The organism is Paracoccus solventivorans (genome assembly GCF_900142875.1).
Lineage (GTDB): Bacteria > Pseudomonadota > Alphaproteobacteria > Rhodobacterales > Rhodobacteraceae > Paracoccus > Paracoccus solventivorans.
This window is the reverse complement of the sequence record NZ_FRCK01000004.1, coordinates 111,427-166,453: the sequence shown is the minus strand read 5'-3', so window position 1 is coordinate 166,453 and position 55,027 is coordinate 111,427. Positions and strand designations below refer to the sequence as shown.

Genomic DNA, 55,027 nt, shown 5'->3' with positions numbered 1-55,027 from the left:
CGCCGAGACCTTCGGCTGGCCGCGGGCCGAGTTCAGCCTGGCGATCGCCATCCAGAACCTCGCCTGGGGCTTCGGGCAGCCGCTGTTCGGGGCGCTGGGGGAACGCTGGGGCGACCGCTGGGCGATCATCCTGGGCGCATTCCTCTACGCGCTGGGGCTGCTGATGACCGCCGTCGCCACCACCCCAGAGGCCATGCAGCTGTGGGAGGTCGCGGTCGGCTTCGGCATCGCCGGCACCGGCTTCGGTGTGGTGCTGGCGGTGATCGGGCGCGCGAGCAGCGACGAGAACCGCAGCCTCGCGCTGGGGATCGCCACCGCCGCGGGCTCGGCCGGGCAGGTGGTGGGGGCGCCGCTGGCGCAGGGGTTGCTGGCGGTCCTGCCCTGGCAGCAGGTGTTCATGGTCTTTGCCGCGCTGGTGCTGACGGTGCTGCTGTTCCTGCCGATGCTGGGCAACACCAGGCCCGCGCCGAAACACGAACTGGAAGAAAGCATGGGCAGCGTGCTCAAGCGCGCCATGGTCGACCCCAGCTTCCTGATGATCTTTGCCGGGTTCTTTTCCTGCGGCTATCAGCTGGCCTTCATCACCGCGCATTTCCCCGCCATGATCACCGAGATGTGCGGCCCGATCTCGCCCGACGGCGGGCTGGCGGCGCTGGGGATCGGCACCACCTCGGCACTGGGGGCGGCGTCACTGGCGCTGATCGGCATCGCCAATATCGGCGGGTCGATCATGGCGGGCTGGCTGGGCAAGAAATACAGCCGCAAATACCTGCTGGCCGGCATCTACACGCTGCGCACCATCATCGCGGCCTGGTTCATCCTGACCCCGATCACCCCCGCCACGGTGGTGGTGTTCTCGCTGGGGATGGGGGCGCTGTGGCTGGCGACGGTGCCGCTGACCTCGGGTCTGGTCGCCTATATCTACGGGCTGCGCTACATGGGGACGCTGTACGGCTTCGTGTTCCTGTCGCACCAGCTGGGGTCGTTCCTGGGGGTGTGGCTGGGCGGCTGGCTGTATGACGTCTATGGCGACTACACGGTGGTCTGGTGGGTGGGCGTGGGCGTCGGCGCGTTTTCGGCGCTGATCCATCTGCCGGTGCGCGAGGCGCCGGCGGGGCTGGCCCGCAGCCCTGCCCCCGCCCAGTGAGGTGATCAGCCCTCGGCCACCGACAGGATCCAGGCGGCGGTCATCAGGTCCAGATGCGCGCCCCCGCCGTTCTTGGCGACGGTGATCTCGTGGTCCGAGCGGCGCGAATAGGCCCCCGCCGGCAGGTCGTAGAAATCGGCGAGGATGTCGCTTTCGCGGATCGCGCCCGCGTCGATCGGGATCTGGATTTCCCCGATATGGCCGAGGGTGGTGGCACGACTGTCGACGAACAGCCGGGCATTCTTCAGCAGATCGTCGTCACCCTCGCGCATGTCGGGGCGAAAGGCGCCGATCAGGTCGACGTGGGTGCCGGGGGACAGCCACTCGCCGCGCAGCACCGGCTGGGTGGCCATGGTGGCGGTGGCGATGATTTCCGCGTCGCGCACCGCCGGTTCCAGATCGCGCACCGCTGTGGCCGAGACCCGCTGCGCCAGCGCCTCGGCCCCGGCGGGCGAGCGGTTCCAGATGCAGACCTGCGCGTCGGGGATCAGGGCGCGATAGGCATGGACCATGCTTTCCGCGACAGCGCCCGCGCCGATCACCAGCACCCGCCGCGCATCCGGCCGCGCCAGCCGACGCGCCGACAGCAGGCTGTCGCCGGCGGTCTTCCATTTCGTCACCAGGTGGAAATCGACCAGCGCCCGCAGCTGCCCGGTCACGTCGTCCAGCAGGTTCACCACCCCGTTCACCACCGGCGCGCCGCGCTCGCTGTTGCCGGGAAAGATCGTCGCCGGCTTCACCGCCAGCCCCAGGCCGTCGATCCAGGCGCTGCGGGTCAGCAGCGTATCCTTGCCCCGATACAGGAAGCTGTCGGCGATTTCCGCGCGCGGCAGCTCGTGACCCTGGGCCAGCGCGTCGGTCAGCGCCAGCCAGTCCAGCCGGGGTTCGATTTCGGGGCCGATGATCTGCATGATGGTTTCTCCGCCTGCGTGCGCAGGTCTAGACGCAACACGCTGCGCGTGCCAGAGCCTGCGGCAGGAAGAAGCGGATGGCCCCGATGAACGACGCGCATGTCACGGTGCTGCTGGCGCTGTACCGGGGCGAGCGGTTCCTGCAGGCGCAGCTGGACAGTATCGCCGCGCAACAGGTGGACTGGCGGCTGCTGGTCAGCGACGACGACCCCGGTGCGGGCGCGGGGATCATCCGCAGCTTTGCCGCCGCGCATCCGGGCCGGGTAGCGCTGCGCACGGGACCGGGGCGGGGGGCGGCGGCGAATTTCCTGTCCATGCTGGCGGCGCTGCCCGCCGGCCCCGGGTTCGTGGCGCTGTCCGATCAGGACGATGTGTGGCTGGCCGACAAGCTGCCGCGCGCGCTGGCTGCCTTGCAGGGGGCGGGCGAGGCCCCGGCGCTGTATTGTTCCCGCGCCACCATCTGCGATGCCGGGCTGCGCCCGCTGGGGCTGACGCCGGCGCCGCGGCGTCGGCCCTCGTTCCGGCATGCGCTGGTGCAGAATCTGGTGCAGGGCAACACGGCGGTGCTGAACCCGGCGGCGGCGGCGCTGGCGCGGCAGGCGGCGCAGGGGGCGGGGGTCGGGGAAGGGTATGGGGCCGGGGATGGAGTCCGGGCGGTGGTCATGCATGACTGGTGGCTTTACCAGCTGATTACCGGCACCGGCGGGCGGGTGATCTGGGATCCGCGCCCTTCGGTGCTGTACCGCCAGCACCGGGGCAACGTGGTCGGCGCCAATGCCGGGCTGCGGGCGCGGCTGGCCAGCGCCGGGCGGATGCTGGCGGGCCGCCACCGCGACTGGAGCCTTGCCACCCTGCACGAGATGCAGCGCCTGCATCCGCTGCTGACCCCTGAACACCGCGCCGTGCTGGAGGATTTCGCCGCGCTCTGCGGCCCCGGCGCGGGGGCGCGGCTGCGGGCGCTGCGGCGCGGGGGGTTCCACCGCCGCGACGCCCCCTCGCAGGCGCTGCTGTGGCTGGCGGCGGCGCTGGGGCGGGTATAGGGCGGGGGTCGGCACAGAGGGGCTTGCAACCGCCCGGGCGCTGCCCCAGCCTCCGCGCCGTCCCGACCGGAGATTTCATGCAGCTTTTCCTCAACCCCGGGCTGATCGCACTGACGCTCGGCTATACGCTCAGCCAGTTCTACCGCGCGTTCCTTGCGGTGCTCAGCCCCACGCTCGAGGCCGAGCTGGGCGCGAGCCCCGGCGACCTGGCGCTGTCCTCGGGCATGTGGTTCATCGCCTTCGCGCTGATGCAGCTGCCGGTGGGCTGGGCGCTGGACCGGATCGGGCCCCGGCGCACGGCGGCCGCGGCGCTGGCGCTGGGCGGCGGCGGCGGCGCGGCGGTGTTCGCGCTGGCCACGCAGCCATGGCACCTGCATCTGGCGATGGGGCTGATCGGCGCGGGTTGCGCGCCGGCGCTGATGGCGGCCTATTACATCATCGCCCACGACTATCCGCGCCACGTGTTTGCCGCGCTGACCGGGATGATGATCGGGCTGGGCTCGCTGGGCAATATCCTGGGCGCGGCGCCGCTGGTCGAGCTGATCCACGCCGTCGGCTGGCGGCAGTCGCTGTGGCTGCTGGCGGCGGTCACGCTGCTGGTGGCGGCGATGGAATGGGTGGTGGTGCGCGATCCACGCCACGAAGGCACGCCGCCCCGCGGCAGCATCCTCGACATCCTGCGGCTGCGGGTGCTGTGGCTGATGCTGCCGCTGTTCGCGACCAGCTATGCCGCCTCGGCCGCGATAAGGGGGCTATGGGCCGCGCCCTATCTGCAGGACGTGTTCGGCGCCGACGACATCGCCATCGGCCGCGCGACGCTGGTGATGGGGATCGCGATGGTGATCGGCAATCTGGCGCTGGGGATCGGGATCCGGGTGTTCGGCTCGGCCCGGCGCGCGGCGCTGGCGGGACATGCGGTGGCGCTGGCCTCGCTGGGGCTGCTGTGCCTGATGCCCGGGCACAGCATCGCGCTGTCGGTGGCGCTTCTGGGGCTGATCGGGCTGGTGGGGGCGAATTATTCCATGCTGATGGCCGATGCGCGGCTGCATCTGCCGCAACATCTGGTGGGGCGGGGGGTGACCTTCCTCAACATGATCTCGATCGGCGGGGCGGGGATCATGCAGTTCGCCTCGCGCCCGTTGTATCAGTCGGCGCAGGGGCTGGCGGGGGCTGCGCCCTATATGGTGCTGTTCCTGTTCTTCCTGCTGCCGATGGCGCTGGGAACCCTGCTCTACATGACCACCCCCGAGGCGAGCCATGATTGAACCGGACCGGATCGAGGTCGTCGCCCCCAACCTCAAGCGGCGGCTATCGGGGGTCACCGCCACGGTGGTGCGGCTGATCCCGGTGCAGGCGCGGATGATCGGCATCGTCGCGACCGGGCCGGGGCTGCCGCCCGGGCTGCCGCATATCCCGCTGGCCCGCGCCGCCACCCTGCCCCGCGACCGCTGGCGGGTCTGGCATGCGCGCCGCAACACCGAAATGGCGCTGGGGCTGATCCTGCGCCACCTGCTGCGGCGGCGCTATCGGCTGCTGTTCACCAGCGCGGCGCAGCGGCGCCATACCGGCTTCACCCGCTGGCTGATCCGCCGGCAAGAGGCGCTGATCGCGACCTCGCCGCAGGCGGCGTCCTATCTGGAACGCCCGGCGACGGTGATCCTGCACGGGGTCGATACCGCGGTGTTCCACCCCGCCGCCGACCGCACCGCCCTGCGGCGCGAGCTGGGGCTGGACCCCGATGCGGTGCTGATCGGCTGTTTCGGGCGGGTGCGGGCGCAAAAGGGCGTGGACCTGCTGGTCGAGGCCGCCTTGCAAGTATTCCCCCGGCACCCGCGCGCGCAGTTGCTGTTCAGCGGCCGCATCACCCCAGACAACCGCGGCTTTGCCGATGCGCTGATCGCCCGCGCCAACGCCGCCGGGCTGGGCGACCGCATCCGCTTTCTGGGCGAGATCCCGTGGGACCGCGTGGTGCAGCTTTATCGCACGCTGGACCTGTTCGCGGCCCCGGCGCGGTGGGAGGGCTTCGGCCTGACCCCGCTCGAGGCGATGGCCAGCGGCGTGCCGGTGATCGCCGCCCGCGTCGGCGCCTATGAGACGCTGATCCGCGACGGCGAGACCGGCACCCTGATCCCCCGCGACGATGCCGGGGCGCTGGCCGCGGCACTCGACCGCTGGCTGTCCGACGACGCCGGCCGCGAGGCCGCAGGCCGCGCCGCCCGCGCCCATGTCGAGGCGCATCACGCCATCGAGGACGAGGCAAGCGCCATCGTCGGCGTCTATCGGCAGCTGCTGGGCGGCCGGCCATGAACCGGCTGCGCTTCCTGCTGGCGCGCACCCTGCGGGACGAGGCCGCACTGGCCGCGCTGTCGGTGCCGCAGGCGGAGCTGCTGGCGGCGGCGGCGGGGCGCGACATCGCGCTGGTCGGCAACGCCCGCTCGCTGTCCACGCAGCACCACGGCGCCGCCATCGACACCTCGGGGCTGGTGGTGCGGATCAACCGCGCGCCGATGCCCGCGCCGGAAAGCCACGGCAGCCGCACCGACTGGCTGGCGCTGGCCGTGCGGCTGCCGGATGCGGATCGCCAGCGGCTGCACCCCGGCCGCATCTTGTGGATGTCGCCCAAGCGCAAGCGGCTCGACTGGGGCACCGCGCGCAGCAACGGGTTCTACCTGCACCCGCTGGCGGATTACCGGGCGCTGGCGGCGGAACTGGGCGCCCCGCCCAGCACCGGGATCATGGCGATCGAGCTGCTGCTGCGCGCCCAGCCCGCGCGGCTGACGCTGTACGGGTTCGACTTCTTCGCCTCAAAATCGCTGTCGGGGTCGCGGAATGCCGCGCAGGTGCCCCATGATTTCGCGGCCGAGGCCGAATGGGTCCGCGCCCGCGCCGCCGCCGACCCGCGGCTGCGGATCGCCTGATCAGCGGCGGTCATCCCGGCCCCGGGTCCTCGTCCCAGATCTCGGTCAGCGAGCGGTTGCCGATCCGCAGCAGCCGCCCCAGCGTCGCGGCCAGCCCGATGTCGTCGCGCCGCTCGGCGCAGACCGCCACGTCCACCGCCACCCCGGCCAGCGAGGTCATCCCCAGCTGCCAGGCCAGCCGCGCCAGCATCTCGGCCCGCATCGCCAGCGCCGCTGCATCGCCCTGCGCCGCCGCCGCGCGCAGGTCCTGAAGCCCGCGCGCCAGCTGTTCCAGCGCCAGCGTCAGCACGTCATGCGCCGCGGTCTCGCCCAGCTCGTCCACGATCTCGGCCAGCCGGCGCGAATCGATCTGCACCTTTTCCGTCATGGTCAGAACCGTCAGCTCCGCCATCGTCCACCCCGCCAATCCTTGCGCCCCGTGTCCCCACACGTCAGGGCAGACTAGGCGCGGGTGCCTCAAGAAATCCTTACCGGAACCGGCAGAAATCGCTCGCAGTTTAGGGATCGGGACACTATCCAGAACCGCGACAAGCAAAACGAGGCCCCCATGACGATCCGTCCGCTGCCCCAATACCTCGTCCAGCGCTACCATGGCTGGCACGCCACCACCTATGCCGACAACAGCGCATGGTACCGGCGACTGGCGGACGAGGGGCAGCGCCCGCGGGCGATGGTGATTTCCTGCTGCGATTCGCGGGTGCATGTCACCTCGATCTTCGGGGCGGACACGGGCGAGTTCTTCATCCACCGCAACATCGCCAACCTGGTGCCGCCCTATGCGCCGGATGGCGAACAGCACGGCACCTCGGCGGCGGTGGAATATGCGGTGCGCGAGCTGCATGTGTCGCATCTGATCGTGATGGGCCACAGCCAGTGCGGCGGCATCGCCGGCTGCCACGCGATGTGTTCGGGACAGGCGCCCGAGCTGGACGAGGCCACCAGCTTCGTCGGCCGCTGGATGGACATCCTGCGCCCCGGCTACGAGCGCGTGGCCAGCCTGCCGCCCGAGGAGCAGATCCCGGCGCTGGAACAGGTGGCGGTGCGGGTGTCGCTGGAAAACCTGCTGACCTTTCCCTTTGTCGCCGCGGCGGTCGAGGCGCGCGAGCTGTCGCTGCACGGGCTGCTGCACGACATCCGCACCGGCCAGCTGACCATGATCGGCGAGGACGGGCGGTTCGTGCCGGTCTGAGGCACCCGCATCCTCTTTGCGGCAAATCTGGTATGCCAGATTGCGCGTTGTCCCGGGCCGCGCTAGGGTTCGCCGGACAACGGGCAAGAGGTGTTTCGTGAAACTGCTGCGCTATGGACCGGCGGGCCGGGAAAAGCCGGGAATGCTGGATGATCAAGGGCAGGTGCGCGACCTGTCGGGGCATGTCGCCGACATCGCGGACGAGGTGTTGACCCCGCAGGGGCTGGCGCGGCTGCGCGCGCTGGACCCGCAGGCGCTGCCGCTGGTCGCGGGCACGCCGCAGCAGGAACTGCGGCTGGGGCCCTGCGTCGGACTGGTGCGCAAGTTCATCGCCATCGGGCTGAACTACGCCGACCACGCCGCCGAATCGGGGATGCCGGTCCCGGACGAGCCGGTGGTGTTCAACAAGTGGTCCAGCTGCATCACCGGCCCCGACGACGACATCCGCATCCCCCGCGGCTCGGAAAAGACCGATTGGGAGGTCGAACTGGGCGTGGTCATCGGCGCCCCGGCCAGCGACGTGTCCGAGGCCGAGGCCATGGCCCATGTCGCCGGCTATTGCGTGGTCAACGACGTCAGCGAGCGCCACTGGCAGCTGGAACGCGGCGCCACCTGGGACAAGGGCAAGGGCTTCGACAGCTTCGGCCCCATCGGCCCCTGGATGGTCACCGCCGACCAGATCGCCGACCCGCAGGCGCTGGCGATGTGGCTCGAGGTGGACGGGCGGCGCTTTCAGGACGGCTCGACCGCGACCATGGTGTTCGGGGTGGCGGCGCTGGTCAGCTATTGCTCGCGGCTGATGACGCTGATGCCGGGCGACATCATCACCACCGGCACGCCCCCGGGCGTCGGCATGGGGCAGACGCCGCCGGTCTATCTGAAGGGCGGCGAGACCGTCACCCTGGGGATCGAGGGGCTGGGCCGGCAGACGCAGCGGGTCGTGGCGCCCAGATGACCGAGGCCCGGCTGCGCGAGACCCTGTGCGAGCTGGCCGCCTCGCTGTTCGCGCGCGGGCTGACGCATGGCTCGACCGGGAATATCTCGGCGCGGACGGCGGATGGCGGGCTGCTGGTCTCGCCCACCGGCACCAGCTTCGGACGGCTGGACCCGGCGCGGCTGGCGCGGTTCGACGCGGCAGGGCGACACATCGGCGGCGACAGGCCGACCAAGGAAATGCCGCTGCACCGCGCCTTTTACGACACGCGCGAGGGCGCGGGGGCGGTGGTGCATCTGCATTCCTGCCACTCGGTCGCGCTGTCGGCGCTGCCGGTGGCCGACCCCGGGGATTTCCTGCCGCCGCTGACCCCCTATGCGGTGATGCAGCTGGGGCGGGTGCGGCTGCTGCCCTATTTCCGCCCCGGCGACCCGGCGATGGGCGATGCGGTGCGCGAGCTGGACGGGCGCCACGCGGCGGTGATGCTGGCCAACCACGGCCCCGTCGTCGCCGGCCGCAGCGTCGAGGCCGCCTGCGACGCCATCGAAGAGCTGGAGGCCACCGCAAGGCTGGCATTGATGCTGCACGGGCTGCCCGCGCGCGGGCTGACCCCGGCGCAGGTGGCCGAGTTGCTGGCTGCGCGCGGGGATGCGGGCTGATGGCGCGGTTTTCGGCCAATCTGGGCTTCCTGTGGGCCGAGCTGCCGCTGCCCGACGCGATCCGGGCCGCCGCCCGCGCGCGCTTCGACGCGGTGGAATGTCACTGGCCCCATGCCGACCCGGCGGCGGACCCGGCCGCGATCCGCGCGGCGCTGGCCGAGACCGGGCTGGAGATGCTGGGCCTGAACACCCTGCGCGGCAATCCGGGCGAGAACGGCCTGTCCGCCCTGCCCGGGCGCGAGGCCGAGGCGCGGGCCGAGATCGACCGCGCGCTGGCGTTCGCCGCCGGCATCGGCTGTCGCGCCGTGCATGTGATGGCCGGGTTTGCGCAAGGTGCGCAGGCCGAGGCGGCGTTCCGCGACAACCTCGACTACGCCTGCCGCGCCGCCGCCGCGCAGGGGGCGTTGGTGCTGATCGAGCCGCTGAACCATTACGACGCGCCGGGATATTTCCTCAACCGCTCGGATCAGGCGGCGGCGCTGATCGCGCAGCTGGGCCACGACAACCTGCGGCTGATGTTCGACTGCTACCACCTGCAGGTGATGGAGGGCGACATCTCGCGCCGGCTGCAGCGGCTGCTGCCGGTGATCGGCCATGTGCAGATCGCCTCGGTCCCCGACCGCGGCCCGCCCGACCATGGCGAGCTGGACTACCGCCATATCTGCGCGCTGCTGGACGGGCTGGGCTGGGACCGGCCGCTGGGGGCGGAATACCGGCCCCCGGGGCCGACCGGCGACAGCCTGGGCTGGCTGGCGGCGCTGCGCGCGGTGTGACCCCGTCGCGCAGCTGGTTCGGCTGCGCCCCAAGGCGGGTATTTGGGCCAGAAAGAAGTCCCTGCCGGGTTGACGGCTGCTAGCGCGGTTCCGCGGCCAGGGCGGCGCGGAGGCCGTCGCGGCGGAGGGTTCCCAGCAGGTCGCGGGTGGTGTCGATGAAGCCGCGGTTGCCGGTCAGCGCCGCGGGCGCGAGCCCGGGCAGCGCCAGCACCGAGGCGACCAGCGCGCCGTCATCCGCCCCCGCCCGCTGCGCCAGATCCAGCAGCGCCGCGCCGCGGGGGTCGTCGGGGATCTGGCCCGCGGCCGCCAGCTGCGCCAGCCACGCCAGCCAGACGGCGGTGGCAAAGGCAAACGGGCGCGGATCGGCGCCCGCAGACAGCGCCTCGGCGGCGGGGGCGAACCAGCGCTGCGGCAGTTTCTCGGTCCCGTCCATGGCGATCTGGCGGGTCTGGTGGGCGATGGCGGGGTTGGCAAAACGCGCCATCAGCGCCTGTGCGTAAGCCCCGGGGTCGAGCCCGGCGCCGCGGGGCAGCGTCGCGCCCGCGGCCTGCATATGGCGGCGGATCAGCGGCGCCAGATCCGGGTCGGCCACCGCCTCGCGCACATGCGGCAGGTCCAGCAGCTGCCCGGCGTAGGCGATCAGCGAATGGGCGCCGTTCAGCATCCGCAGCTTCATCGCTTCATGCGCGCGCACGTCGGCGACCAGCTGGGCGCCGCCGGCCTCCCACGCGGGGCGGCCCTGGGGGAAGTGGTCCTCGATCACCCATTGGCTGAAGGGCTCGGTCTCGACGCAGGCAAGATCGCGGTGGCCGGTCAGCGCCTGCACGTCGGCCAGGGTCTGCGGGGTCGCCGCCGGGGTGATGCGGTCGACCATGGTGGCGGGAAAGGCCACGAGATCGGCAATGCGGGCCGCAAGGTCCGGATCGCGGCGGCGGGCAAAGCCCAGCACGCCCGCGCGCAGCAGCGCCCCGTTGTCGGGCAGGTTGTCGCAGCACAGCACCGTGAACGGCGCCACCCCCGCCGCCAGTCGCGCGGCCAGCGCGGTGGTGATGATCCCCAGCACCCCCTGCGGCGCCTGCAGCTGCGCCAGGTCATGGGCCACCGCCGGATGCGCCGGGTCCGCGTCCATCGCGGCGCGGTCGATGCCATAGGCCTTTTCCGAGACGGTCAGCGACAGGATGCGGATCGCGGGGTCGCAGGCGGCGCGCAGGATCGCCGCCGGGTCGCCGCCGATCGCGGGGCCATGGGCGCCGATCACCCGCGCACGGTCCTGCGGGCCACGTTCCAGCACCGTGTACAGCCCGTCCTGCGCGTTCAGCGCCTGCGCGATCTCGCGGCTGCGCAGATTGGCGCCGAGGATGCGCCAGTCGCCGCCCTCGGCCGCCAGCGCGTCGTCGGTATAGACCGCCTGATGGGCGCGGTGGAATGCGCCGAGGCCCAGATGCAGGATCCCGAACCCATGCGCCGCGCGGTCATAGCCCGGGCGGGCCACCCCGCGCGGCAGGTCGGCAAGCCGCGTCAGACGCGGGCTCATACCCGCGCCCCATGCGTCAGCGCCAGCTCCACCCCGCGCAGCTCGGCCAGCCCCTTCAGCCGCCCGATAGCGGGATAGCCGGGCTGGCCGCCGCGGCCGAGGTCGTCAAGGATGTCCTGCCCGTGGTCGGGGCGCATGGGGATGTTCCAGTCGGCGCGGCCCGCCTCGCGGCGGCGCTTTTCCTCGCGCAGGACGGCGGCGACCAGCGCCACCATGTCGGTCTGGCCGGCCAGATGCTCATCCTCGAAGAACGAGCCGCGGATCGCGGCGCTGTCGCGGCGGACGTTGCGCAGGTGCAGGAAATGCACGCGCTCGCCCAGCCGCTCCATCATGCCCGGCAGGTCGTTGTCCGGCCGCGCCCCTAGCGAGCCCGAGCACAGCGTGATCCCGTTCGCGGGCAGGTCCACCGCGGCCATGCGCTCGGCATAATCGGCCTCGGTCGACATGACGCGGGGCAGGCCCAGCAGCGGGAAGGGCGGGTCGTCGGGGTGGCAGCACAGCCGCATCCCGATGTCCTGCGCGACCGGGGCCACCTGTTCCAGGAAGTCGTGGAAATTGCGGCGCAGCACCGCGTCGGTGACCGGCGCATAGCTGTCCAGCAGCGCCCGCACGTCCTCGAGCGTAAAATGCTCGGCCGCGCCGGGCAGGCCGAAGACCACGTTGCCGGCCAGCTGCTCGCGCCTGGCCTCGTCCATGGCGGCAAAGCGGCGGGCGGCCTCGTCGCGGATCTCCTCGGGGAAGTCCTCGGCCGCACCGGGGCGGCGCAGGATATGGATGTCGAAGGCGGCGAAATCGGTGAAGTCGAAGCGCATGCAGCGCGCGCCGTTCGGGCGCCGCCACGCCAGGTCGGTGCGGGTCCAGTCCAGCACCGGCATGAAGTTGTAGCACAGCACCTCGATGCCGGCGTCGCGCAGATGGCGCATCGAGGTGATCCAGTTAGCGACATGTTCACGCCAGTCGCCGGTCTGGGTCTTGATCGCCTCGCTGACCGGCAGGCTTTCCACCACCTCCCATTTCAGCCCCGAGGGTGCGCCGTCGGCCATCGCCGCAATCTCGGCCTGGCGGCGGGCGATCTCCGCCGGGGTCCAGACCACACCGGTCGGGACGTGGTGCAGGGCGGTCACGACGCCCTGCACCCCTGCCTGCATCATGTCGTCGATCGAGACCCGATCCTTAGGGCCGAACCAGCGCCAGGTATGTCGCATTCAGTCAGTGTCCTTGTCTGTCAGGCCGCAAGCCCGAGGTCGTCCGACCACAGGCAATCGGGGCCGAAATCGCCGATGTCGTTGATGCCGCAAAGCGCCATGGTCAGGTCCATCTCGCGGCGCAGGATCCCAAGCGCGGTTTCCACGCCCTTTTGCCCCATCGCCCCCAGCCCATAGGTGAAGGCGCGGCCGACAAAAACGCCGTTCGCGCCCGTGGCGATGGCTTTCAGCGCCTCTTGCCCGGACTGGATGCCGCTGTCGAGATACAGCGGGAAATCCGGCCCCACCGCGCGGCGGATCGCCGGCAGCGCCCGAATGGTCGAGGGCGCGCCGTCCAGCTGCCGGCCGCCGTGGTTCGAGACCAGGATCGCGTCGGCGCCGGTGTCCAGCGCGCGGCGCGCATCCTCGGGATCGTTGATGCCCTTCAGGATCACCGGCCCGCCCCATTTGCGGATGATCCGTTCCACCCGCGCCCAGTCCAGCCGCTGGTCGAACTGGCGCGAGGTCCAGTCCATCAGGTCGCCCAGACTGTCCACCCCGCGCGCATGGCCGACGATATTGCCAAAGCTGCGCCGGCGGGTGCCCAGCATCCCCAGCGCCCAGCGCGGATGCAGGGCGATGTTCAGCAGGTTGCCCAGCGTCAGCCGCGGCGGCGCGGTCATGGCGTTCTTCAGGTCCTTGTGGCGCTGGCCCTGGATGGTCAGGTCCAGCGTCAGCACCAGCACCGTCACCCCGGCGCGGCGGGCACGCTCAAGCACGTCGTCCAGGAACTCCTCGTCCCGCAGCGTGTAGAGCTGGAACCAGAAGGGCGCGCCGGTCGCCTGCGCGATATCTTCCAGCGAGCACATCGACATGGTGGACAGCGTAAAGGGGACGCCCGCCGCCACGGCTGCGCGGGCGGCGTGGATCTCGCCGTCGGGGTGCTGCATCCCCAGCAGCCCGACCGGGGCCAGCGCCAGCGGCATCGAGACCGGCTGCCCCAGCATGGTGGTGGCGAGGCTGCGCGCCTCGATATTGCGGGCGACGCGCTGGCGAAAGCAGATGCGCTCGAAATCGGTGCGGTTGGCGCGATAGGTGCCGCCGGTCCAGGCGCCGACATCCACATAGTCGTAGAACATGCGCGGGACCCGGCGCCGGTGCAGGCGCCGCAGGTCCTCGATCTCGGTGATGACCGGCATGGGATCAGGCCCCGAAATCCAGCTGCACCTTGACCGCCTGCGTCCGGTCGCCGGCCAGGTCGAAGGCGCGCTGCGCCTCGGCCGCGGGCAGCACCTGGGTGACCATTGGCGACAGGTCGATCCGACCCGCGCCGATCATGGCCACGGCCTGCGCGAACTCGACATCGAAGCGGTGGGTGCCGACCAGATGCAGCTCTCGCCCGACGATCAGGTTCAGCGGCACCGGGGTCACGCCGCCGACGCCGATCTGCACCATGGTCGCCTGCGGCCGCGCCACCGCGATCGCCTGCGCGATGGCGTGCGGGTTGGCCGAGCATTCCAGCACCACGTCGATGCGGCCCTTGCCCTGCGCGTAATCGGCCAGCCCCTCGGGGTTTTCGGCCACGTTCACGCAGCGGTCGGCGCCCATGCGGCGGGCGATCCCCAGCGTGAAGTCCTGCACATCCGTGACCACGATCTCGGCCGCGCCGTGCAGCCGCGCAAGCGCAGTGCAGATCGCGCCAATGGGACCGGCGCCGGTGACCAGCACCCGCTGGCCGGCCAGCTCGGGGGCCTTGCTCAGCGCGTGCAGGCAGACGGCCAGCGGCTCGGCGCCCGCTGCATCGGCGGCGCTGGCTCCTGCGGGCAGCGGCAGGCACTGGCTGGCCGGGTGATACAGGCGGTGACGGAAGAACCCGTCCTCATGCGGCACCCGCATGGCCGAGCCGTTGAACCGCATGTCCAGGCAATGCCGCTCGATCCCCGCGCGGCAGTATTCGCAGGTCCCGCAGGGGCGCGAGGGCGACAGCGCCACCAGCTGCCCCGGCACCAGCCCCGAGCCCTCGGGGGCGGCCTCGACCACGCCCGCGGCCTCGTGGCCCAGGATGATCGGCTGGCGCACCCGCACCGGGCCGAAGCCGCCGTCGTGATAGTAATGCAGGTCGGATCCGCAGATCCCGCCCCGCGCCACCCGGATCAGGGCCGCGCCGGGTTCCGGCACGGGGTCGGGCAGCGGCTCGATGCGCAGGTCGTGGGCGGCGTGAAGCCGGCAGGCAAGCTCTTGCGTCATGCGGTCAGTTCCCCATCAGCGTATTGGGCAGCCAGGTTGCAAACGGCGGGTAATAGGACACCAGCAGCAGCACGATGATGTTCGAGATCAGGAACGGGATCACCGCGCTGATCACCTTGGCCAGCGGCTCGCGCGCGATGTTGCAGGCGACGAACAGGCAGACCCCCACCGGCGGCGTGGTCAGGCCGATCATCAGGTTCAGCACCGCAAAGGTGGCGAAATGCAGCGGCTCGATCCCGACGCTGGTCGCAAGGCCCAGCAGCGGCACGAACAGGATGATCAGCGCGGCGATGGTTTCCATGAACATGCCGATGACCAGCAGCAGCATGTTGATCAGCAGCACCACCAGGATCGGGTTGTCGGTGATCGCCAGCACGCTGCTGACCAGCAGCTGCGGGATCCGCTCGGACGCGAGGATCGAGCCGAAGACGTTTGCGAACCCCACCAGCGCCAGGATCCCGGCCGAGGTGACGGCGCTGGTCGCCACGATCCGCGGCACTGCGCGCACCGGCAGCTCGCGATAGACGAAGGCGCCGACGACAAAGGCGTAGATGCAGGCGACGATGGCGGTCTCGGTGGGGGTAGCGATGCCGGTCAGCAGCCCGCCGATGATCAGCCCGGTCATCGCCAGCGCCCAGAACGCCCCCAGAAAGGCCATGAACAGCTCGCCGAAGCCTTGCCATTCCTGCCGGGGATAGTTGCGGCGCACGGCCAGGATATAGCAGGTGATCCCCATGGCGACGCCCATCAGCACGCCCGGCACCGCCCCGGCCAGGAACAGCTTGCCGACCGAAATCCCCGACAGCGCGCCGACGATGATCATCGGTACGCTGGGCGGGATCATCGGGCCCACCGTGGACGAGGCGGCAGTGATCGCGGCGGCGAAATCGCCCGGATAGCCGGATTTCTTCATCCCCGGGATCATCACCCCGCCGGTGGCCGCGACATCAGCGACCGCGGTCCCGGAAATGCCGCCGAACATCATCGAATCCGCGACGTTGGCCATGGCCAGCCCGCCGCGCATCCAGCCGACCAGCGCGTTGGCCAGCCGGATGATCCGCTCGGTGATGCCGCCAAAGTTCATCAGGTTGCCGGCCAGGATGAAGCCGGGGATGCACAGCAGCACGAACACGTCCATGCCCGCGAACATCCGCTGCGGGATGGTGACCACCGGCAACCCGGCCGCCAGGATATAGGCCAGCGACGACAGGCCCAGGCAGATCGCGACCGGCACGCCCACGGCCAGCGTTACGACAAAGGTGGTCAGCAGCAGGAAAAGATCCACGAGATCAGCCCTCTTCGTCGAAATGGGGGCGCCCGTCCTCGGTGCCGGCGATCATGCCGACCACCCGCAGCAGGGCGAACAGGAACAGCAGCACCGCCAGCAGCAGGATCGAGGCGTGCACGTAATGCATCGGGATCCGCAGGCTGGGCGCGCGTTGCAGCGCCCCGATAGCGGTGAACTTCCACGCGGGCAGGATCATCACCGCGCCCATCACCGCCGTCGCCGCGGCCGCGAGCAGCCGCAGCCACCAGGCCAGGCTTTCGGGCACCGATTCCTGCAGCAGGTCGACGTTGACCAGATCGCCCGACAGCAGCGACAGGCCGATGCCGAATGCGGTCATGTAAAGCAGCAGATAGCGCGACAGTTCTTCGGTCCAGACCGGCGAATACAGGCCAAAGGTGCGGGTGGTGATCTGGATCGTCACCACCGCGATCAGCGCAAAGAACACCGCCGCCATCGCGACGCGGCACAGCGCGGACACGGCGTGTTGCAGCTTGGCAAGGGTTTGCATCGGTTCCCGTCCCTCATGGGCGGCTGCGGCGCCGGTCCCGGCGCCGCAGCCGGCAAGATCAGTTGTCGAGCAGCTCTTCCACGATCGGGCGCAGCTCGTCGCCGACGCTGGCGATCACCGCATCGCGCGAGCCTGCTGCGAATGCCGCCTGGTCGACCTCGACAAAGGTCATGCCCTTGGCTTCCAGATCGGCGCGGATCGCGTCCTCGTCCTGCAGGAACTGGGCGCGCTCGAACTCCTGCGCGCGGCGCGCGGCTTCCAGCACATGCTCGCGGTCGGCTTCGGAGAGGCGCTGCCAGACCTGCTCGGCAATCGCCATGTAGATCCACGAGCGCACATGCTCGGTCATGTTCACGTGGCTTTGCACCTCGTTCAGCGAGGCGGACTGGATCAGCGCCAGCGGGTTTTCCTGCCCGTCGATGGTGCCGTTCTGCAACGAGGTGAACACCTCGGAAAACGCCATCGGCGTCGGCTGCGCGCCCAGCGCGGTCCAGGTGTCGACGAACAGCGGCACGTTCGGCACCCGCAGCCGCATCCGGTTCAGCTCGGCGGGGGTGGTGATGGCGCGGTTCGCGGTCAGGTTGCGCGGGCCGCGGGCGAAATAGCCGATCGGGCGGACCTGGGCGCGCTCGATGATCTGGGCCTCGATCTGCTTGCCGATGTCGCCGCTGGCCACCGCGTCCATCTGTTCAAGCGAGCGATAGGCGTAGGGCACTGCCAGCAGCGCCGCCATCGGCGCCCAGTTCTGCAGGCTTTCGCCGGTGATGGTCATCTCGACGGTGCCCAGCTGCATCCCGTTGATCAGGTCCATCTCGCGCCCCAGCGAATCGTTGGGGAACACCTCGACGGCGACGCGGCCCTCGGTCAGGGCGGCGACTTCCTCGGCGAATTTCAGCGAGCCCTTGTGCCACGAGTTCTGTTCGTTCGCCAGGTGGCCCAGCTTCAGCGTGACATCGGCGGCGGCATGGGCGCGGCCGATGAAGGGCGCGGCCAGCACGGCGGTGCCGGCGAGGGCGGCGAATTGGCGGCGGTTCAGTCTGGTCATGGTCTCCTCCGGGTTGACCGATTCAGGGGGCAAAAATTTCAGGATGCGCGCTGGCGATCTCGGGCATGTCGATCAGCAGCTCGCGCAGATGGCGGCGCATCGCGGCCTCGGCCTGCGCGGGGTCGCGGGCGCGCAGCCCCTGCACGATGGCCTGATGCTGGGCGATCAGCTTGCCGGTGTCGAAGGCGCGCGCCGAGATATGGCGCAGCCGGTTCATCTGGGACTTCAGCCCCTCGAGCACCTGCCACACCGCCTCGTGCCCGGCGGCCTCGGCCAGCAGGCGATGGAAACGGTCGTCCAGCGCCACAAAGCCCGCAACATCCTGGCGGGAGACGGCGGCACGCTGCTGGTCGATCTCGGCGTCCAGTCGGTCCAGCAGCGCATCGTCCGCGGTCTCTGCCAGCATCCGCACCAGGTCGCTTTCCACCGCCTCGCGGATCAGCCGCGCCGACAGCACGGCGGACAGGGAAATCGGGCTGACATAGGTGCCGCGCTGGGGGCGGACCTCGGTCAGCCCCTCGGCGGTCAGGCGGATGAAGGCTTCGCGCACCGGCTGGCGGCTGACGCCCAGGCGGTTGCCGATCTCGGTCTCGCTCAGGCGCGCGGCGGGGGGCAGCTCGCCGCGGATGATGGCGCCGCGCAGCCATTCATGCAGCTGCGGAACGGTCGGCTGCGTAAAGTCGATGCTTGGCCCGGCCTGCATTGATTCCCTCGCTCCCACGGCAACCATGATAACGCATACTTGTATGCCAGTAAACCCGCTTGTCGCCCCCACCCCGCGTGACAGCCCGGCAACACCATGATATCCGGCGGCAATGGCTTTCTCCCCCACCTCACGCGGAACGGACGCGGAACTTCCAGCGGACCGGCCACTTTCCGACCGGGATCGCGGACGCATCCTGGCGGTGCTGCTGGCGGTGATCTTCATGTCGCTGGTCGGTGTCAGCATCGTGAACGTGGCGCTGCCCTCGATCCAGCACGACCTGGGCGCCGAGCGCTCGGACATGCAGTGGGTGCTGTCGGGCTATGCGCTGACCTTCGGGGTGATCCTGGTCGCCGCGGGGCGGGCGGGCGACATCCTGGGGCGCGGCGGGTTCTTCCTGGTCGGGGTCGGCGTGTTCACCGCAGCCTCGGTCGCGGCGGGGCTGGCGCCGGATGCGCATTGGCTGAACGCGGCCCGGTTGGCACAGGGGATCGGATCGGGGCTGCTGAACCCGCAGGGGCTGGGGATGATCCAGCAGCATTTCCGCGGGGCCGAGCGTGGCCGTGCCTTTGGCCTGCTGGGTACCGCGGTCGGGTTCTCGGTCGCCATCGGCCCGGTGCTGGGCGGCGTGCTGATCCAGTTCGGCGGCCCCGACCTGGGATGGAGGCTGACCTTCCTCGTCAACGTGCCCATCGGCATCGGCGCGATCCTGCTGGGGATGGCCTGGTTCCCCCGGCCGCTGTTCCACCCCACCCCCGCCGGGCTGTGGCGGGCGCTGGACCCGATGGGGGCGGTGCTGCTGGCGCTGGCGATCCTGGCGGTGCTATGGCCGTTCATGGAATCCGGCGGATCGGTACGGACCTGGGGGCTGCTGCCGGTGGCGGGCGCGCTGCTGTGGCTGTGGGTGCGCTGGGAACGGCGGCAGGCGCGGCTGGGGCGCAGCCCGATGGTCGACCTGCGCATCTTCCGCACCCGCAGCTTCACCAACGGCTCGCTGGTGATGGCGCTGTATTTCCTGGGGATGACCAGCATCTGGGTGCTGGTGGCGCTGTATCTTCAGCAGGGCGAGGGGAAATCCGCCTTTGAATCGGGGCTGGTCGGGATCCCGGCGGCGCTGCTGTCGGCCTGGGCGGCGAACTGGGCCGGGCGGCGGGTCGGGCGCTGGGGCCGCGCCATCGTGATCTGGGGGCTGGTGCTGGCACTGGCCGGGCTGGCGGCCAGCATCGCGGTGGTGGTGGCGGCGCAGCGCCACGGGCTCAGCGTCTGGTGGCTGCTGGTCACGCTGTCGCTGATCGGGCTGGCGCAGGGGGCGGTGATCAGCCCCAACCAGACGCTGACTCTGGAAGAGGTGCCGCTGGATTATGCCGGCAGCTCGGGCGCGGTCATGCAGACCGGGCAGCGCATCGGCACCTCGGTCGGGATCGCGATGATCACCGCGGCGGTGTTCGCGGTGCTGGCGGTGTCGGGCTGGCCGGTGGCGGTCACCGTCGGCTTCACGCTGATCGGGCTGGTGATCCTGGCGGCGCTGGTCGTCGCCATCAAGGACCAGCGCCAGCGCACACGGGACCGCAACCGCCCCGCGGGCTGAGCCCCCTTCCGTCCCCGCCGCGCCCGGACTATGCCCGGGACCGCACCCGGGGCGCGGCCGCATGGGTATTTGGACCAGAAAGAATCCCCACCCCGGTTCAGGGGCGCATGGGGCGTCTTTCTGGCTCAAATACCCACGGGCGCAGCCGCGACGCCAGAACAGGAGAACCCGCCTTGAAACCCACGCTTCACGTCATCATCGCCTCGACCCGGCCCGGCCGTGTCGGCCCCTCGGTCGCCGAGTGGTTCGCCGGCTTCGCCCGCGCCCATGAGGGGTTCGAGGTGGCGCTGGTCGATCTGCAGGATTTCGACCTGCCGCTTTATGACGAGCCGGTGCACCCCGCCCGCCAGGACTATCGCCACGACCACACCAGGCGCTGGTCCGAAAGCGTGGCGGCGGCCGACGCCTATGTCTTCGTGATGCCGGAATACAATTACTTTCCGCCGCCGTCGCTGGTGAACGCCTGGGACTATGTGTACCGCGAATGGAACTACAAGCCCTGCGGCTTCGTCAGCTACGGCGGGCTGTCGGGCGGGCTGCGCGCGGTGCAGGCGGCCAAGCTGCAGGCCACCACGCTGAAGATGATGCCGATGGTCGAGGGGGTGGCGATCCCCATGGTCGGCACGCTGCTGGACGACGCCGGCCGCTTCGGCTCGAACGCGCTGATCGACAATGCCGCCACCACCATGCTGGACGAGCTGCACCGCTGGAGCGTGGCGCTAGAGCCGATGCGCGCCCCGGCGTAGGCGTGGCAATCACGGCCCTGCCGGCGAAAACCTTGCCGGCAGGGCTGCTCGGGTTTGCGGGCGGGGAATACGGATCGGTCGCGCCCGGAGTTACAACCCGCCCGAGAGTTGCAGGGCGCGGGCAAAGAAATCCTCGGCCCCGAAATTGCCGGATTTGAGGGTGATGGCGAAGGCGCCGTCGCGGTCGGGGGCGACGCACCAGGGCACGCCAGGCGCGATCTCGGCGCCGATCTGCAGGCCGGACACCCCCAGCGCCTGCACCACCGCCCCCGAGGATTCTCCCCCCGCCACCACAAAGCGGGTGACGCCGCGGGCGCGGCCGGCGGCGGCGGCGGCGGACAGCGCCTCTTCGACCAGATTTCCGGCGCGCTCGACCCCCAGTGCGGCCTGGGCGGCGGCAACCTGGTCGGGCTCGGCCGCGGCGTGGACCAGCGCGGTGCCGGTCTGGGCGCGCACCCAGGCGACGGCCTCGGCCGGGCCGGTCTCGGCCAAGCGCAGCGGGTCCAGCCGCAGCGTCGGCACAAGCGGCGCAAATGCCGCGACCTGGCGGCGGGTCATCGCCGAGCAGCTGCCCGACAGCACCAGCGCCGGCCCGCCGGGCAGATCGGGGATGTTGCCCGGGCTGGCTTGCGGCAGCTCGCCGCGCGCGCGCAGCACCGCGGGCAGCTGCGCGGCAAAGGCGCTGCCGCCGCACAGCAGGGGCAGCCCCGCCCCCGCCTGCGCCAGCGCCGCCAGATCCTCGTCGCGGATGGTGTCGGCGATCAGATGCGCCGGGCCTGCGGCGATGGCCGCGGCGATGGCGTCCGGCCCGGCGGCGATGGTCGGCCAGTCCACCAGCCCCACCGCCTGCCCCAGCTGCGCCGACAACAGCCGCGTCAGGTCGCTGTCGCGCATCGGGTTCAGCGGGTGGTCGCGCATCGGGCTTTCGGCCAGTGGCTGGCGGCCGACGAACAGATTGCCCATGAACACCCGCCGACCGTTCTCGGGAAACCCCGGCGCGTGCAGCGTATGCGCGCCCGCTCCCGCCGCCAGCAGCGCCTGCGCCACCGGGCCGATATTGCCCTGCGCGGTGCTGTCGAAGGTCGAGCAGTATTTCCAGTAGAGCCGCGCGGCCCCGGCGCGGATCAGCCAGTCGCGCGCCGCCATCGCCGCCGCCACCGCCTGATCCGCGGGAACCGAGCGGATCTTGAGCGCGATCACCTCGACCTCGGCCAGCTCGGCAGGGTCGGGGTCCGCCGCCGGCAGCCCGATCCGCAGCGACACCGCCGCGCCCGAGCGCGCCACCAGCGCCGCAAGGTCCGAAGCGCCGGTGATGTCGTCGGCGATGCAGCCCAGGGCCAGGCGGCTCATTGCGCCTCTCCTTCCACGGCCTGCGCGCCGGGCAGGGTCACGCCCGCCCGCTGCGCCAGCAGCAGCGCGACGGCGGCGTCGTCCAGCCGCCCCAGCCCCTGCTGCGATGCCTCGCGGAACAGGGAAAGCGCGGTGTCCGACAGCGGCACCGGCGCGCCGCTGGCCGCGGCCGCCTCGGTGACGATACCCAGGTCCTTGACGAAGATGTCCACGGCCGAGCGGGGGGCATAATCCCCTTCCACCACATGCGTGCCGCGGTTGGCGAACATCCAGCTGTTGCCGGCGCAGGACTGGATCACCCGGTGCACCTCGGCCAGATCCATCCCCCAGCTGGCGGCCAGCACCAGTGCCTCGGCCGCGGCGGCGATATGGACCCCGGCCAGCAGCTGGTTGATCACCTTCATCCGGGCGCCGGCGCCGGGCTGCTCGCCCAGCCGGAACACCGTCTCGGCAATCGCCTCCAGCGCCGGCGCCGCGCGGTCGAAGGCCGCCTGCGGCCCCGCGGCCATCATGGAAATCTGCCCGGTCTCGGCCCGCGCCGCACCGCCCGACACCGGTGCGTCGACGGCCAGCATCCCTGCATCCGCCAGCCGTTCGCACAGCGACTGCGCATCCAGCGGCGCCATGGTGGCGCAGAGGACAAAGACGGTGCCCGGGCGGGCGGCGGCGACGGCGCCGCCGTCCCCGAACAGCACCGATTCGGTCTGCGCCGCGTTCACCACATAGACGAAGACCACATCCGCCCGCGCCGCCAGCCCGGCGGGGTCGCGGCAGGGGGTGCCGCCGGCGCTGGACAGCGCCTCCATCGCCTCGGCGCGCAGGTCCAGCCCCAGCGTGGGCAGCCCGGCACGGGCCAGCGACAGCGCCGCGCCCAGCCCCATCGACCCCAGCCCGATCACGCCCGCGGTCAGTCCGCCGTCCGCCATGCCACCCCCCTCTCCCGGTCCATCGTCGCGACGATGCGGCGCGATGTATACGTTGTCAATCTGCCCATTGCGCCAGTTTGCCGGAGAAATTGCAGAATAAAAATACTTGCCAACCCGCTTGCTCGCGCTAACATCCCCGTAATGAATACCTTTGGGAGGAGGTGTCCATGGCATCCGTCACCATCGATTCCGTGCGCAAGTCCTACGGCGCACACGAGGTGCTGCATGGAATCGATATCGCCATCGACGAAGGCGAATTCGTGGTGCTGGTCGGCCCGTCGGGCTGCGGGAAATCCACGCTGCTGCGAATGCTGGCGGGGCTGGAACACATCAGCTCGGGGCGGATCCTGATTGGGGACCGGGTGGTCAACGACCTGCCGCCCAAGGATCGCGACATCGCCATGGTGTTCCAGAACTATGCGCTCTACCCGCATCTGACCGTGGCCGAGAACATGGGATTCTCGCTGAAGCTGGCGGGGGAAAAACGCGCGGCGATCGCGGAAAAGGTGCGGCCGGCGGCGGAAATCCTGGGGCTGGCGCATCTGCTGGACCGCTATCCGCGGATGCTGTCGGGCGGGCAGCGCCAGCGCGTCGCCATGGGCCGCGCCATCGTGCGCAACCCGCAGGTGTTCCTGTTCGACGAGCCGCTGTCGAACCTGGACGCCAAGCTGCGGGTGTCGATGCGGGCGGAAATCAAGAATCTGCACCAGCGGCTGAAGACCACCACCGTCTATGTCACCCACGACCAGATCGAGGCGATGACCATGGCCGACAAGATCGTGGTCATGCATGACGGGATCGTGGAACAGATCGGCGCGCCGCTGGAACTGTACGACCACCCGGCGAACCTGTTCGTCGCCGGGTTCATCGGCAGCCCGGCGATGACCTTTGTCCCCGGCGCGCTGGACGGGGACGGCTGGTTCCGGGCCGAGGACGGCACAAGACTGCCGCTGGCCGACACCGGCCGCGCCCGCGCCGGGCAGAAGCTGATCTACGGCATCCGCCCCGAGGCGATGGCGCTGGGGGGAGACATCCCGCTGACCGTAGGCGTGACCGAACCCACCGGCGCGGAAACCCATGTCGTCGGCACCCTGGGGGGCGCCGACATCACCGGGGTGTTCCGCGATCGCGTGACTGCGCGCCCGGGCGAGACCCTGGGCATCCGCATCGACGGCGCCGCGGCGCATCTGTTCGACGCCGAGGGGGGCGCCCGGCTGTCGGGCTGAGCCCTCTTGCGCCGAAAAAGCCCGGCGCAACCCGCGCCGCAACTGTCATCCATGGGGAGGAGGAACCCGGACATGACCATCAACCGCAGGACATTGCTGCAAGGCTCGGCCGCGATCGCGGCGGGGGCGGTGCTGACCGGCCCGTTCGGGCGAGCGCTGGCCCAGGGCGCGGGCGCCGCGCCGATGTTCACCCCCGAAGAGGGCGCGTCCCTGCGCCTGCTGCGCTGGGTGCCCTTCGTCAAGGCCGAGGAAGAGGCGTGGAACGCGAACACCCGCGCCTTTACCGAAGCCACCGGGGTCGAGGTCACCATCGACCAGGAAAGCTGGGAGGACGTGCGCCCGAAAGCCGCCGTCGCCGCCAATGTGGGTTCCGGCCCCGACATGGTGATGAGCTGGTTCGACGACCCCTTCCAGTATCCCGACAAGCTGGTCGACGTCACCGACCTGTGCACCATGCTGGGCGAGGCGCATGGCGGCTGGTACGACGGGCTGGCTGCCTATGGGCAGCAGGACGGTAAGTGGATCTCGACGCCGCTCTGCGCCATCGGCAACGCCATCTGCTATCGCGACAGCCACATGAAGGCCGCGGGCTTCGAGGAGTTCCCGACCGATACCGAGGGCTTCCTGGCGCTGTGCGCGGCGCTGAAGGAAAAGGGCACCCCGGCCGGGTTCCCGCACGGCAAGGCGGTGGGCGACGGCAACAACTATGCCCATTGGCTGCTGTGGTCGCATGGCGCGCAGCAGGTGGACGAACAGGGCAACGTCACCATCAACAGCCCCGAAACCGCCGCCGCCATCGAATATGCCAAGAAGCTGTATGCGACCTTCATCCCCGGCACCGAAAGCTGGCTGGACGTGAATAACAACCGCGCCTTCCTGGCCGGAGAGGTGTCGCTGACCGCCAACGGCGTGTCGCTGTATTATGCGGCGATGAACGACCCGGCGCTGCAGGAAATCGCGGCCGACATCCGCACCACCAACCTGCCCGTCGGGCCGGTGGGCAAGTCGGTCGAGCTGCACCAGACCTCGACCATCTCGATCTTCAGCCACTGCAAGTATCCGAACGCGGCCAAGGCGTATCTGGAGTTCATGTACCGTTCGGACAACATGAACCGCTGGATCGAATCGGCCTCGGCCTATTGCTGCCAGGCGCTCAAGGAGTTCGCGGCCAACCCGGTCTGGACCTCGAACCCGATCCACGCGCCCTATGCCAGGGCATCGGAATCGCTGCGGGTGAACGGCTATGCCGGGCCGCTGGGGCCGGCATCCGCCGGGGCCATGGCCGATTACGTGCTGGTCGACATGTTCGCCGAGGCCGTCACCGGCCAGCGCTCGACCGAAGAGGCGATCGCGAACGCCGAACGCCGCCTGCAGCGCTACTACCGCTAGGAACCGGCGCCGGTCCCCGCAGATCCGGGGGCCGGCGCGCCCATGCTGCCGTCCGAGGTTCGCACCATGACCAGCCCTGACACCCTGACCCCTGCCGCCCCCCGCCCCTCGCGCTGGCGACGGCTTGTCGAAAGCCGCGGCGGGCTGGGCCTGCTGTTCATGCTGCCTGCGGCGGTGTTCCTGCTGTGCTTCCTGACCTATCCGCTGGGGCTGGGGGTGTGGCTGGGCTTTACCGACACCCGCATCGGCCGCACCGGCAGCTTCATCGGGCTGGAGAATTACCAGTGGCTGGCCGACGACCCGGTGTTCTGGCTCAGCGTGTTCAACACGATGCTGTATACCACGGTCGCCTCGGTGCTGAAGTTCGGGCTGGGGCTGTGGCTGGCGCTGCTGCTGAACCGCAACCTGCGGTTCAAGAACTTCTTCCGCGCGATCATCCTGCTGCCCTGGGTGGTGCCGACGGTGCTGTCGGCGCTGGCCTTCTGGTGGATCTACGATTCGCAGTTCTCGATCATCAGCTGGGTGCTGATGTCGCTGGGGATCATCGACGCCCCGATCAACTTCCTGGGCGACCCCTGGAATGCGCGCTGGTCGGTGATCGCGGCCAATGTCTGGCGCGGCATCCCCTTCGTGGCGATCTCGCTGCTGGCCGGGTTGCAGACCATCCCGCAATCGCTGAACGAGGCCGCCGCCATCGACGGCGCCACCGCCTGGCAGCGCTTCACCAAGGTCACCCTGCCGCTGCTGACCCCGATCATCGCGGTGGTGATGACGTTTTCGGTGCTGTTCACCTTTACCGACTTCCAGCTGATCTACGTGCTGACCCGCGGCGGCCCGGTGAACGCCACCCACCTGATGGCGACGCTCAGCTTCCAGCGCGCCATCCCCGGCGGCCAGCTGGGCGAAGGCGCGGCCATCGCGGTGGCGATGATCCCGTTCCTGCTGGCGGCGATCCTGTTCAGCTTCTTCGGCCTGCAACGGCGCAAATGGCAGCAAGGGAACGACTGACATGGCCAAGCAAACCCCCGTCCAGGACGACAGCCCGGGGATCGAGCGGTTCGAGACCCTGCCCCGCAAGATCCTGACCGTCTGGCTGCCGCTGTTCGTGTTCTGCTTCGTGCTGCTGTTCCCGTTCTACTGGATGGCCATCACCTCGGTGAAGCCGAACCACCAGCTGACCAACTATCGCGACTACAGCCCGTTCTGGGTGGTGCAGCCGACGCTGGACCACATCCGCTACCTGCTGTTCGAGACCAGCTATCCGCGCTGGCTGTGGAACACGATCATCGTGGCGGTGGCCTCGACCTTCATCTCGCTGCTGGCCTCGGTGTTCGCGGCCTATGCGATCGAGCGGCTGCGGTTCCGCGGCTCGCGGGTGACGGGGCTGCTGATCTTCCTGGCCTATCTGGTGCCGCCGTCGATCCTGTTCATCCCGCTGGCGTTCATCGTCTATCAGGTCGGGATCTTCGATTCCCGGCTGGCGCTGATCCTGACCTATCCGACCTTCCTGATCCCGTTCTGCACCTGGCTGCTGATGGGGTATTTCCGCTCGATCCCCTACGAGCTCGAGGAATCGGCGCTGGTCGACGGCGCCACGCGCTGGCAGATCCTGACCCGGATCGTGCTGCCGCTGGCGGTGCCGGGGCTGATCTCGGCGGGGATCTTTGCCTTCACCCTGTCCTGGAACGAGTTCATCTATGCGCTGACCTTCATCTCCAGCTCGGAAAACAAGACCATCCCGGTGGGGGTGCTGACCGAGCTGGTGCGCGGCGACATCTACGAATGGGGGGCGCTGATGTCGGGGGCGCTGCTGGGCTCGCTGCCGGTGGTGATCCTGTATTCGTTCTTCGTGGATTATTACGTCAGCTCGATGACCGGGGCGGTCAAGGAATAGCCGCCGGGGCCAGGATCGCCACATCGAGCGCCAGCACCCCCGCCAGCCCCTGCCGCACCGCGGCCGGGGCTGCGCGCAGGTCGATCAGGTCCAGCCGCGCCAACCCGCCCCCGTCTTCAAGCAGCAGCGCCAGATGGGCCAGCGCCCCCGGCGCCGCGCCCTCCGCCAGCCGTGTCCGGCGGACGCTGGCGCGCAGCGGCCGGCGCACCATCACGTTGAAATCCAGCAGCGCCGGGCCGGCCAGCACCGCCGCGGCCGGGACGTCGCCGGGAAAGGCGAAGGGGTCGGACCCCGCATCCAGATGCCGGGCCTCGCCCGCGACGGTCAGCTCCATCGCACCACCCTCGATCACGGTCAGCACCCGGTCCACCCCGGGAAAGCCGGAAAACGGCCCCGACTGCGCCACGATGGCGGTGCTGATCCGCCAGTCGAAATCGTCGAAACCCGCACCCGCGGGCGATACGGCGATTTCCGCGGTCTCGCCGCCGCCGTTCTTCCACGGCCGGAACTGCCGCGCGCTTGCCGGGTAATGCCAGACCGTCATTCGATCGCCCTTTGCGTGGTCACCACATGGCCGGGCGGATAGGCCACCCGCACCGAGGTCACCGGCCCCAGATCGTTCCACGTGGAGCGGTGCAGGACCAGCAGCGCCTGCCCGACCTGCGTCTGCAACAGCCGCGCATCGCGGCGGCTGGCGTTCTCGGCGGAAAAGCTCATCTCGGCGCGCAGATAGGGGGTGTTGCGCACCAGCCATTCGTTGGCGTTCAGCTGCAAGAAATCCGCGCGTTCCAGCCCGCGCACCGCCTCGGGGTTCAGCCAGCGGTCCTCGAGCTGAAAGGGCCGGCCGTCGCCGTAATGCAGCGCGCGCATGTGGATCAGCGGCGTGCCGGGGGCGATGCCCAGCCGTGCGGCGATATCCTCGGGGACCGGGGTGCGGCGCTGCGCGACGACGCGGTGGCTATAGGCCATGCCGGCCTGTTCCACCTGCTCGCGCACGATGGAAATCGCGAATGTGGCCTTGCGCACCGGGTCCACCGCCACCCTTGTCCCGGCACGGCGGCGGCGGTCCAGCAGCCCTTCGTCCGCCAGCCGCTGCAACGCCTTGTTGACGGTCGAGCGGGCGGCGTCGAACTCGACCGCCAGATCGGCCTCGTCGGGGATGCGCTGGCCCTGCCGCCATTCGCGCTCGACGATGCGGCGGCGGACCTCGGTCTCGATCGCCTGCGCCTTGGACGGAATGCGTGTGCGCGCGTCGTTCACAACCTGTCCTGCAACCGCCTGATACAGGCCATATAATCGGCGGCAATCCGGTCGCGCGCAATATGGCGCCCGCCGGTGACCACATGGCGCCCCGCGGCCCAGACATCCGAGGCAAGCCCGTCGCCGCCCGCAAACACCAGACTGTCCAGCGCCGCGTCGCCGCGCCGCCCGACCATCACGGGGTTGTCCATGCCCACCGCCAGCAGGTCGCCCCACAAGCCGGGGGCAATCGCGCCGGTCGCGCGCCCTGCGGCCGAGGCGCCGCCGTCCAGCCCCGCCTCATACAGCACCCGCCCGGTCGAGCGCCCGGGTTCCGCCAGGATCGCCCGGCCCCGGTCGCGCAGGCGATGGCTGTATTCCAGCCCGCGCAGTTCCTCGGCCAGGCTGATGCGGATGTTGCTGTCCGAGCCGAACCCCAGCCGCCCGCCGGCCTTACGCCAGATTGTGCCGTTGAAGATGCCGTCGCCCAGACTGGCCTCGGTGATCGGGCACAGGCCGGCGACCGCGCCGGTGGCGGCAAGGCGGCGGGTCTCGTCCTCGGTCATGTGGGTCAGGTGGATCAGCGTCCAGCGCCGGTCAGGGTCGGCATGGTCCAGCAACCATTCGACCGGGCGCTGGCCGGTGGCGGCCCGGACCTCTTCGATCTCGGGGATCTGCTCGGCCAGATGCATGTGCAGCGGGCGATCGGGGCGCAGCCCGGCGCAAAGCGCCAGCCCCTCGGGCGACACCGCACGCAGCGAATGCGGCGCCACGCCGATGCCGGCATCGGGCGGCAGCGCCGCCAGCGCCGATTCCGAGGCGTCCAGCAGCCGCGCGAACTCGTCCGGGGTGGTGCCGAAGCGGACCTGCCCCGGCCCCAGCGGCCGGCGGTCCAGTCCGCCGAACTGGTAATGCACCGGCAGCAGCGTCAGCCCGATGCCGGTCCGCTGCGCCGCCGCCACGATGCGCGCGGCCATCTCGGCCGGATCGTCATAGGCAGCGCCGCCCGGCTGGTGGTGCAGATAGTGAAACTCGACATTGGTGGCATAGCCGGCCTCGAGCATCTCCATCTGCACCAGCGCGGCGATGGCTTCGACGTCCTCGGGGGTCAGGTGGTCCAGAAAGCGGAACATGATCTGCCGCCAGGTCCAGAAACTGTCGCTGGGCTGGTCGCCGCGCGATTCCGACAGCCCGGCCATGGCGCGCTGAAAGGCGTGGGAATGCAGGTTCGCCATCGCCGGCAGCAGCAGCCCGACCCGCTCTCCCTGCGGCGCGGTGCCCGCGCTGACACTGGCGATGCGGCCGTCCGCGCCCAGTTCGACCCGCACCCCATCGGCCCAGCCCCGGGGCAACAGCGCCTGTTCGGCCCAGATCACGGTCATCGCATCCTCCATCCCATCCAAGACAGGTTCACACATAACATCGAAATAAGTTTGGACATAGAAGAAATTCAACACTAGACATATTCGAGAGGAACACCCCAGAACCCGAGTGGAGGAGCACGCCGCCATGCAGATTCTGCGCAACGCCGCCGTGGTGGAGATGGATGCCGATTCAACGGGTTACCGGCTGGTCCCCGGCCAAAGCATCGCCATTTCCGACGGGCTGATCGCCTGGGTCGGGGCTGATTCGGACCTGCCCGACGATTATGCCGGCGCGCCCTCGACCGACCTCGGCGGGCGGGTGGTCACCCCGGGGCTGGTCGACTGCCACACCCATATCGTGTTCGGCGGCGACCGCGCCCGCGAGTTCGAGATGCGGCTGGAAGGCGCCAGCTACGAGGAAATCGCCCGCGCCGGCGGCGGCATCCTGTCCAGCGTCCGCGACACCCGCGCCGCGGACGAGGAAACCCTGCTGTCCCGCGCCCTGCCCCGCGTCGATCACCTGCTGGCCGAGGGCGTCACCACGCTGGAAATCAAGTCCGGCTACGGGCTGGACGTGGACACCGAGCTGAAGATGCTGCGCGTCGCCCGCGAGATCGGCCGCCAGCGCCCGGTGAATGTGATCACGACCTGGCTGGCCGCCCATGCCCTGCCCCCCGAATACGGCGACCGCCGCGCCGCCTATATCTCCGACGTGGTGATCGCCGGGATGGAGCGTGCGCACGCCGAAGGACTGATCGACGCGGTGGACGGGTTCTGCGAAGGCATCGCCTTTTCGGTCGCGGAGATGGAGCAGGTCTTCGACCACGCCGCAAGGCTGGGGCTGAAGATCAAGCTGCACGCCGAGCAGCTGTCCGACCTTGGCGGCGCCGCGATGGCCGCCCGCCGCGACGCGATCTCGGCCGATCATCTGGAATATCTGGGGCAGGACGGCATCGACGCGATGGCCGAACACGGCACCGTCGCGGTGCTGCTGCCCGGCGCCTATTACACGCTGCGCGAAACCCAGCTGCCGCCCGTGCAGGGCCTGCGCGATGCGGGCGTGCCGATCGCGCTGGCGACCGACTGCAACCCCGGCACCTCGCCGCTGACCTCGATCCTGCTGACCATGAACATGGGCGCGACGCTGTTTCGCATGACCCCGGCCGAATGCCTGCGCGGGGTCACGCTGAACGCCGCCCGCGCGCTTGGCCTGTCCGACCGCGGCCGCGTTGCCCCCGGCCTGCGCGCCGATCTGGCGGTCTGGGACATCGCCCACCCGGCCGAGCTGTCCTATCGCGTCGGCTTCAACCCGCTTCACGCCCGCATCCTCGGAGGCACGCATGTCTGATGAACTGATCCTCACCCCCGGCACCGTCACGCTGGCCGAGCTCGAGCGTGTGTGGCGCGAGGGGCTGGCCGTGCGCCTGGCCGACAGCGCCCGCGCCGGCATCGAGGAATCGGCCGCCCGCATCGCCGCCGCCGCGCAGGGCGACGAGCCCGTCTATGGGGTGAACACCGGCTTCGGCAAGCTCGCCTCGATCAAGATCGCGGCCGAGGATACCGCAACCCTGCAACGCAACCTGATCCTGTCGCATTGCTGCGGCGTGGGCGAGGCCGTTGCACCGGAAACGGTCCGCCTGATCATGGCGCTGAAGCTGCTGTCGCTGGGGCGCGGCGCCTCGGGCGTGCGGCCGGTGGTGGTCGCTCTGCTGGAGGCGATGCTGGCGCGCGGCGTGCTGCCGGTGATCCCGGCGCAGGGCTCGGTCGGCGCCTCGGGCGATCTGGCGCCGCTGGCGCATATGGCCGCCGCCATGCTGGGCGAAGGCCGCGCGCATCATCAGGGGGTCGAGATGCCCGCCGCCGATGCACTGGCCGCCGCCGGGCTGTCGCCGCTGGTGCTGGCCGCGAAAGAGGGGCTGGCGCTGATCAACGGCACCCAGGTCTCGACCGCCTTTGCGCTGGAGGGGCTGTTCATGGCCCGGCGCGCGGCGCTGAATGCGCTGGTGTCCTCGTCGCTGTCCACCGACGCGATCATGGGCTCGACCGCGCCTTTCCTGTCGGAAATCCACGAGCTGCGCGGCCATCGCGGCCAGATCGCGGCGGCCGCCGCCATCCGCGCGCTGATGGACGGCTCGGAAATCCGCGAAAGCCACCGCGTGGGCGACACCCGTGTGCAGGACCCCTATTGCATCCGTTGCCAGCCGCAGGTGACCGGCGCCTGCCTCGACCTGCTGGCGCAGGCCGGCCGCACGCTGGAAATCGAATCCAACGCCGCCACCGACAACCCGCTGGTGCTGGTCGGCGCCGACCGCATCGTCTCGGGCGGGAACTTCCATGCCGAGCCGGTGGCCTTTGCCGCCGACCAGATCGCGCTGGCCATCGCCGAGATCGGCGCGATTTCCCAGCGCCGCATCGCGCTGATGGTGGACCCGGCGCTGTCCCACGACCTGCCGCCGTTCCTGACCCCCGATCCCGGGCTGAACAGCGGGCTGATGATCGCCGAGGTCACCTCGGCCGCGCTGATGAGCGAGAACAAGCACCTCGCCAACCCGTGCTCGACCGATTCGACGCCCACCAGCGCCAATCAGGAGGACCACGTGTCCATGGCCGCCCATGGCGCGCGTCGCCTGCGCAGGATGTGCGACAACCTGACCCAGATCATCGGGATCGAGGTGCTGTGCGCCGCCGCCGGGGTCGAGTTCCGGGCGCCGCTGAAGACCTCGGATCCGTTGCAGGCGGTGCTGGCGCGGCTGCGCGACGCGATCCCGCCGCTGGGGCAGGACCGCTACATGGCGGGCGATCTGGCCGAGGTGGCGGAACTGGTCCGCTCGGGCGCGCTGCTGGCGGCCCTGCCCGAGGGGATCATGGAGGACGTGGCATGACCCCGGTCGAGGTCACAAGCGGCGACAGCCCGGTCATCCTGGGCCTGCCCCATACCGGCACCTTCCTGCCCGACGAGATCATGGCGCGGCTGAACGACCGCGGCCGGATGCTGGCCGACACCGACTGGCATATCGAGCGGCTGTATGACGGGCTGCTGCCGGGCGCGACCACGGTGCGCGCCACCTTCCACCGCTATGTCATCGACGCCAACCGCGGCCCGGACGACGCGAGCCTTTACCCCGGGCAGAACACCACCGGGCTGGTGCCGCTGACCGATTTCGACGGGCATCCGATCTGGACGCAGGAACCCTCGGCCGACGAGATCGAGGACCGCAAGACCCGTTTCCACGCCCCCTATCACGCCGCACTGGCCGCCGAGATCGAGCGGGTGCGGGCAAAACACGGGGTCGCGATCCTTTACGACTGCCACTCGATCCGCTCGGTGATCCCGTTCCTGTTCGAGGGCGTGCTGCCCGATTTCAACATCGGCACCGCCGGGGGCACCACCTGCGCCCCCGCCATCGAGACTGCCGCGCAAGAGGTTGCAGCCGCAACGGGTCGCCCTTGGGTGCTGAACGGGCGCTTCAAGGGCGGCTGGACGACGCGGCATTACGGCCAGCCGACGCAGGGCGTCCACGCCATCCAGATGGAGCTGGCGCAATCCACCCATCTGGCGACCGAAGCCCCGCCCTTTGCCTATGACGAGGCCAAGGCCGAGGCGCTGCGCGCGCCCCTGCGCAAGATCCTGACGCGAATCGAGGCGCTGGCGGAAGGGCTGAAACCATGAAGCCGCTGCAGGGCATCAAGGTTCTGGACCTGACCCGGGTGCTGGCCGGGCCCTATTGCACGGCGCTGCTGGCCGATCTGGGCGCCGAGATCATCAAGCTGGAACCGCCCCACGGCGACGATTACCGCCATATCGGCCCGTTCAAGGACGGCGAAAGCGCCCTGTTCACCCTGAACAACCGCGGCAAGCAAAGCCTTGTGCTGGACCTCAAGGCCCCCGCCGATCTGGCGCTGGCGCAGGATATCGCCGCCCGTGTCGACGTGGTGGTGGAAAACTTCCGCCCCGGCGTGGCCGCGCGGCTGGGACTTGGGGCCGACGCCCTGCGCGCCGCCAATCCGCGGCTGATCTATTGCTCGATTTCCGGCTTCGGGCAGGACGGGCCGTTCCGCGACCTGCCGGCCTATGATCTGGTGGTGCAGGCCATGTCGGGGCTGATGGCCGGGACTGGCGAGGAAGGCAGCGGGCCGCTGAAGACCGGCGAAAGCATCGCCGACCTGCTGGCCGGGCTGTTCGCCAGCTGGGGGATCATGGCGGCGCTGGTCAACCGCGACCGCACCGGCGCAGGCGCCACGCTGGACGTGGCGATGTATGACGCGCTGTTTTCCATGCTGACCACCAGCCACGCGCTGCATCTTTACGCGGGGCAGCTGCCGGCGCGGGTCGGCAACCGCCACCCACTGTCCACGCCCTTCGGCTGTTTCGCGACCAGCGACGGGCAGGTGGTGATCGCGGTGCTGAACCCGCGGCAATTCGCGACTCTGGCGACGCTGATCGGCGCGCCCGAGGCCGCCGACGACCCGCGTTTCGCCACCGACGAGACCCGCACCGAAAATGAACCGGCGCTGAAGGCGCTGATCGAGGCGTGGTCGCGGAACCTGACCACCGAGGACGCCATCGCGGCGCTGTCCGGCGCCGGGCTGCCGGCAGCCCCGATCTGGGACATCGCGCAGGCAGCCGGGAACCGCCACGCCACCGCGCGCGGGCTGGTCACGCCGCTGCCCCACCCCGTGCTGGGTCAGGCCCCCACCGTCGGGCAACCGGTGCGTTTCGACGGGGAAAAGCCGGTGTCCGCCACCGCCGCCCCGCAACTGGGCGCCGACCGCGCCAGCATTCTGCGCGAACTGGGACTGGAGACCATCGCATGAGCGACGACTGGCACATGCTGGCCGAGGAAGAACGGCTGTTCTGCGACCTGCTGGAACGTATCTGCGCCGAGCAGATCGCCCCGAAGGCCGCCGAGACCGATGCCACCGGCGCATTCGTCCACGACCAGCTGCAGGTGCTGGCCGAGGCCGGGATGATGGGCGCGAACCTGCCCGAGGAATACGGCGGGTCCGGCATTTCCGCGCCGGCGCTGCTGCGGGCGGTGTCAATCGTGGCGGGGGCCTGCGGGTCCACCGCCTCGGCGATGACCGCGCATTATCTGGCCACCGACTCGATCCTGCTGGGCGGGACCGAGGCGCAGAAACAGCACTGGCTGCCCAAGGCCGCCACCGGCGAGGCGCTTGGGGCGTTTGCCCTGACCGAGCCCACCGCAGGCTCGGACCCCGCCGACATGAAGACCCGCGCGCGGCGCGTCGATGGCGGCTGGCACCTCAAGGGCTCGAAATGCTTCATCTCGAACGGGGGTGTCGCGGATTTTCTGGTGGTCTATGCGGTCACCGACCCCGACAAGGGGCACCGCGGGATTTCGGCGTTCATCCTGCCCAAGGGCACGCCGGGGTTCGAGGCCGGGGCGCCTGAAAAGACCATGGGGCTGAAGGGCGGCCATGTGTTCACGCTGGCGCTGGACTGCCACCTGCCCGAGGACGCGCTGCTGGGCGAGGAAGGCCGCGGCTTCCGCACCGCCATGCAGGTTCTGGACAACGGCCGCATCGAGGTCGCCGCCCAGTGCCTGGGGCTGGCGCGGGCGGCGATGGAATCCGCCATCGCCTATGCCAAGGACCGGGTGATCGGCGGGCAGGCGCTGGCCCAGCGTCAAGGGATCGCGTGGATGATCGCCGACATGGGCGTGGCGTTCCGTTCCGCCCTGCTGCTGGCGCAGGACGCCGCCCGCCAGCGTGACGCGGCGCACGAGACCGGGGCGCGGTTCTCGCTGGCGTCCAGCATGGCCAAGCTCGCGGCATCCGAGTCCGCCGGCCGCATCGCCGACACCGCGCTGCAGCTGCATGGCGGCTATGGCTACACCAGCGACTTTCCCGTCGAGCGCATCAACCGCGACCTGCGGATCATGCGGATCTACGAAGGATCCAGCGAGATCCAGCGCATCATCATTTCCGGCAACATGCTGGCCTGATCGGAGACGAACATGGACAAACCCACCGCCAACCCGCGCCACAACGCGCGCGACATCTACCCCGCCACCGGCACCGAGATCACCGCGAAATCCTGGCTGACCGAGGCGCCGCTGCGGATGCTGATGAACAACCTGCATCCCGACGTGGCCGAGAACCCGCATGAGCTGGTGGTCTATGGCGGCATCGGCCGCGCCGCCCGGACGTGGAAGGACTTCGACCTGATCGTGGACAGCCTGCGGGGGCTGGAATCCGACCAGACGCTGCTGGTGCAGTCGGGCAAGCCGGTCGGCGTGTTCCAGACCCACAAGGACGCGCCCCGGGTGCTGATCGCGAACTCGAACCTTGTCCCCCACTGGGCGAACTGGGACCATTTCAACGAGCTCGATAAGAAGGGTCTGGCGATGTACGGCCAGATGACCGCGGGCTCGTGGATCTATATCGGCTCGCAGGGCATCGTTCAGGGCACTTACGAAACCTTCGTCGAGGCCGGGCGCCAGCATTACGGCGGCGACCTGACCGGCAAATGGGTGCTGACCGCCGGGCTGGGCGGCATGGGCGGCGCGCAGCCGCTGGCCGCGGTGATGGCCGGGGCCTGCTGCCTTGCGGTCGAGTGCGACGAGACCCGCGCCGATTTCCGCCTGCGCACCCGCTATGTCGATGAAAAGACGCATTCGCTGGACGAGGCGCTGGAGATGATCGACCGCTGGACCAAGGCGGGCGAGGCGAAGTCCGTGGCGCTGATCGGCAACGCCGCCGAGGTGTTCCCGGAACTGGTCAAGCGCGGCGTGCGCCCCGATATCGTCACCGACCAGACCAGCGCCCACGACCCGGTGCACGGCTATCTGCCGCTGGGCTGGACCGTCGCCGAATGGCGCGCGCGGCAGGAAACCGAGCCCAAGGCCGTGGCACAAGCCGCCCGTAGGTCGATGCGCATCCAGGTCGAGGCGATGGTGGCCTTCCACGACGCCGGTATCCCGACCGTCGATTATGGCAACAACATCCGCCAGATGGCGCTTGAGGAAGGGTTCGAGCGCGCCTTTGCCTTCCCCGGCTTCGTGCCCGCCTATATCCGGCCGCTGTTCTGCAAGGGCATCGGCCCGTTCCGCTGGGCGGCGCTGTCGGGCGACCCGGAAGACATCCTGAAGACCGACCAGAAGGTCAAGGAACTGATCCCCGACGACAAGCACCTGCACAACTGGCTGGACATGGCGCGCGAGCGCATCAGCTTCCAGGGCCTGCCGGCGCGGATCTGCTGGGTGGGTCTGGGCGACCGCCACCGGCTGGGGCTGGCCTTCAACGAAATGGTCCGCAATGGCGAGCTGAAGGCCCCGATCGTGATCGGCCGCGACCACCTCGACTCGGGCTCGGTCGCCTCGCCCAACCGGGAAACCGAGGCGATGCAGGACGGCTCGGACGCGGTCAGCGACTGGCCGCTGCTGAACGCGCTGCTGAACACGGCGTCCGGCGCGACCTGGGTGTCGCTGCACCACGGCGGCGGCGTCGGCATGGGATTTTCCCAGCATTCGGGCATGGTGATCTGCTGCGACGGCACGGAAGATGCCGACCGTCGCCTTGCCCGTGTGCTGTGGAACGACCCTGCAACCGGCGTGATGCGTCACGCCGACGCGGGCTATCAGATCGCGCTGGATTGCGCCCGCGAACACGGGCTGAACCTGCCCGCGATCCTTTGACATGCGCCCGCGCCGCTGTTTACCGGCGGCGCGGCTTGCGCCAGACTGCGCCGGCGATCATCGCCGGTTCTTACACAGGGAGAGGAACACCATGACACTGACCAAATCGATCAAGGCCGCGCTGCTTGGCCTGACCGCGCTGACCCTTGCCGTCCCGGCGATGGCCGACCAGCTGGCCGACGTGAAGGCCGCGGGCAAGATCGTCACCGCCACCGACATGCACTATGCGCCCTTCGACATGATCGTGAACGGCGAATACCAGGGCATGACCAAGGACCTGTTCGACGGCGTCACTGCCGAGCTTGGGGTCGAGCCGGTCTATCAGGACATCCCGTGGACGGCCGAGCTGCCGGGCCTCGAGGTCGGCAAGTTCGACATCGTGATCGCCCCCGTGACCATCACCCCCGAGCGGCTGGAGCGCTACACCTTCACCATCCCGATCGCCGACGCCACCGTGTCGCTGATCAAGCCGGCCGGGTCGGATCTGGTCAAGCCCGAGGACATCGCCGGCAAGACCGTCGGCGTCCAGCAGGGCACCGCGCAGTTCAAGCAGCTGCAGGCGTTCGGCGACAGCCTGGGCGGCGTGACCGTCAAGGAATACGGCACCAACGACGAAGCCTTTGCCGATCTGGCCGCCGGGCGGCTGGACGCGGTGGCGGCCTCGATGCCCAACGCCACCACGCTGGTGAAGGCCCGCCCCGAGCAGTTCGCGCTGTTCGAGCCGGCCCAGTTCGGCGAGCCGACCTATTTCGCCTGGGTGCTGCGCCCCGGCGACGACAGCGCCAGCCTGGCCGAGGCGATCAACGCCGCCCTGCTGAAGATGACCGACGACGGCCGCGTCAAGGACATCCAGGAAAAATGGCTGGGCGCCTACACGGAACTGCCCCGCGAAGTGCCGAAGAACTGATCGGCCCACGGATCAGGCGCGGGCGGGGGCACCATCCCCCGCCCGCACCCCCAACCGCGGCGAGGAACGATGTTTTCCCTATCGAGCTTTCTTGACGCCTTCTGGCCGCTGACGATGGCCGCGCGCTATACGTTGCTGGTCTCGGGCCTCGGCATCGCGCTGGGGCTGGTGATCGGCGCCTTCGTCTGCGTGCTGGCGCTGTCGAAATCGCGCGTCTGGCGCACCGTGGCCGCCGTCTGGGTCAGCTATCTGCGCGGCGTGCCGATGCTGGTGCAGCTGCTGGTGGTGTTCTTCCTGCTGCCGGTGATCGGGATCGACGTGCCCGCCATCGTGGGGGCGGTTGTGACGACCGCCATCGTCGCCTCGGCCTATATCTCGGAAATCTGGCGTGGCGCGATCATGGCGCTGCCCAAGGGCCAGACCGAGGCCGCCATCGCCATCGGGATGCGCCCCCGCGACAGCTGGACCCGCATCATCCTGCCGCAGGCCGTCGCCCTGTCGATCCCGCAGCTGATCAACGAGCTGATCCTGCTGGTCAAGGCGTCCTCGCTGGTCTCGGTCGTGGGGGTGATGGAGATCACCCGCGCCAGCCAGGCGCAGGCCGGCGTGACCTTCCGCCCGCTCGAGGCGTATCTGGCCGCGGCGTGCCTGTACCTGGCGATCAACCTCTGCCTGGCGGCGCTGGGGCGCTGGCTCGAACACAGGATGGCCGTGTGATGGACCTGTCGATCTTTACCGAATACGGGCCGCGGCTGCTGGCGGGGTTCCGCCTGACCATCATCTGCTGGCTGCTGGGCACGGTGTTCGGCGCAGCCCTGGGGCTGCTGATCGCGGTGGCGCAGCGCTATGGCGGCCGCAGCGTCCGCTGGGCCCTGCAGACCTATATCGAGCTGATCCGCGGCACGCCGTTCCTGGTGCAGCTATTCCTGCTGTATTACGGCGGCCCGATGATCGGGCTGCGGCTGGACCCGCTGCCCGCCGGGCTGCTGGGCCTGACCATCTACGGCAGCCCCTATTTCGCGGAAATCTTCCGCTCGGCGTTCCGCGCCGTGCCCCCCGGGCTGATCGAGGCCGGCCGCGCCATCGGCATGACCGAGCTGGCCATCGTGCGCCGCATCCTGCTGCCGGTCGGGCTGGTGTCGGCGCTGCCGGCGCTGATCAATTTCTCGATCATCCTGACCAAGGAAACCGTGATCCTGTCGATCATCACCGTGCCCGAAATCATGTATCAGACCCAATACATGGCCACGATGACCTTCACCTTCCTCGAGGGGTATTTCACGCTGGCGCTGTTCTTCTGGGCCTTCGTCGAGGTCATCTCGCGCCTTGGCCGCCGGCTGGAACGCCGCATCACCCGCCACCTGATCGAAAGGACCTGAGATGGTCGAGGCTTCCTCTGTCGAGATCCGCAAGGTCAACAAATACTACGGCCAGTTCCACGCGCTGAAGGACATCGACCTGACGATCCCGCCCGGCAAGGTGACCTGCCTGATCGGGCCGTCCGGGTCGGGCAAGTCGTCGCTGCTGCGCTGCATCAACTTCCTTGAGGAATACGATTCCGGCGAGGTGCTGATCGACGGGCAGCTGATCGGCTACGAAACCCCCGGCGGCCGCCGTATGGCCCCCCGCCGCCTGCGCCAGATGCGCTCGACCATCGGCATGGTGTTCCAGCAGTTCAACCTGTGGCCGCACATGACCGCCCAGGAAAACGTGGCCGAGGGGCTGATCCGCGTGCGCGGGATGCGCAAGCCGCAAGCGATGGAACGCGCGGCCGAGGCGCTGACCCGCGTCGGGCTGGCCGACCGCATGGGCAACCACCCCTCGCGCCTGTCGGGCGGCCAGCAGCAGCGGGTGGCGATCGCCCGCGCCGTGGCGATGGACCCGCGGCTGATGCTGTTCGACGAACCCACCAGCGCGCTCGACCCGGAACTGGTCGGCGAGGTGCTGAACGTGATGAAGGCGCTGGCCGCCGGCGGCATGACCATGGTGGTGGTGACCCACGAGATGGGCTTTGCCGCCCATGTCGCCGACCAGGTGGCGTTCCTCGAGGCGGGCGAGTTGGTCGGCGTGGACGTGCCCTCGCGCATCCTGCGCGAGCCCGAGGACCCGCGCATCCAGTCCTTCCTGCGCACCTATCGCGAGCGGAACGTGATCTGAGCGCGGCCGGAGCGGGGGCCAGCCCCCGCGCCCCCGGGGTATTTGGGCAGGGAAGAAAGAGCCGCGTTGGCGAGCGCCCTGCCCGCCCGGCTCAGTAGGTGGCGCGGCCGCCGGAAATGTCGAACACGGCGCCGGTCGAGAAGCTGCAGTCCTCGGAGGAAAGCCACGCCACCAGCGCCGCCACCTCGTCGGGTTCCAGGAATCGCGCCAGCGGGATTTTCGACAGCATGTAGTCGATATGCTGCTGGGTCATCTGGTCGAAGATCGGGGTGCGCGCCGCGGCGGGGGTGATGCAATTGGCGATGACCCCGGTTCCGGCCAGCTCCTTGCCCAGCGATTTTGTCAGCGCGATCAGCCCGGCCTTGGAGGCCGAGTAATGCGCCGCGTTCGGGTTGCCCTCTTTCCCGGCGACCGAGGCGATGTTGACGATGCGGCCGTAGCCGCGCGCGATCATCCCCGGCACCAGCGCCCGGCAGACCACGAAGGGCGCGTTCAGGTTGACCTCCATCACCTGCCGCCAGCCCGCGGGGTCGAGATCCCACAACAGCCCGTTGCCGCCGGTGATTCCGGCATTGTTGACCAGAATGTCGATGGCGCCGGCCTCGGCAGCGGCCTTGGCCACCGCGGCGTCGTCGGTCAGGTCCAGCGCGCGGGCGCTGGCCGCCGGACCCAGCGCGGCCGCGGCCTGTGCGGCCTGATCCTGCTGGCGGTCCCAGATCACCACCTCGGCGCCGCTGGCGAGGAAACGGCGGGCGATGGCAAGGCCGATCCCTTGCGCGCCCCCGGTCACCACGGCCCGGCGGCCTTGCAAGTCGATACGGTTCATGGGCTTTCCTCTTGCTCGGGGGTTCGGGGGATCGGCGCGGGCCCGGGCTGCGCGCCCGAAAGATGCGCGTGCAGCAGCGACAGCTGCAGGTGGTCGGCGCGGTCGCGGTGGCGGGTGTGGGCCGCGCGGGCGGCGGCCGGGTCGCCGGCCTTGATCGCCGCCATGATCTCGCGGTGCTCGATATCGGATTGCAGCGGCAGCGGCCGCAGCCGCACCACCATCTGCCGGGCCAGATATTGCTGGCCCCAGTATTCCCCCAGCGTGCGCTGCAACCGCGGGTTGTTGCACAGCGCCACCAGCGAGGAATGGAAATCGTCGTCCAGATCGGACCAGCGCGCGATGTCGCCCGCGGCGGTGTTGCGTTCCATCCGGTCGAGCAGCGCGTCCAGTCGCGCGGCCTCGGCCGCCGAGATGCCGCGGCGGGCGACCAGCTCGACCGCCTTGATCTCGAGTGCCGAGAACACGTCGAGGATGTCGCGCACATCCCCCGGCGACAGGCTGCGCACGGTGATGCCGTGGCGGGGGCGGATTTCCAGCAGCCCCTCTTCGGCCAGGCGAATCGCGGCCTCGCGCACCGGGGTACGCGACAGCGACAGCAGCGCGGCGAGTTCCGTTTCCAGCAGCGTGGTGCCGGGGGCCAGCCGCCCGGTCAGGATGCGATAGCGCAGGTCCTGATAGGCACGGTCGCGCGCGGGCAGCTCGGCCAGCCCCGCCAGCGTCGGGTGGTGGCGGACCCCCCGGCGCGGGCTGGCGGGCCTGACCTCGCGCGCCGCCGCCATCAGCCGCCTGCCGCCGTGTCGCGGATATGGGCGCGGATGATGTCCTGGAAACTGGCGTCGGCGGTGAACCCCGCGGCCAGCGCCCGGTCGGGGGCAAAGTCGCGCGGCCAGCCCGCGACGATGCCGCGGATGGTGGCGTCGGGTTCGCGCCGGATCAGCGCGGCGACATCGTCGCCCGCGACCTCGCGCAGCGCCGCGATCATCTCGGCCACGCTGATCGACAGGCCGGGCATGGTCAGGCAGCGCCTTGCGCCCAGCGGCGCCAGATCCATGGTGGCCGCGTGCAGCAGAAACCCGGTGGCGGCGGCGGGGCTGGCGACCCAGTGGCGCACGTCGTCCTCGACCGGCAGCACGGCCTCGACCCCGGCCAGCGGCTCGCGGATGATGCCGGAAAAGAACCCCGAGGCAGCCTTGTTGGGCTTGCCGGGGCGCACGACGATGGTGGGCAGCCGGATGCCGATGCCGTCGAAGATGCCGCGGCGGGTATAGTCGTTCAGCAGCAGCTCTCCGATCAGCTTCTGGGTGCCGTAGCTGGTCATCGGCGCGGGCACGAAATCGTCGGTGATCGGCTCGGCAAAGGGGGCGCCGAACACCGCGATGGACGAGGTATAGACCACGCGCGGGCGATAGTCGGGCTGGGCGCGGATCGCCTCGAACAGCAGGCGGGTGCCGTCCAGGTTGATGCGGTAGCCCTTGTCGAAATCGGCCTCGGCCTCGCCCGAGACGATGGCGGCAAGGTGGAAGATCACATCGGGGCGCTGCGCCACCAGCGCCTGCACCGTGGCCGGGTCGGCGATATCGCCGGCGCGGGTTTCCACCGCGACGGCGCCGCGCGATTGCAGGTCCGAGGGCACCACGTCGAACAGCGTCAGCCGGGCGATCTCGCCCTCGCCAAGCCGCCCTGTATCCAGCAATGCCTCTGCCAGCTTGCGCCCGACCATGCCGGCAGCGCCAAGAATCAGGATGTCCATGAGCCCCTCTTACCGTTTATGTATACGTTAGCGGCTTGTCGGGGTTGTGCAAGAGAGTCCGAGGCGGACAAGGGGCGATTCCCGGTTGCGCGGCTGCTCAGCGGGCGCAGGCGTCCCAGGCGACGACCACCGCGGCGGCGGCGGCGGCGGTCTGCTGCGGGGTCTGTCCCGGGCGGTAGAGCGCCGAGCCGAGGCCGAAGCCCGCGGCCCCGGCCGCGCGCCAGACGGCGAAATCATCCGGCCCGGCGCCGCCCACCGCATAGACCGGCAGCGCGGGCGGCAGCACCGCGCGGATCGCCGCCAGCCCGCCCGGCCCGATGATCGAGGCCGGGAACAGCTTCAGCCCCGTCGCCCCGGCGGCGATCGCCGACAGGCATTCGGTCGGGGTCATCACCCCGGGCCAGCTTTCCATCCCCGCCGCGCGGGTGGCCGCGATCACCGCCGGGTTGCAGTCGGGCGAGACCACCAGCCGCGCCCCCATCCCCGCCAGCCGCTGCACCTGCGCGACGGTCAGCACCGTTCCCGCCCCGATCCGCGCCTGCGCGCCGTGGCGGTCCAGCAGCCGCGCGATGCTGTCCCAAGGCTCGGGCGAGTTCAGCGGCACTTCGATCGCCTCGATCCCGGCGTCCAGCAGGGCGGCGGCGTGGTCCAGCACCTCGGCCGGGGTGATCCCGCGCAGGATGGCGATCAGGTTGCGGCTCATGTCCCGTCCTTTCGCAGCAGGGCGCGGGCCATGGCCAGCCCGGCCAGCGTCACGCTGTCCGAGCGCATCCTTGCCGCCTGCACCCCTTGCGCGGCCAGCGCGCGGGCATAGGCGCCGGCCAGCGCGTCGCCGACGATCACCACGTCGCGGCCCAGCCACCACGGGCGGGCGGCGGCCAGTTCCGCGCCGATCAGCCAGCCCGACAGGCGTTCGCGGGCGGTGGCGGGGTCGAGCCCCTCCAGCAGCGCCTCGGCCCGCAGGGAAAACAGCCGCGCGGCCAGCGCCTGCGGGCGCGACAGGGTTTCGGCCACAGCGGCGTCGAAATCTGCGCCCGGGTCCGCATCCTGCGCCGCGATCCCGTGGCGCAGCACCGATTGCGCCGACAGCAGGGCGAACAGCTCTCCGGTCATGAAGCTGCGGAAGCTGACCACCTCGCCGGCAGAGACCTCGGCCCATTTGCTGTGGGTGCCGGGCAGGCAGACCACCCCGTCCCAGCCGGGACGGGCGGCCAGCACCCCGGCGATCTGGGTTTCCTCGCCCCGCATCACATCGGCCGAAGGTTTCAATTGCGACAACCCGGGGACGATCCACACCGAGAGCCTGGGGTCGCTGGTGGGCGCACGCGCCAGCGGCGGCGCGAGCGGCGGGCAGGGAACCGCGCGATAGCCGGCGTCGATCCAGCCCTGGCGGGCGCCGACCATGCCGCAGGCGACCACCGGGATCGCGCCCGAATCCGGCAGCCAGCCGCCGGCCAGCGACAGCAGCGCCGGTTCAAACTCGGCCGGCGCCAGCGCGCCCATCCCGGCCGGGGATTGCGCCTGCGCCAGCACCTCGCCGCCGGTCCCCACGGCCCACAGCCGCAAGCGGCTGGTGCCCCAGTCGGCGGCGATCCAGTCCAGAGCGGTCACGGCCCGTCCTCCGCCATGCCGCCCGGCCGCTCGCGGCCTTCGGTGCGGAAATGGGTGGCGACGTTGCGGGTCAGCCCGTCGAAATGCGAATCGATATGGGCCAGCATCCGCGCCGCGTCGCGCGCCACCAGCGCCTCGATCATGCCGCGGTGGTCGTGCAGCACGCGTTCGGCATCGGTGCGGGTGCTGGCGGACAGAAAGCGGATCCGCCACAGCCGCGCCAGATATTCGCCATGGGTGCGGGCCAGCGCCGGGTTGTGCCCGGCGGCGACGATGGCGCGGTGCATCTCCATGTCCAGGTCGAACACGTCCAGCCGGTCGCCGGTGGCATGGTCGCGGGCCACCGCCTCGGCCAGCCGGGCGATATGGGCGATCTCGTCGGCGGTGGCATGGGCGCAGGCGAGCTCGCCCCCGAACAGTTCCAGCCGGCGCAGCACGGCGATCTCGTCCAGCACCTCGGCCAGCCCGGGGTCGGCGACGACGGGGCTGCGCAGCGGGCGCAGCGTCACCAGCCCTTCCTGCGCCAGCACCCGCACCGCCTCGCGCAGCGGCGTGCGGCTGACGCCCAGACGCTCGGCGTGGTCGCGTTCCTTGATCGGGCTGCCGGGGGGCAGCACGCCGGTCAGGATCTCGCGGCGCAGGCGCCGGGCCAGCGCCGTCGGGCGGGTCGGGTCGCTGTCGGGCGCGTCGGGAACCGGGTTCTGGGTCATGGCGCGTTGATCGGGGTCACCGCCGCCTGGCCCGCCAGCACCGCCGACAGGTTGCGCCGTTGCAGCTCGCCCATGGCGGCGCGGCTTTCCACCGTGGCGGAACCGACATGCGGCAGGGGCAGCAGGTTCGGCAGCGCCGCCAGCCGGGGGTCAACCGCCGGTTCGTTCCAGAACACGTCCAGCGCCGCGCCGCGCAGCCGCCCCTGTTCCAGCGCCGCGATCAGCGCCGGTTCATCCACGACCGAGCCGCGGGCGATGTTGACCAGCACCCCGTCGGGGCCCAGCGCCGCGATCACCTCGGCCGAGACCAGCCCGCGGGTTTCCTCGCCCCCCACCACCGCGACCACCAGGTCGTCGACGGCACGGGCCAGCGACAGCGGGTCGCCGTGGCGGGTCCAGCCCGGGGTCTGGCGGGGCGTGCGGGCGCAGTAATGGATCTGGCATCTGAAACCCGCCAGCCGGTCGGCGATCTCGCGCCCGATGCGGCCCAGCCCCAGGATGCCGACGCGCCGCCCGGTCACCCGCCGCGCCAGCGGCAGCGGGCCGCGGCGCTGCCAGTCGCCCGAGCGGACCGAAGCGATCCCCGCCTCGAACCCGCGCGACTGCGCGATCAGCATCCCGACCGCCAGATCGGCCACGTCGTCGCTGAGCACCTCGGGGGTGTTGGTGACCAGCACCTTGCGGGCGGTAGCGGCCCCGACGTCAATATTGTCGTAGCCCACGCCGAAATTGGCGATCACCCGCAGCGCGGGCAGCAGATCCATCTCGGCCGCGCCGAAGCTTTCATGGCCCATGAAGGCGACGCCGTGGACTTCCGCCCGCAGCGCGGCAGGCAGCGCCGCCAGCGCGGCGGCCGAGGGCAGCGCCTGCGCCCCCATTGCCGCCAGCGCGGCGGCATCGACGTCGGAATACCGCCCGACCGCCAGGATCCGGGTCATCGCGTCCCCCCTTTGCCGGTTTCAGACCGTGGCGGTAATGCCGCCGTCCACATGGATCACCGCCCCGTTGACAAAGGACGAGGCGTCCGAGGCCAGGAACACCGCCGCGCCGGCCAGCTCTTCGACCTTGCCCCAGCGGCCGGCAGGGGTGCGCCGCTCAAGCCAGTCGCAGAATGCCGGGTCGGCGACAAGCGCGGCGTTCAGCGGCGTGTCGAAATACCCCGGCGCCAGCGCGTTGCATTGCAGCCCGTGGCGCGCCCAGTCGGCGGCCATGCCCTTGGTCAGGTTCGCCACCGCGCCCTTGGTGGCGGTATAGGGGGCGATGCCGGGCCGGGCCAGCATCGACTGCACGCTGGCGATGTTGATGATCTTGCCGCGACCGCGGGCGATCATGTGGCGTGCCGCCGGCTGCGAGACGTTGAACAGGCTGGCGACATTGGTCTGCAACAGGCGCTGGAACGCCTCGGGCGGGAAATCCTCGAGCGGCGCGCGATGCTGGATGCCGGCGTTGTTCACCAGGATGTCGATGGGGCCGGTTGCGGCCTCGAACCCGTCGATCGCGGCGCGGGCGGCATCGGCGTCGGTCACGTCAAAGGCCAGGGTGGCGGCGTCCAGCCCCTCGGCCCGCAGGGTGGCGGCGGCCTGTTCCAGCGCCTCGGCGCGGCGGCCGTTCAGCACCACCGCCGCCCCCGCTTGTGCCAGCCCCCGGGCCAGCGCGAAACCGATGCCCTGCCCCGCGCCGGTGACCAGCGCCCGCCGCCCGTCCAGCTGGAACAGCGACAGCGCCCCCATCAGCCGCGCCCCACAAAGGGCATGTTGGTCGCCATCACCGTGACGAACTGCACATTGGCGCCCTCGGGCAGCGAGGCCATGTGCATCACCGTGTCGGCCACCACCTGCGCGTCCATCACCGGCTCGACCTTCAGCGAGCCGTCGGCCTGCGGCACCCCCCTGGTCATCGCCACCGCCATGTCGGTCAGTGCGTTGCCGATGTCGATCTGCCCGCAGGCGATGTTGAACGCCCGCCCGTCCAGCGACACCGAGCGGGTGATCCCGGTGACCGCGTGTTTCGAGGTGGTATAGGCGATCGAGCCCGGCCGCGGCGCATGGGCCGAGACCGAGCCGTTGTTGATGATCCGCCCGCCCTGGGGGTCCTGCGCGCGCATGACGCGAAAGGCGGCGCGGGCGCAGATGAATACCCCGTTCACGTTCACCTCGATCACGCGGCGGAACTCGTCCGGGTCCACCTCGTCGGGGGTCTGGGTGACCAGCCCGGTGCCGGCGTTGTTGAACAGCACGTCCAGCCGCCCCCATTCCGCCGCCGCCCGGTCAAAGGCCGCATCCACCGCACCCGCGTCGCAGACATCGCAGGGCAGCACCAGCGCCCCCGCCTGCCCGTCCGCGGACTCGCGCAGCGCCTCTTCGCGCCGGCCGATCAGCCCGACGCGCCAGCCCGCGGCCAGGAAGGTCCGCGCCGTGACCCGGCCGATGCCGCTGCCGGCGCCGGTGATGATGATGGTGTTCGCCATGGCGGGCCTTTCCGTGGTTGTGCAGGCAAGGGGTCAGTGGTTGTCGCGGGGCAGCGATTGCGCCACCCGGTGATAGGCGGTGGCCAGCTCGAGGCAGCCGCCATCGGCCAGCTGCCCGACGTTCTGGCGATAGATTTCCTGCCAGGGGGTCTGGTGCACCAGCTCGGGCGGGGTCCAGGCGTCGCGGCGGGCCTGCCATTCGGCCGCGTCCACCAGCGCATCCATGCGCCGCGCGTTCAGGTCCAGCCGCACCCGGTCGCCGGTCTGCAGCAGCGCCAGCCCGCCCCCCACCACCGATTCCGGCGAGGCGTTCAGGATCGAGGGGCTTTCCGAGGTCCCCGACTGCCGCCCGTCGCCCACCGTCGGCAGGTGGTTGATCCCGGCCCTCAGCAGCGCATCCGGCGGTTGCATGTTCACCACCTCGGCCGAGCCGGGATAGCCCACGCAGCCGACGTTGCGGATGAAAAGAATGCAGTTTTCGTCCACCGCCAGTTCGGGGTCGTTCAGGCGGGTGTGGTAATCCTCGGGGCCCTCGAAGACGATGGCGCGGGCCTCGTGGACGCCCTCATGCCCCGGGTCGGACAGGAAGCGGCGGCGGAAATCCTCGGAAATCACGCTGGTCTTCATCAGCGCGCTGTCGAACAGATTGCCCGACAGCACCAGGAACCCGGCATGTTCGCGCAGTGGGTCCGAGAACGGCCGGATCACCGCATGGTCGGTCGAGCGGATGTCCGCCACGTTCTGCGCCACGGTCCGGCCGGTCACGGTCAGCGCATCCCGATGCAGCTTGCCCGCGGCCAGCAGTTCACCCATCACCGCGGCGACGCCGCCGGCGCGGAAGAAGCTTTCCCCCAGATATTCCCCGGCAGGCTGCATGTTGACCAGCAGCGGCAGGTCGAAGCCGATGGTTTCCCAGTCGCGCACGTCCAGCTCTACCCCGGCGTGGCGGGCGATGGCCTGCAGATGCGGCGGCGCGTTGGTCGAGCCGCCGATGGCGGTGTTGACCACGATCGCATTCTCGAACGCCTGCCGGGTCAGGATGTCCGAGGGCTTGAGGTCGTCCAGCACCATCTGCACGATGCGGCGCCCGGTCTCATAAGCCATGCCCATGCGTTCGCGGAACGGCGCCGGGATCGCCGAGCAGCCGGGCAGCGACATGCCCAGCGCCTCGGCCATCGCGTTCATGGTGCTGGCGGTGCCCATGGTGTTGCAATGGCCCAGCGAGGGCGCGCTGGCGCAGACGCGCTGGATGAACTCGGGGTAGTCGATGCGCCCCTCGGCCAGCAGGCGGCGGCTTTCCCAGACGATGGTGCCGGAACCCGCGCGCTTGCCCTGCCACCAGCCGTCGAGCATCGGGCCGCCGTTCAGGGTGATCGCCGGGATATCCACGGTCGCCGCCCCCATCACCATCGCGGGGGTGGTCTTGTCGCAGCCGGTGGTCAGCACCACCCCGTCCAGCGGATAGCCGTGCAGCACCTCGACCAGCCCCAGATAGGCGAGGTTGCGGTCCAGCGCCGCGGTCGGGCGCTTGCCGGTTTCCTGGATCGGGTGGACCGGGAACTCCATCGGGATGCCGCCGGCGTCGCGGATCCCGGCCTTGATGCGGTCCATCAGGAACACGTGGATCTTGTTGCAGGGCACCAGGTCGCTGCCGGTCTGGGCGATGCCGATGATCGGGCGTTCGGACTGCAATTCCTCGCGCGTGTAGGTGCTGTTCTGGTAGCGTTCCAGATACAGCGCGGTCATGCCGGGGTTGTTGGGGTTGTCGAACCATTCCTGGCTGCGAAAGCGTTTGTTGGCGCGGGTGTCGGACATGATGGAATCCCTGGCTGGGCCGGCGTGGGCGGCGCATGATTCTGGTATACCATTTGTCCGAGGCCTGTAAAGCGGGGGGGGTGGAGCGAGGCGCTGCCCCGCGCCTCGGGATATTTACAGCAAGATGAAACAGCCGGGCGGCGCTTGTCTTGGCGGCGCATTGGTATACCATCCGCGGCCTTGGATGAGAGCGAGGGACAGCATGAGCTTCGGGCTACCGGGGGATGGGCATTTCGTCGGGCGGGTGTGGCGGCCGGGAGTCGGGCCGGCGCTGGTGGTGCTGCGCGACGGCATGGTCGTGGACGTGACCTCGGCCGAGGCGCCGACCATGCGCGACCTGCTGGAGATGGAGGATCCCTGCGGCTGGCTGGACGCGCAGCCGGGCGAGGCGCTGTGTGCGCTGGAGGATCTGGCGGCCGCCAATGACGGCGAGGACGCGCTGCGGCTGCTGTCGCCCGCCGATCTGCAGGCGATCAAGGCCAGCGGGGTCACGTTCGCCGATTCCATGGTCGAGCGGGTGATCGAGGAACAGGCCGCGGGCGACCCCGACCTTGCCGCCGGCATCCGCGCCCGCATCGGCGCTGCCATCGGCGACAATCTGCGCGGCATCGTGCCCGGATCGGACCGCGCCGCCGAGGTCAAGCGCGCCCTGCAAGCCGAGGGGCTGTGGTCGCAATATCTCGAGGTCGGCATCGGCCCGGACGCCGAGATCTTCACCAAATGCCAGCCCATGGCCTCGGTCGGCTGGGGGGCGCCGGTCGGGCTGCACCCGATCAGCCGCTGGAACAACCCCGAGCCGGAAATCGTGCTGGCGGTGGACAGCCGCGGCCGGGTCCGGGGCGCGACCCTGGGCAACGACGTGAACCTGCGCGACGTCGAGGGGCGCTCGGCGCTGCTGCTGGGCAAGGCCAAGGACAACAACGCTTCGGCCGCGATCGGGCCGTTCATCCGGCTGTTCGACGCGGGCTACGGCATCGACGACGTGCGCCGGGCCGAGTTGGCGCTGCGGGTCGAGGGCGAGGACGGGTTCGTGCTGGAGGGCAGTTCCTCGATGGCGCGGATCAGCCGCGACCCCGAAGATCTGGTGGCGCAGGCCTGCGGCCGCCACCACCAGTATCCCGACGGGTTCATGCTGTATCTGGGCACGCTGTTCGCCCCCACCCAGGACCGCGACGCCCCCGGCCAGGGCTTCACCCACCACCCCGGCGACGTGGTGACGATTTCCGAACCGCGGCTGGGGGCGCTGGTCAACCGCGTGTCGCTGTCCACGGAATGCCCGGAATGGCGCTTTGGCGCGGGCGCGCTGATGCGCAACCTGGCAGCGCGGGGGCTGCTGGTGCAGGAGGCTGGGGGCTGAGGCTTGGGGATGGCGATGCCGCGGGACAGGACGGCGGTCAGGAAAACTCCGCCCGGCGCTTGCGGGCCGCGGGCTTGCCGCTGGCGGGGTAGATTTACGTCGATAGCACAATGGCGGCAGCACCGCTGCTCGCCGCAGGTTCTATCCCCGAGCGCGGCCCCCGGGGCAGAAGAAGCGATCCGCTCGCGCGCAAGGTGACGTCGATCGGCTTGCCTTCGACGAAGCCGCCCATGGAGCGGGCGCGGGCTTGCGAGCGGAGAGTGTTGCGGGCAGCAGCACCGCTGGGAAAGCGGCGTTGCTGGTTCCTCATGGGCGCGCAGGCTGCGCAGAAGCCGGCGCGAGGGATCCCAGCAGCACCGCGGTATTTCGCGGGACCAGCCCGGCACGAACGACGACACCGGGTTGTCAGACATGATGGCCTTTCTGCTGCGCCGTTGTTTTTGGGCAACGCGGCTGCAGCCGGCAAGGCTCCGTCCCGCCCCCCCTTGGATGCGAAAAAGCCCGCCGGCAAGGGCGGGCTTTCGGGTGGCCTTCGGCGCGGTTCAGGCCGTGCCCAGCCCCTCGGTCGAGGCGAAGAACATCGCCTGGCTGACGGCCGAGCGCACCTGTTCTTCCGAATAGGGCTTGGAGATCAGGAAGGCCGGTTCCGGGCGGTCGCCGGTCAGCAGCCGCTCGGGGAAGGCGGTGATGAAGATCACCGGCACGTCGCCAAGGCTGCCCATCAGCTCGTTCACCGCGTCGATACCGGACGAGCCGTCGGCCAGCTGGATGTCGGCCAGGATCAGCGCCGGGCGGTTGTCGGCGGCCAGCTCGATCGCGGCGGAATGGGTGCGGGCGACGCCGGTCACCTCGTGGCCCATGGCCTGCACGATGCCTTTCAGGTCCATGGCGATGATGGTTTCATCCTCGATGATCATCACCCGGCCGCGGATCGCCCGGCCCATCTCGTTCAGGGCGATCTGCACCAGCTCTTCGGCCTCGGACTGGTCGATCTGCATGATGCGGGCGATCTGGTCGTAGCGCAGTTCCTCGATCGTGCGCAGCAGCAGCGCCTCGCGCGAGTTGGCGGTCAGGCCGCGCAGATGCGCCTGGGCCGCGGCTTCGCGGGTGGACTGGTTTTCGCTGGCCACCGGCTGGCCCGAGCTTTGCCAGATGGCGTGAAAGGTGCGGAACAGCCCGATCCTGGTGTCCTCCGCATCCATCAGCTCGCGGTCGGAGAGGATCGCCTCCAGCGTCGCCGCCGCGTAGTTATCACCCGCGGTCTGGCTTCCGGTCAGGGCGCGCGCATAGCGGCGCAGATAGGGAAGCTCGCGGCCGATGGATTGGGCCAGATCAGCAGCAGACATGCGTAAACCTCGAAATTATCCCCATGGGGAACCTTGACGTTTTGTAACCGTTGGGCATCGTGCGCACAAGCTTACCGGGGCAAACAAATAGATGAACACAAAGCGGGATGACCGTAAACGCGCCGCTTTGGAAAAGCAGATCGACGAGAATCTGCGGCGCGTGTACGAGCAGGATGCAAGCCAGGAGGTGCCCGACCGCTTCCTCGCCTTGCTCGATCAGTTGCGCAAACAGGAATGACGCGCGTGGGCAGGTCAACAGACGGCCAGGCCCTTTCGGGCCCCAATCCGCGCGACGAGTTGGTGGACCACCTGCCGGCGCTGCGGGCCTTTGCGCTGTCGCTGACGCGGGAATCCGCCTCGGCCGACGATCTGGTGCAGGACACCATCGTCAAGGCGTGGACCAACATCGACAAGTTCCAGCCCGGCACCAACCTGCGCGCGTGGCTGTTCACCATCCTGCGCAACACCTTCTATTCCGCCCGCCGCAAGACCAGGCGCGAGGTCAGCGACAGCGACGGCATCCATGCCGCCCGGCAGGCGACCCGGCCCGAACATGACGGGCGGCTGGCGATGAACGACTTCAAGGTCGCCTTCGAGCAGCTTCCCGACGAGCAGCGCGAGGCGTTGATCCTTGTCGGCGGCTCGGGATTTTCCTACGAAGAGGCGGCGCAGATGACCGGTGTCGCGGTCGGCACGGTCAAGTCGCGCGCGAACCGCGGCCGCCGCAAGCTGGCCGAGTTGATGCAGATGGCCGAGGGCGAGGACCTGGACATGACCGACAGCGCAACGCTGGCCGTGATGGCGGTGAACCACCCCGTTTCCCGGTAACGGCCCGGGATGTTGCGCTGGGGCGCAGATTTCGCCCGCAGGCTCGGGTTCCGGCTGGGGATGCTGCTCAGCATCGCCATCCTGCCGATCGGGATGATCTCGATCCTGCAGACGCTGCACCTGTCGCGCGAGGCCGAGCGTTCCGCCGAGCTTGCCATCCAGGGCCGCACCGCCGCCGCCGCCGCCGGCGAACGGGCGCTGCTGCAGGGCGCCATCGCCACGGCCGACGCCCTGGGCATTTCGGTGCTGACGATGCTGGACGACCCGGCCACCTGTTCGCGAATGATGCATGATTTCGTGCAAAGCAGCCCGTCCTTCGTCTATGCCGGCTTCACCGACACCAGCGGGCGCAACATCTGTTCGGCCAACAGCCAGTTCCGCGACATGTCCGACACCGCGCAGTTCCGCGAGTTCATGGAGGATCCGGGCACGCTGATCACCTCGGCCGCGCAGGGCCCCTGGTCGGGGCTGCCGGTGGTGATCGTGATGCAGCCGCTTTACCGCGACCTGGAACTGCTGGGCTATGTGGCGCTGTCGCTGTCCCACGACCTGCTGCGCTCGACCCATATTTCCGCCTATTGGTCGGACGGGGCGCGGATCCTGTCCTTCAGCAACACCGGCCGGCCGCTGATCGGGGATTTCGGCACCCAGGAAAACGCGATGGCGATCCTGCCGCGCGGCGTCACCCTGGCCGAGCTGGTGCAGAGGACCGACACCACCTTCAGCGCCATCTCCAATTCCGGGGAAAAGCGGGTGTTCTCGGTGGTGCCGGTGGTGCCGGATCTGGTCTATGCGCTTGGCAGCTGGAGCCCGCGCCTGACCGGGGTCGCCGGGCTCAGCCTGTCGCGGTTCGTCGCGGTGCTGTTCCCGGTGGCGCTGTGGCTGGTGTCGCTGGCGGTGGCGTTCTTTGCCGTGGACCGGCTGGTGCTGCGCCATGTGCGCGAATTGCGCGGGCAGATGCGCCGCTTTGCCCTGGGCAACCGCGTGGTGCCGCCGCCGGTGCTGGAAACCGCCCCCGGCGAGATCCGCGACGTCAGCGAGACCTTCCACAACATGGCCCGGATCCTGATCCGCGACGAGGCCGCGATGGAAGAGGCGGTCGCCGAAAAGACCGTGCTGCTGAAAGAGGTCCACCACCGGGTCAAGAACAACCTGCAGCTGATCGCCTCAATCATCAACATGCAGAGCCGGGTGATCGACGACCCCGACGCCAAGCGGGTGCTGCGCTCGGTGCAGGACCGGGTGGCCTCGCTGGCGACGATCTACAAGAACCTCTATCAGGCCGAGCATCTGGAATCGGTCGAGGCCGACCAGCTGGTGCGCGACATCATCGGGCAGATGTCCACCGCCTCGGTGGTCAGCGAGTATTCGATCGAGATCGACACCAGGCTGGAACCGCTGACCCTGCTGCCCGACCAGGCGGTGCCGCTGACCCTGCTGACCACCGAAGCCTTTACCAACGCGCTGAAATACGCCGGCATCCCCGAGGGGCGCGAGCGTCCCTGGGTCTGCGTGCGCCTGCACCGCGCCGCGGACGGCCATGCCGAGCTGACCATCGAGAACTCGCTGGGCCGGGGCACCTCGGAGGTCGAGGGCACGGGACTTGGCAACCAGCTGATCGAGGCCTTTGCCATGCAGCTGGACAGCGAGGCGCTGATCACCATGCAGGATGGGGTGTACCGGCTGTATCTGCGCTTCCTGCCGGAAACCGGCGCCACGCTGCTGGACAGCGAAACGCGGCGGGTGGTGCTGACCTCGGCCGCGCGCGAGGGGGCGCGGCACTGAAGCTGGCG

Annotated in this window: 55 protein-coding genes (1 of these 55 cut by a window edge); 29 read left to right on the top strand and 26 right to left on the bottom strand. The window is 70.1% G+C overall.

The annotated features are described in order from the left end of the window. Positions 1 to 1,147, top strand: the 3' portion of a protein-coding gene (locus tag BUB57_RS08605) for an MFS transporter (protein ID WP_073065301.1). Its footprint begins 110 nt before the window's first position; the window shows 1,147 of its 1,257 coding nt (coding positions 111-1,257); its start codon lies beyond the left edge, outside the window; it ends in the stop codon at positions 1,145 to 1,147. Positions 1,148 to 1,152: 5 nt separating this feature from the next. Here BUB57_RS08605 and BUB57_RS08600 read toward each other — a convergent pair whose 3' ends face one another. After that, entirely contained in the window at positions 1,153 to 2,058 is a 906-nt protein-coding gene (locus BUB57_RS08600) for an ornithine cyclodeaminase family protein (RefSeq protein ID WP_073065298.1), read from the bottom strand. A gap of 77 nt (positions 2,059 to 2,135) precedes the next feature. Here BUB57_RS08600 and BUB57_RS08595 point away from each other — a divergent pair, with 77 nt between their 5' ends. From BUB57_RS08595 to BUB57_RS08580, 4 genes are all read left to right on the top strand, one after another. Continuing rightward, positions 2,136 to 3,098 (top strand): glycosyltransferase, encoded by a 963-nt coding sequence (locus BUB57_RS08595; RefSeq protein WP_084732050.1) that lies wholly within the window; start codon positions 2,136 to 2,138, stop codon positions 3,096 to 3,098. A 77-nt stretch (positions 3,099 to 3,175) separates the two neighbouring features. Continuing rightward, positions 3,176 to 4,363 (top strand): MFS transporter, encoded by a 1,188-nt coding sequence (locus tag BUB57_RS08590; RefSeq protein WP_073065292.1) that lies wholly within the window; start codon positions 3,176 to 3,178, stop codon positions 4,361 to 4,363. Then, positions 4,356 to 5,405 (top strand): glycosyltransferase family 4 protein, encoded by a 1,050-nt coding sequence (locus BUB57_RS08585; RefSeq protein WP_084732049.1) that lies wholly within the window; start codon positions 4,356 to 4,358, stop codon positions 5,403 to 5,405. Before BUB57_RS08590 ends, BUB57_RS08585 begins: the two co-directional genes overlap by 8 nt. After that, positions 5,402 to 6,016 (top strand): glycosyltransferase family 29 protein, encoded by a 615-nt coding sequence (locus BUB57_RS08580; RefSeq protein WP_073065289.1) that lies wholly within the window; start codon positions 5,402 to 5,404, stop codon positions 6,014 to 6,016. Before BUB57_RS08585 ends, BUB57_RS08580 begins: the two co-directional genes overlap by 4 nt. Positions 6,017 to 6,026: 10 nt before the next feature. Here the strand turns inward: BUB57_RS08580 and BUB57_RS08575 are convergent, their stop codons facing one another. Further along, positions 6,027 to 6,407, bottom strand: a complete 381-nt coding sequence (locus tag BUB57_RS08575) for a hypothetical protein (protein ID WP_073065286.1) — start codon at positions 6,405 to 6,407, stop codon at positions 6,027 to 6,029. A gap of 156 nt (positions 6,408 to 6,563) precedes the next feature. On the opposite strand from BUB57_RS08575, the gene BUB57_RS08570 reads away from it, so the two are divergent. From BUB57_RS08570 to BUB57_RS08555, 4 genes are all read left to right on the top strand, one after another. Then, entirely contained in the window at positions 6,564 to 7,205 is a 642-nt protein-coding gene (locus tag BUB57_RS08570; protein ID WP_073065283.1) for a carbonic anhydrase, read from the top strand. Between the two features lie 97 nt (positions 7,206 to 7,302). Further along, positions 7,303 to 8,160, top strand: coding sequence for a fumarylacetoacetate hydrolase family protein (locus BUB57_RS08565; RefSeq protein ID WP_073065278.1), 858 nt, complete (start codon positions 7,303 to 7,305; stop codon positions 8,158 to 8,160). Continuing rightward, a complete protein-coding gene (gene otnC, locus BUB57_RS08560; RefSeq protein ID WP_073065275.1) occupies positions 8,157 to 8,798 on the top strand; it encodes a 3-oxo-tetronate 4-phosphate decarboxylase in 642 nt (213 codons plus the stop codon). Before BUB57_RS08565 ends, otnC begins: the two co-directional genes overlap by 4 nt. Next, positions 8,798 to 9,571, top strand: a complete 774-nt coding sequence (locus tag BUB57_RS08555; RefSeq protein WP_073065271.1) for a hydroxypyruvate isomerase family protein — start codon at positions 8,798 to 8,800, stop codon at positions 9,569 to 9,571. The genes otnC and BUB57_RS08555 overlap by 1 nt, the downstream gene beginning before the upstream one ends. Positions 9,572 to 9,650: 79 nt before the next feature. On the opposite strand, the gene BUB57_RS08550 is transcribed toward BUB57_RS08555, so the two are convergent. The 8 genes from BUB57_RS08550 to BUB57_RS08515 are packed head-to-tail and all read right to left on the bottom strand — an operon-like array spanning position 9,651 to position 18,080. Next, the gene (locus tag BUB57_RS08550) at positions 9,651 to 11,105 is read right to left on the bottom strand and encodes a mannitol dehydrogenase family protein (RefSeq protein ID WP_073065268.1); all 1,455 of its coding nucleotides are present in this window, start codon (positions 11,103 to 11,105) and stop codon (positions 9,651 to 9,653) included. Continuing rightward, positions 11,102 to 12,310, bottom strand: a complete 1,209-nt coding sequence (gene uxuA / locus BUB57_RS08545; RefSeq protein WP_073065265.1) for a mannonate dehydratase — start codon at positions 12,308 to 12,310, stop codon at positions 11,102 to 11,104. The genes BUB57_RS08550 and uxuA overlap by 4 nt, the downstream gene beginning before the upstream one ends. A gap of 20 nt (positions 12,311 to 12,330) precedes the next feature. Beyond that, the gene (locus BUB57_RS08540; RefSeq protein WP_073065262.1) at positions 12,331 to 13,488 is read right to left on the bottom strand and encodes an alpha-hydroxy acid oxidase; all 1,158 of its coding nucleotides are present in this window, start codon (positions 13,486 to 13,488) and stop codon (positions 12,331 to 12,333) included. A gap of 4 nt (positions 13,489 to 13,492) precedes the next feature. Then, positions 13,493 to 14,536: an L-idonate 5-dehydrogenase gene (locus BUB57_RS08535; protein WP_073065259.1), complete on the bottom strand. Its 1,044-nt coding sequence runs from the start codon at positions 14,534 to 14,536 to the stop codon at positions 13,493 to 13,495. A 4-nt stretch (positions 14,537 to 14,540) separates the two neighbouring features. Beyond that, positions 14,541 to 15,821 carry a TRAP transporter large permease gene (locus tag BUB57_RS08530; protein WP_073065256.1) on the bottom strand — a complete coding sequence of 427 codons (1,281 nt, stop codon included), beginning with the start codon at positions 15,819 to 15,821 and terminating at the stop codon, positions 14,541 to 14,543. A 4-nt stretch (positions 15,822 to 15,825) separates the two neighbouring features. Further along, positions 15,826 to 16,332 carry a TRAP transporter small permease gene (locus BUB57_RS08525; protein WP_073065252.1) on the bottom strand — a complete coding sequence of 169 codons (507 nt, stop codon included), beginning with the start codon at positions 16,330 to 16,332 and terminating at the stop codon, positions 15,826 to 15,828. Positions 16,333 to 16,390: 58 nt separating this feature from the next. Next, positions 16,391 to 17,377, bottom strand: coding sequence for a TRAP transporter substrate-binding protein (locus BUB57_RS08520; RefSeq protein ID WP_073065594.1), 987 nt, complete (start codon positions 17,375 to 17,377; stop codon positions 16,391 to 16,393). Positions 17,378 to 17,399: 22 nt separating this feature from the next. Beyond that, positions 17,400 to 18,080: a GntR family transcriptional regulator gene (locus BUB57_RS08515; protein WP_073065249.1), complete on the bottom strand. Its 681-nt coding sequence runs from the start codon at positions 18,078 to 18,080 to the stop codon at positions 17,400 to 17,402. A 112-nt stretch (positions 18,081 to 18,192) separates the two neighbouring features. Between BUB57_RS08515 and BUB57_RS08510 the strand changes: the two genes are divergently transcribed. Both BUB57_RS08510 and BUB57_RS08505 read left to right on the top strand, forming a co-directional pair. Beyond that, positions 18,193 to 19,668 (top strand): MFS transporter, encoded by a 1,476-nt coding sequence (locus BUB57_RS08510; RefSeq protein ID WP_073065246.1) that lies wholly within the window; start codon positions 18,193 to 18,195, stop codon positions 19,666 to 19,668. 173 nt (positions 19,669 to 19,841) lie between these two features. Then, the gene (locus BUB57_RS08505) at positions 19,842 to 20,414 is read left to right on the top strand and encodes an NADPH-dependent FMN reductase (protein WP_073065242.1); all 573 of its coding nucleotides are present in this window, start codon (positions 19,842 to 19,844) and stop codon (positions 20,412 to 20,414) included. Positions 20,415 to 20,504: 90 nt separating this feature from the next. On the opposite strand, the gene otnK is transcribed toward BUB57_RS08505, so the two are convergent. After that, the gene (otnK, locus tag BUB57_RS08500) at positions 20,505 to 21,764 is read right to left on the bottom strand and encodes a 3-oxo-tetronate kinase (protein ID WP_073065238.1); all 1,260 of its coding nucleotides are present in this window, start codon (positions 21,762 to 21,764) and stop codon (positions 20,505 to 20,507) included. After that, positions 21,761 to 22,690 (bottom strand): L-threonate dehydrogenase, encoded by a 930-nt coding sequence (ltnD, locus tag BUB57_RS08495; RefSeq protein WP_073065235.1) that lies wholly within the window; start codon positions 22,688 to 22,690, stop codon positions 21,761 to 21,763. Before ltnD ends, otnK begins: the two co-directional genes overlap by 4 nt. Before the next feature lie 167 nt (positions 22,691 to 22,857). On the opposite strand from ltnD, the gene BUB57_RS08490 reads away from it, so the two are divergent. The 4 genes from BUB57_RS08490 to BUB57_RS08475 all read left to right on the top strand — a co-directional run bounded on the left by BUB57_RS08490 (position 22,858) and on the right by BUB57_RS08475 (position 27,199). Continuing rightward, positions 22,858 to 23,916, top strand: a complete 1,059-nt coding sequence (locus tag BUB57_RS08490) for an ABC transporter ATP-binding protein (protein ID WP_073065232.1) — start codon at positions 22,858 to 22,860, stop codon at positions 23,914 to 23,916. Positions 23,917 to 23,988: 72 nt separating this feature from the next. After that, entirely contained in the window at positions 23,989 to 25,305 is a 1,317-nt protein-coding gene (locus BUB57_RS08485; protein ID WP_073065231.1) for an ABC transporter substrate-binding protein, read from the top strand. Between the two features lie 66 nt (positions 25,306 to 25,371). Beyond that, the gene (locus tag BUB57_RS08480) at positions 25,372 to 26,313 is read left to right on the top strand and encodes a carbohydrate ABC transporter permease (protein WP_143159667.1); all 942 of its coding nucleotides are present in this window, start codon (positions 25,372 to 25,374) and stop codon (positions 26,311 to 26,313) included. A gap of 1 nt (position 26,314) precedes the next feature. Then, the gene (locus BUB57_RS08475) at positions 26,315 to 27,199 is read left to right on the top strand and encodes a carbohydrate ABC transporter permease (protein WP_073065225.1); all 885 of its coding nucleotides are present in this window, start codon (positions 26,315 to 26,317) and stop codon (positions 27,197 to 27,199) included. On the opposite strand, the gene BUB57_RS08470 is transcribed toward BUB57_RS08475, so the two are convergent. The 3 genes from BUB57_RS08470 to BUB57_RS08460 are packed head-to-tail and all read right to left on the bottom strand — an operon-like array spanning position 27,189 to position 29,820. Further along, entirely contained in the window at positions 27,189 to 27,743 is a 555-nt protein-coding gene (locus BUB57_RS08470) for a HutD/Ves family protein (protein WP_073065221.1), read from the bottom strand. The two genes, BUB57_RS08475 and BUB57_RS08470, sit on opposite strands and share 11 nt — an antisense overlap. Then, on the bottom strand, positions 27,740 to 28,459 hold the full coding sequence (locus BUB57_RS08465; RefSeq protein ID WP_073065218.1) for a GntR family transcriptional regulator: 720 nt from the start codon (positions 28,457 to 28,459) through the stop codon (positions 27,740 to 27,742). The genes BUB57_RS08470 and BUB57_RS08465 overlap by 4 nt, the downstream gene beginning before the upstream one ends. Further along, entirely contained in the window at positions 28,456 to 29,820 is a 1,365-nt protein-coding gene (locus BUB57_RS08460) for a formimidoylglutamate deiminase (protein ID WP_073065590.1), read from the bottom strand. Before BUB57_RS08460 ends, BUB57_RS08465 begins: the two co-directional genes overlap by 4 nt. Before the next feature lie 127 nt (positions 29,821 to 29,947). On the opposite strand from BUB57_RS08460, the gene hutI reads away from it, so the two are divergent. The 10 genes from hutI to BUB57_RS08410 all read left to right on the top strand — a co-directional run bounded on the left by hutI (position 29,948) and on the right by BUB57_RS08410 (position 40,524). Continuing rightward, complete coding sequence (hutI, locus tag BUB57_RS08455; RefSeq protein WP_073065587.1) at positions 29,948 to 31,150, top strand: imidazolonepropionase; 1,203 nt, start codon at positions 29,948 to 29,950, stop codon at positions 31,148 to 31,150. Continuing rightward, positions 31,143 to 32,684 (top strand): histidine ammonia-lyase, encoded by a 1,542-nt coding sequence (gene hutH / locus BUB57_RS08450; RefSeq protein WP_073065214.1) that lies wholly within the window; start codon positions 31,143 to 31,145, stop codon positions 32,682 to 32,684. The genes hutI and hutH overlap by 8 nt, the downstream gene beginning before the upstream one ends. Continuing rightward, positions 32,681 to 33,472, top strand: coding sequence for an N-formylglutamate deformylase (gene hutG / locus BUB57_RS08445; protein ID WP_073065209.1), 792 nt, complete (start codon positions 32,681 to 32,683; stop codon positions 33,470 to 33,472). The genes hutH and hutG overlap by 4 nt, the downstream gene beginning before the upstream one ends. Further along, positions 33,469 to 34,617 (top strand): CaiB/BaiF CoA transferase family protein, encoded by a 1,149-nt coding sequence (locus BUB57_RS08440; protein ID WP_073065206.1) that lies wholly within the window; start codon positions 33,469 to 33,471, stop codon positions 34,615 to 34,617. The genes hutG and BUB57_RS08440 overlap by 4 nt, the downstream gene beginning before the upstream one ends. Continuing rightward, positions 34,614 to 35,768 (top strand): acyl-CoA dehydrogenase family protein, encoded by a 1,155-nt coding sequence (locus BUB57_RS08435; protein ID WP_073065203.1) that lies wholly within the window; start codon positions 34,614 to 34,616, stop codon positions 35,766 to 35,768. The genes BUB57_RS08440 and BUB57_RS08435 overlap by 4 nt, the downstream gene beginning before the upstream one ends. 12 nt (positions 35,769 to 35,780) lie before the next feature. Beyond that, positions 35,781 to 37,460: a urocanate hydratase gene (gene hutU, locus BUB57_RS08430; RefSeq protein WP_073065200.1), complete on the top strand. Its 1,680-nt coding sequence runs from the start codon at positions 35,781 to 35,783 to the stop codon at positions 37,458 to 37,460. Between the two features lie 91 nt (positions 37,461 to 37,551). Beyond that, positions 37,552 to 38,367: a transporter substrate-binding domain-containing protein gene (locus BUB57_RS08425; protein WP_073065197.1), complete on the top strand. Its 816-nt coding sequence runs from the start codon at positions 37,552 to 37,554 to the stop codon at positions 38,365 to 38,367. Between the two features lie 69 nt (positions 38,368 to 38,436). Then, positions 38,437 to 39,084, top strand: coding sequence for an amino acid ABC transporter permease (locus BUB57_RS08420; protein ID WP_073065194.1), 648 nt, complete (start codon positions 38,437 to 38,439; stop codon positions 39,082 to 39,084). Further along, positions 39,084 to 39,746 carry an amino acid ABC transporter permease gene (locus BUB57_RS08415; protein ID WP_073065190.1) on the top strand — a complete coding sequence of 221 codons (663 nt, stop codon included), beginning with the start codon at positions 39,084 to 39,086 and terminating at the stop codon, positions 39,744 to 39,746. Before BUB57_RS08420 ends, BUB57_RS08415 begins: the two co-directional genes overlap by 1 nt. A gap of 1 nt (position 39,747) precedes the next feature. Then, a complete protein-coding gene (locus BUB57_RS08410; protein ID WP_073065187.1) occupies positions 39,748 to 40,524 on the top strand; it encodes an amino acid ABC transporter ATP-binding protein in 777 nt (258 codons plus the stop codon). Positions 40,525 to 40,615: 91 nt separating this feature from the next. Here the strand turns inward: BUB57_RS08410 and BUB57_RS08405 are convergent, their stop codons facing one another. The 10 genes from BUB57_RS08405 to BUB57_RS08360 all read right to left on the bottom strand — a co-directional run bounded on the left by BUB57_RS08405 (position 40,616) and on the right by BUB57_RS08360 (position 49,703). Beyond that, entirely contained in the window at positions 40,616 to 41,350 is a 735-nt protein-coding gene (locus BUB57_RS08405; RefSeq protein WP_073065184.1) for an SDR family oxidoreductase, read from the bottom strand. Further along, the gene (locus BUB57_RS08400) at positions 41,347 to 42,129 is read right to left on the bottom strand and encodes a GntR family transcriptional regulator (protein ID WP_084732047.1); all 783 of its coding nucleotides are present in this window, start codon (positions 42,127 to 42,129) and stop codon (positions 41,347 to 41,349) included. The genes BUB57_RS08405 and BUB57_RS08400 overlap by 4 nt, the downstream gene beginning before the upstream one ends. Continuing rightward, entirely contained in the window at positions 42,129 to 43,100 is a 972-nt protein-coding gene (gene denD / locus BUB57_RS08395) for a D-erythronate dehydrogenase (RefSeq protein ID WP_073065181.1), read from the bottom strand. Before denD ends, BUB57_RS08400 begins: the two co-directional genes overlap by 1 nt. Before the next feature lie 97 nt (positions 43,101 to 43,197). Then, entirely contained in the window at positions 43,198 to 43,803 is a 606-nt protein-coding gene (locus BUB57_RS08390) for a 2-dehydro-3-deoxy-6-phosphogalactonate aldolase (protein ID WP_073065178.1), read from the bottom strand. Further along, positions 43,800 to 44,711, bottom strand: coding sequence for a 2-dehydro-3-deoxygalactonokinase (locus BUB57_RS08385; RefSeq protein WP_073065175.1), 912 nt, complete (start codon positions 44,709 to 44,711; stop codon positions 43,800 to 43,802). The genes BUB57_RS08390 and BUB57_RS08385 overlap by 4 nt, the downstream gene beginning before the upstream one ends. Further along, a complete protein-coding gene (locus BUB57_RS08380; protein ID WP_073065172.1) occupies positions 44,708 to 45,421 on the bottom strand; it encodes a GntR family transcriptional regulator in 714 nt (237 codons plus the stop codon). Before BUB57_RS08380 ends, BUB57_RS08385 begins: the two co-directional genes overlap by 4 nt. After that, positions 45,418 to 46,359: an NAD(P)-dependent oxidoreductase gene (locus BUB57_RS08375; RefSeq protein ID WP_073065169.1), complete on the bottom strand. Its 942-nt coding sequence runs from the start codon at positions 46,357 to 46,359 to the stop codon at positions 45,418 to 45,420. Before BUB57_RS08375 ends, BUB57_RS08380 begins: the two co-directional genes overlap by 4 nt. Positions 46,360 to 46,380: 21 nt before the next feature. Then, on the bottom strand, positions 46,381 to 47,151 hold the full coding sequence (locus BUB57_RS08370) for an SDR family oxidoreductase (RefSeq protein WP_073065166.1): 771 nt from the start codon (positions 47,149 to 47,151) through the stop codon (positions 46,381 to 46,383). Beyond that, a complete protein-coding gene (locus BUB57_RS08365; RefSeq protein WP_073065163.1) occupies positions 47,151 to 47,888 on the bottom strand; it encodes an SDR family oxidoreductase in 738 nt (245 codons plus the stop codon). The genes BUB57_RS08370 and BUB57_RS08365 overlap by 1 nt, the downstream gene beginning before the upstream one ends. A 33-nt stretch (positions 47,889 to 47,921) precedes the next feature. Next, the gene (locus tag BUB57_RS08360) at positions 47,922 to 49,703 is read right to left on the bottom strand and encodes an IlvD/Edd family dehydratase (protein WP_073065160.1); all 1,782 of its coding nucleotides are present in this window, start codon (positions 49,701 to 49,703) and stop codon (positions 47,922 to 47,924) included. Positions 49,704 to 49,905: 202 nt separating this feature from the next. Here BUB57_RS08360 and BUB57_RS08355 point away from each other — a divergent pair, with 202 nt between their 5' ends. After that, positions 49,906 to 51,060, top strand: a complete 1,155-nt coding sequence (locus BUB57_RS08355) for a fumarylacetoacetate hydrolase family protein (RefSeq protein ID WP_143159666.1) — start codon at positions 49,906 to 49,908, stop codon at positions 51,058 to 51,060. A gap of 542 nt (positions 51,061 to 51,602) precedes the next feature. Here BUB57_RS08355 and BUB57_RS08350 read toward each other — a convergent pair. Continuing rightward, entirely contained in the window at positions 51,603 to 52,406 is an 804-nt protein-coding gene (locus BUB57_RS08350; protein ID WP_073065155.1) for a response regulator, read from the bottom strand. A 91-nt stretch (positions 52,407 to 52,497) separates the two neighbouring features. Between BUB57_RS08350 and BUB57_RS08345 the strand changes: the two genes are divergently transcribed. From BUB57_RS08345 to BUB57_RS08335, 3 genes are read left to right on the top strand one after another with little or no spacing between them, the layout of a single operon-like run. Next, positions 52,498 to 52,644, top strand: coding sequence for a NepR family anti-sigma factor (locus tag BUB57_RS08345; protein WP_073065152.1), 147 nt, complete (start codon positions 52,498 to 52,500; stop codon positions 52,642 to 52,644). A gap of 5 nt (positions 52,645 to 52,649) precedes the next feature. After that, positions 52,650 to 53,234 carry an RNA polymerase sigma factor gene (locus BUB57_RS08340; protein WP_234952022.1) on the top strand — a complete coding sequence of 195 codons (585 nt, stop codon included), beginning with the start codon at positions 52,650 to 52,652 and terminating at the stop codon, positions 53,232 to 53,234. 9 nt (positions 53,235 to 53,243) lie between these two features. Beyond that, positions 53,244 to 55,019 carry a sensor histidine kinase gene (locus tag BUB57_RS08335; protein WP_073065145.1) on the top strand — a complete coding sequence of 592 codons (1,776 nt, stop codon included), beginning with the start codon at positions 53,244 to 53,246 and terminating at the stop codon, positions 55,017 to 55,019. The last annotated feature ends 8 nt before the right edge of the window (positions 55,020 to 55,027 follow it).

Bases quoted from the DNA above. Each gene is read 5' to 3' on its own strand.
- BUB57_RS08360 (WP_073065160.1), bottom strand. From the start codon at position 49,703: ATGTCCGACACCCGCGCCAACAAACGCTTTCGCAGCCAGGAATGGTTC.
- BUB57_RS08390 (WP_073065178.1), bottom strand. From the start codon at position 43,803: ATGAGCCGCAACCTGATCGCCATCCTGCGCGGGATCACCCCGGCCGAG.
- BUB57_RS08580 (WP_073065289.1), top strand. From the start codon at position 5,402: ATGAACCGGCTGCGCTTCCTGCTGGCGCGCACCCTGCGGGACGAGGCC.
- BUB57_RS08425 (WP_073065197.1), top strand. From the start codon at position 37,552: ATGACACTGACCAAATCGATCAAGGCCGCGCTGCTTGGCCTGACCGCG.
- BUB57_RS08535 (WP_073065259.1), bottom strand. From the start codon at position 14,536: ATGACGCAAGAGCTTGCCTGCCGGCTTCACGCCGCCCACGACCTGCGC.
- BUB57_RS08555 (WP_073065271.1), top strand. From the start codon at position 8,798: ATGGCGCGGTTTTCGGCCAATCTGGGCTTCCTGTGGGCCGAGCTGCCG.
- BUB57_RS08375 (WP_073065169.1), bottom strand. From the start codon at position 46,359: ATGACCCGGATCCTGGCGGTCGGGCGGTATTCCGACGTCGATGCCGCC.
- BUB57_RS08435 (WP_073065203.1), top strand. From the start codon at position 34,614: ATGAGCGACGACTGGCACATGCTGGCCGAGGAAGAACGGCTGTTCTGC.
- BUB57_RS08520 (WP_073065594.1), bottom strand. From the start codon at position 17,377: ATGACCAGACTGAACCGCCGCCAATTCGCCGCCCTCGCCGGCACCGCC.
- BUB57_RS08540 (WP_073065262.1), bottom strand. From the start codon at position 13,488: ATGCCGGTCATCACCGAGATCGAGGACCTGCGGCGCCTGCACCGGCGC.
- BUB57_RS08510 (WP_073065246.1), top strand. From the start codon at position 18,193: ATGGCTTTCTCCCCCACCTCACGCGGAACGGACGCGGAACTTCCAGCG.
- BUB57_RS08405 (WP_073065184.1), bottom strand. From the start codon at position 41,350: ATGAACCGTATCGACTTGCAAGGCCGCCGGGCCGTGGTGACCGGGGGC.
- BUB57_RS08490 (WP_073065232.1), top strand. From the start codon at position 22,858: ATGGCATCCGTCACCATCGATTCCGTGCGCAAGTCCTACGGCGCACAC.
- BUB57_RS08460 (WP_073065590.1), bottom strand. From the start codon at position 29,820: ATGACCGTGATCTGGGCCGAACAGGCGCTGTTGCCCCGGGGCTGGGCC.
- hutG (WP_073065209.1), top strand. From the start codon at position 32,681: ATGACCCCGGTCGAGGTCACAAGCGGCGACAGCCCGGTCATCCTGGGC.
- BUB57_RS08355 (WP_143159666.1), top strand. From the start codon at position 49,906: ATGAGCTTCGGGCTACCGGGGGATGGGCATTTCGTCGGGCGGGTGTGG.
- BUB57_RS08420 (WP_073065194.1), top strand. From the start codon at position 38,437: ATGTTTTCCCTATCGAGCTTTCTTGACGCCTTCTGGCCGCTGACGATG.
- BUB57_RS08575 (WP_073065286.1), bottom strand. From the start codon at position 6,407: ATGGCGGAGCTGACGGTTCTGACCATGACGGAAAAGGTGCAGATCGAT.
- BUB57_RS08345 (WP_073065152.1), top strand. From the start codon at position 52,498: ATGAACACAAAGCGGGATGACCGTAAACGCGCCGCTTTGGAAAAGCAG.
- BUB57_RS08585 (WP_084732049.1), top strand. From the start codon at position 4,356: ATGATTGAACCGGACCGGATCGAGGTCGTCGCCCCCAACCTCAAGCGG.
- BUB57_RS08365 (WP_073065163.1), bottom strand. From the start codon at position 47,888: ATGGCGAACACCATCATCATCACCGGCGCCGGCAGCGGCATCGGCCGG.
- hutU (WP_073065200.1), top strand. From the start codon at position 35,781: ATGGACAAACCCACCGCCAACCCGCGCCACAACGCGCGCGACATCTAC.
- hutI (WP_073065587.1), top strand. From the start codon at position 29,948: ATGCAGATTCTGCGCAACGCCGCCGTGGTGGAGATGGATGCCGATTCA.
- BUB57_RS08380 (WP_073065172.1), bottom strand. From the start codon at position 45,421: ATGACCCAGAACCCGGTTCCCGACGCGCCCGACAGCGACCCGACCCGC.
- ltnD (WP_073065235.1), bottom strand. From the start codon at position 22,690: ATGGCGGACGGCGGACTGACCGCGGGCGTGATCGGGCTGGGGTCGATG.
- otnC (WP_073065275.1), top strand. From the start codon at position 8,157: ATGACCGAGGCCCGGCTGCGCGAGACCCTGTGCGAGCTGGCCGCCTCG.
- BUB57_RS08590 (WP_073065292.1), top strand. From the start codon at position 3,176: ATGCAGCTTTTCCTCAACCCCGGGCTGATCGCACTGACGCTCGGCTAT.
- BUB57_RS08370 (WP_073065166.1), bottom strand. From the start codon at position 47,151: ATGGGGGCGCTGTCGCTGTTCCAGCTGGACGGGCGGCGGGCGCTGGTC.
- otnK (WP_073065238.1), bottom strand. From the start codon at position 21,764: ATGAGCCGCCTGGCCCTGGGCTGCATCGCCGACGACATCACCGGCGCT.
- BUB57_RS08335 (WP_073065145.1), top strand. From the start codon at position 53,244: ATGTTGCGCTGGGGCGCAGATTTCGCCCGCAGGCTCGGGTTCCGGCTG.
- BUB57_RS08600 (WP_073065298.1), bottom strand. From the start codon at position 2,058: ATGCAGATCATCGGCCCCGAAATCGAACCCCGGCTGGACTGGCTGGCG.
- BUB57_RS08470 (WP_073065221.1), bottom strand. From the start codon at position 27,743: ATGACGGTCTGGCATTACCCGGCAAGCGCGCGGCAGTTCCGGCCGTGG.
- BUB57_RS08525 (WP_073065252.1), bottom strand. From the start codon at position 16,332: ATGCAAACCCTTGCCAAGCTGCAACACGCCGTGTCCGCGCTGTGCCGC.
- BUB57_RS08350 (WP_073065155.1), bottom strand. From the start codon at position 52,406: ATGTCTGCTGCTGATCTGGCCCAATCCATCGGCCGCGAGCTTCCCTAT.
- BUB57_RS08515 (WP_073065249.1), bottom strand. From the start codon at position 18,080: ATGCAGGCCGGGCCAAGCATCGACTTTACGCAGCCGACCGTTCCGCAG.
- BUB57_RS08485 (WP_073065231.1), top strand. From the start codon at position 23,989: ATGACCATCAACCGCAGGACATTGCTGCAAGGCTCGGCCGCGATCGCG.
- BUB57_RS08550 (WP_073065268.1), bottom strand. From the start codon at position 11,105: ATGAGCCCGCGTCTGACGCGGCTTGCCGACCTGCCGCGCGGGGTGGCC.
- BUB57_RS08570 (WP_073065283.1), top strand. From the start codon at position 6,564: ATGACGATCCGTCCGCTGCCCCAATACCTCGTCCAGCGCTACCATGGC.
- BUB57_RS08475 (WP_073065225.1), top strand. From the start codon at position 26,315: ATGGCCAAGCAAACCCCCGTCCAGGACGACAGCCCGGGGATCGAGCGG.
- denD (WP_073065181.1), bottom strand. From the start codon at position 43,100: ATGGACATCCTGATTCTTGGCGCTGCCGGCATGGTCGGGCGCAAGCTG.
- BUB57_RS08440 (WP_073065206.1), top strand. From the start codon at position 33,469: ATGAAGCCGCTGCAGGGCATCAAGGTTCTGGACCTGACCCGGGTGCTG.
- BUB57_RS08410 (WP_073065187.1), top strand. From the start codon at position 39,748: ATGGTCGAGGCTTCCTCTGTCGAGATCCGCAAGGTCAACAAATACTAC.
- hutH (WP_073065214.1), top strand. From the start codon at position 31,143: ATGTCTGATGAACTGATCCTCACCCCCGGCACCGTCACGCTGGCCGAG.
- BUB57_RS08400 (WP_084732047.1), bottom strand. From the start codon at position 42,129: ATGGCGGCGGCGCGCGAGGTCAGGCCCGCCAGCCCGCGCCGGGGGGTC.
- BUB57_RS08595 (WP_084732050.1), top strand. From the start codon at position 2,136: ATGGCCCCGATGAACGACGCGCATGTCACGGTGCTGCTGGCGCTGTAC.
- BUB57_RS08415 (WP_073065190.1), top strand. From the start codon at position 39,084: ATGGACCTGTCGATCTTTACCGAATACGGGCCGCGGCTGCTGGCGGGG.
- BUB57_RS08480 (WP_143159667.1), top strand. From the start codon at position 25,372: ATGACCAGCCCTGACACCCTGACCCCTGCCGCCCCCCGCCCCTCGCGC.
- uxuA (WP_073065265.1), bottom strand. From the start codon at position 12,310: ATGCGACATACCTGGCGCTGGTTCGGCCCTAAGGATCGGGTCTCGATC.